Genomic DNA, 57,671 nt, shown 5'->3' with positions numbered 1-57,671 from the left:
TCCTTTGATCGTTTTAGCTCTTATAACAGTAACGAATCCTTTATTTGTCCATCGAGGAGCAACGATATTATTTTTTTTATTTAATAAGCCGGTTACTAAAGAAGCTTTTGTCTACGGTTTTTTTGTAGGGATGATGATTACGACAGTGATCTATTTATTTCAAAATTTCCAAAAAGCAGTTGAATCGGAACAATTTTTTTATCTTTTCGGGAAACGTTTTCCTAAAGCGACGTTGATTTTAACACTCGTTTTTCGTTTTATACCACTACTTCAGCAATATTTTAAAGAGTTGAATCAAGTGCAGAAAACCATTCAACGAACGCAAAAGCAAAGCTTTAAAGAACGCGCTTCTTATGGGCTAGATTTATTTGGAAATTTATTTTCTTGGTCGTTAGAAAATGCAATGGATACAGCAGATTCCATGAAGGCACGAGGTTATGGCATTATGACCAGAAGTAGTCGGTTGAGCTACCGTTTGAGAAAAATAGATACGTTATTCTTGATAATGATTATTCTATCAGGCTGTCTTTTTATTTATAGTATGGTGAATGGACAGTATCAATTCAATTATTATCCTTATCAAGACAATGTTTATTTACTGGTCCAACAATACTGGTTGAATTACGTGTTTCTTTTTATTTTAGCATTTTTACCGTTGATCAATCGAGTGAGGAAGGTGATCCTGTGGTCTATCTTGAAATTAAAAATTTGACATTTCAATATCCTGGAAAAGATAAATCAGTTTTGAAAGAACTAACATTATCCATTGATCAAGGTGATTTTATTTTGGTTTGTGGTGCTTCTGGCAGTGGGAAATCAACGTTATTAAAACTGTTAAAACCGCAATTGATACCTGCTGGAAAACAGACAGGTAATATCTACATGAACAATGAAAAAATCACGGATCTTCCAGAGCTTTTTACAACCAGTAAAATCGGCTATGTCATGCAAAATCCTGAAAATCAGATTGTGACAGACAGTGTTTGGCATGAACTAGCATTTGGTTTGGAAAATATGGGGATTTCTGCTTCTGAAATTAAGAGCCGAATCGCTGAAATGGCTAATTTTCTAGGTATTCAAGAACTACTTGAGTCTAAAACGAGCGAATTATCCGGCGGTCAAAAACAACTACTAAATCTAGCCTCTGTTTTAGTTATGAAACCGGATATTTTGATTTTAGATGAACCGACAACCCTGCTTGATCCGATTGCTTCACAAAATTTTGTCGATATACTTGTAAGGTTAAATCGAGAAATGGGGTTAACGATCGTGTTAGCAGAACATGGATTGGAATCCGTCTTTGCTCAGGCCGATAAAGTTGTACTTCTCGAAGAGGGGCAGATGATTTTTTCAGGTGAACCGAGAACGATTTCCAATGAAATCAAGAAAAGTAGAATCGATCTTAGCCGCTTTGTTGTTAGTTTACCAAGTGCTGCACAAATTTATTTAGAGAGTGGTATACAAGATAAATGCCCAGTTACGGTCATCGAAGGCAAGCGGTTTTTAGCACGACATTTTCCTTCTAACATTGCGTCGCAGGAAGAAAAACATGAGCCATTAGTTCAGAATCAAGCAAACAAAAGTATTCAATTAAAGAATTGCTGGTTCCGTTATGAAAAAAATGGTCGAGATATTTTAGCGGGTGTGAATTTTGAGATACATGAAGGAGAAATTTTCTCTTTGGTCGGAGGGAATGGAACTGGTAAAACAACATTATTGAAAGTAATTGCTGGAATCCATAAATGCTATCGAGGAACAATCTCTATTTTAAATCAACCAATCAAAAAGAATCAGCAAGCTGTTGGTTATTTACCACAGGAGCCTCAAACACTCTTTATTAAAGACTCTGTGGAAGAGGATTACAAAAATTATCTAGACAGTAAAAAAATGGATGAACAGGAACAGATAAAGCAGATAGAAACTGTTGCAAATTTACTGGAACTAAACGAAATTTTAACACAGCATCCATTAGATTTAAGCGGTGGAGAATGTCAGCGTGCGGCATTAGGGAAATTACTTTTAGCTGACTCGAAAATTTTGTTGTTGGATGAACCGACAAAAGGAATTGATAACTATGGGAAAAAGCAATTGATCGCAGTATTAAAAGAGTTAGCAAAACAAGGTAAAACAATTTTAGTTGTAACACATGATTTGGATTTTGCTGCAGAATTGTCTGATCGCTGCGGATTATTTTTCCAAAACAATTTATTGACTGCGGCAACACCAAAGCTATTTTTCAGTCATCATACATTTTATACAACTGCAGCCAGTCGGATTTCTCGTGATACTTTTCATTCTTTAGTCACAACTCAACAAGTGATTGATGCATGTAAGATAGCAAAAGGAGCTGCGGATGATTAAAAATAATATGAAACGAATGTTACTCAGATCATCGCTAGTCCTCTTGTTGTTTGGGATTGGTGTTTCATTGTTTCAAGCTAGTCAATACCAAATAATTTCCATGTTATTAGCAATCAGTGCCTGTTTTCCAATCTATTATCGCTATGAAAAAAAACAAATTAATAGTAAAGAATTAGTTTTGATTGCTGTATTAACTGCAATTGCAGTTTTAGGTAGATTTTTGTTTTATATGATTCCAGCTATTACACCAATGACGGCAATCATCATTATTTCAGGTATTTGTTTAGGATCTGAGATAGGATTTTTAGTTGGTTCGTTGTCAGCTATTACGTCAAATATGTTGTTCGGTCAAGGGCCATGGACGCCTTTTCAAATGGTTTCATGGGGGCTAATTGGCTGTGTTGCTGGTTTGCCCTGGATACAGAAAATGCTTAGGAAAAGCTATTGGTTTTTAGCACTTTATGGAATCTTAGCAGGACTTTTCTTTTCCTTTTTCATGGATGTGTGGACAGTTTTTTCGATTGATCGCTATTTTTCTTGGCAACGGTATCTAGCATTATTAGTGACTGCTGTACCATATACAATTTCTTATTGTTTTGCAAATGCTTTTTTCTCGTGTTTGCTTTTTAGATCAATTCAAACAAAGCTTCAACGGATTTTAATCAAATATGCTATAAAATAATGTAACTAAAGGTGGAACTAAAAATGAAAAAAATTATAAAAACAGCCATGGTCGTTATGGTGCTCTTCTTATTGGGTGCATGTGGCAAAACAACGGACAAAAAGGACACGACTAAAGCAAGCGAAGACCAGTTTAAAGTCACGATCATCTTAAAGGAAGACGACAAAGAATTTGATAAAAAAGAAGTGAAAGTCAAAAAAGATGAATCATTACAAACTGTCATGGAAACAAACTATAAAGTAGAAATGGAAAAGAATTTTATCAGTGGTATCGATGGTCACTTGCAAGACGCAAAAGCGAGTAAATATTGGATGTATGATGTGAATGGTAAACAACCTGATGTAGGAGCTGTTGAATATTTTCTTGAAAATGGTGACAAGGTTACTTGGACCTTGAATAAATTATAAAATAAAAAAATTCTAAAAAAGCTTTACCAAACCCTGACAATCAGTTGTCAGGGTTTGTTTGTTAGAATGAACTTGTCAGTCAGACAAATGAAAAATAAGGGAGTAAACAATTTATGAAAACGGTAGAAGCTTTTAAAAAAATAATGAGTGAACAAACAGAAATCGCTCTGGCAACAAGTGTTGAGGAAATACCCAATGTAAGAATCGTCAGTTTTTTTTATGATGAAGATAAAAAATGTCTTTTCTTCTCAACCTTCAAAGGAAACGAAAAAATTACTGAGTTTCAAAAAAATGCCAATGTTGCATTTACTACGATTCCAACCTCAAATACCAATCATGTTCGAGTACATTACGCTCAAGTGAAAAAAAGTGATTTAACCGTTTATGATGTAGCAAAACAATGGATTAAAAAGATTCCTAGTTATGAAGAAAACATCAAACAAGCTGGCGCTATGCTGGAATTATACGAAATTCATTTCAATGAAGCGATCGTGATTTTAGGGATGGAAAGTAGAGAAACAATCAATTTATAAGAATGAAAAGGAGTGGATACTATGAATTATTTGATCGGCGTTGCTTCTAAAGATCATGTAGAACTTGGCGTGGCAGGTGGTTTTTGTCAATTATGTCACGGAAAATCAGCACCTTTGAATCGAATGAAGGCAGGCGATTGGCTGATTTATTACGCACCCAAAAAAAGCTTGAAAACGAAAGAACCTTGTCAAGAGTTCATTGCTTTGGGGCAGATTTTACCTGGAGAAGCATATCCATTCGAAATGGCTCCAGACTTTATTCCAGATAGAAAGGACATTTCCTTTTTGAAAAATATTCAATCAGTTCCACTAGAGGCCGTTGCGGATTTTCCATTGTGGCAGGAGTATCGGTCACGCTTGAGATTTGGCCATTTTCAAATTCCTGAGGAGTTGTTCAACTTCATTGTTTCTGGGATGAAAAAAGAAGGATAATTAAAAAAACAGGATGGAGAAATTATTCTCGTCCTGTTTTTGTTTTACAATATTAAATCGTTATTCGTACCGTAAAGCTTCGATTGGATCAAGTTTTGCGGCTTTTCTTGCTGGATAAACCCCAAAGAAAATCCCGATAGCACTCGAAAATAAGAGTACAGCGACAATTGAACCTATGGTAAACTGAGCAGTAATATCTAAGGCACTAGCAACAGTAACAGCTAAGAGCGCACCTAGAGTTAATCCAATTAGTCCGCCAATCAAACACAGTATAACCGATTCTGTTAGAAACTGGAATAAGATGTTACTATCTGTTGCACCTAAAGCTTTTCTTGTTCCAATTTCTCTGGTCCGTTCAGTGACTGAAACGAGCATGATGTTCATCACACCAATGCCGCCGACAAGTAGGGCAATCGCCGCAACCGCTGCAATAAAGTTGATAAACAAGCCTAAAACATTATTGACCTGATCTAATGCCTGCAAGAAGTTTGTTGCAGTATAGACTTTTTCACCAACGGTATTGTGGCGAACAGATAGGATATTTACGATTTGTTTGGAAACCGCATCGATATCATCTTTGGATTTAGCAATTACGGTCAAACTAGTGATTTTAGTTGCATCCGGATTTAAATTATCTGCTGTAGTCAGCGGTATTGAAACATAGCCCATCATTTCATCTTCATCAAAAGAACCGACCATTTTTTCTACTGTACTTTTGGTCACGCCGATGATTCGAGCACTGATTTGCCCTTTTTGTCCGCGTAAGTTGATTTTCTCACCAATAACATTTTCCCGCCCATTGAAAAAATAGCGAGCCGTATCAGCGCTGATCACAGCTACTTTACTAGCTTCTGAGTATTCGGTTGTATTGAAATAACGACCGTAGACGATGTCTTTATCCATTAATTGATTGGTATATTGTAAATCAGGCGTTCCTGCCATGATCAATGTTGCTTTTGATTTTTCGTTTGCAGCACCGACCGCTTGGATCGAAACAACAGGGGAAAGATGATCGATTTGCGGGATGCCGTCTTTTAATGCTTTGATATCTTTACTGGTGATTTTTTGACTATCTGTTGCGTCTCGACTTGTGGAAACAGAAATTGTAGAAGCGCCTAAGTCGCTGAACGTGCCTGTGATTTGACTCGTTGCACCATTCCCTACGGCTAATATCGCGATCACGGCTGCAATTCCAATAATGATTCCCAGCATAGTCAAAAACGACCGCATTTTATTGGCTAAAATACTATCGATCGCCATCTTGAAACTTTCAATAATTCCCATGAAAACGGCTCCTTTCTATAGTGTTTTTCGATCTAATACTGGTTGGTCATCAATGATTTCGCCATCTCTAAAAGAGACGATTCGTTTCGTGTATTGTGCCACATCAGGTTCATGTGTGACCATGACCACAGTTGTGCCTACATCGTTTAAATCTTGGAAAATTTTCATGATTTCTAGTGTTGTTTTTGAGTCTAAATTTCCTGTTGGTTCATCTGCCATTAAAACAGCTGGATCATTTACGATAGCACGGGCTATAGCCACACGTTGTTTTTGTCCGCCTGAAATAGCATTTGGCCTATGTGCGACACGATCAGCCAAACCGACTTTTCTCAAAGCTTCTAACGCGCGCTCTTTTCGTTCTTTTGCCGAAATACCAGAATAAACCATAGGGAGGGCAACGTTATCCAATAACGACATCCGCGGCATCAAATTAAAGGATTGAAAAACAAAACCAATTTCTTTATTTCTAACATGTGCACTTTCATTACTAGTCAAATTGGTAACATCTTGTCCATTCAAGTGATAAGTTCCTTCATCAAAACGGTCCAATAAACCGAGAATATTCATCATGGTTGATTTACCAGAACCGCTAGGACCCATAATAGAAGTGAATTCTCCTTCTGCAATATGCAGGGAAACGTGTTTTAAAGCTTCTAGTTCTTCTCCGCCGGTACGGTAGATTTTTACTACATCTTTTAAATCGATCAATCATTTCACCTTCTATTCTTTGGTTACTTCAGTATTGTTTTTGATATCAGAACTTGGAGAAAGAATAACTGTTTCCCCTTCTTTTAGTCCGCTTTTTACTTCGATCAATTTATCTGATTGAATGCCGATTTCAATTTTTGTTTCTTTGGCACGGCCATCTTTAACTGCAAAGACAATCGGTTCATTTTTATCATTATAGGTTAAAGCTTCGATCGGTAAGGCTAGGACATTTTCAACGGTATTTGTTGTGATATCGACATCTACATCAAAGCCTGCAAACAGTTTTTCTGGTGCTTGATCAAAGGTTACAATGGCACCTAAACTTGCACTTGTTCCTGTTGCTGATTGAGTACTTTGAGCAGCAGGATCTTTTTCAGCGACTTTTCCTGCAAATGTTTCATTACCGCTTGTGATTTCCGCTTTTTGATCAACAGCTACAGCAGAAGCCTCTGAGTTAGACAATGCTAGTTGAACTTTTAAGGTAGAAAGATCATCTAGCTGAATCGATGGTTTTCCTTGCTGAGCATTTGTATCAGCTTGTTTGGCTTTGATGTTGACTTGAGTGATTGTGCCATTGAAGCCAGCGATTAATTGCAAGCCATTGTCATATGTTGCTAAAACTTTGTCTTTTTCTACTTGATCACCCGTTTTAACAAACACTTCGACAACATTGCCAGTGCCCATAAGTGCTTGTGTTTGATTTGGTATCAACGTACCCGTTGTAGAGAGTTTTTCAACAATCGTTTCTTTTTTTACTTCACTAGTTCGAACAGTAACAGCGTTTGATTTACCTGAATTTCCTTGAACAATTAGGAAGATAACAAGGGCAACAACTAAAACTGCAAGAATACCGAAAATAGTTTTTTTCTTCATAAATTTCAGCTCTTTCCTACTAATTTTATGACATAGTGTCATTTACATAAGTTTACTCTCTTTTTCATGAAAAGTCTAAGATTAATTCCAATTTTTAAAATATTCCTAAATAAATGAATATTCTTACGCTTTTAGGATCGATAATTTGATGCTCATGCTGTTTCTTGCGATATAATATAGAAAATGAATGGAGACAAGGAGCTGAAATTATGAAAAAATTTGTCTATGCAATCAGTGATATTCACGGTGAATATGAGTTGTTTAACGAATTGATCCAATACTTTGATCCGACAATGCATCAGTTAGTATTGATCGGTGACTTAAATGATCGTGGTCCCAAAACAAAAGAGAGTTTTTTACTTGGAAAAGAATTGGTTGAGAAATATGGAGCAATTTACCTTAGAGGAAATCATGAAGAGTATTTTCTACAATTTTTAAAAAGTCCAGAAGACTGGTTTACTAGTTACGTTCGAAATGGTGGCAAAGAGACGATGGAAAGTTTACTTCATAAAGGGGCGACAGAAGAATATTCTCCAACTGAGATCAGCATGATGATACGAAGCCGATATAAAGAGTTGATTGAATTTTTGACTGAACGGCCACTTTATTTTGAATGGGAGGAGTATATATTTGTTCATGCTGGTGTAGACTTGACTAAAAAAGACTGGCATGAAACGAGTCCACATGATTTTATCTGGATAAGAGAGGCGTTTCATCAAGGGAAAAATCATACAGGGAAAAAAATCGTCTTTGGTCATACGATTACACCTATGCTTCATGGGGATATGGAGACAACTGATTTATGGTTATCGGATAATAAAATCGGGATTGATGGGGGGGCTGTCTTTGGCGGTTCTGTTCATGGCGTGATTTTCGATAAAAATGGAATCGTGCAAGATATTGAATATCAAAATTTAACTGGTCCTTGGCAGCCTGATTTTTAAACAACTGTTTCTGTTTCAACCGAGTAAAGTCTTTTTTAAGCTTTTTCCTCGTCCTATATTTCAACAGGAAAATATGCTAAAATGAAACAGTATGTTAATGAAGAGAGGTATGTAAATATGGCAGAAGCTTATAACCAAGAAGTAGTTGATTTACTTCAGAAAGAATTGACAGAATATCGTCCAAAACAAATAACAACAGTGCTGACTTTATTAAGTGAAGGAAACACTGTTCCATTTATCGCCCGCTATCGTAAAGAGATGACGAACAGTTTAGATGAAGTTCAAATTCGTGAAATCGAAGAACGCTATACTTATTTAGGCAATTTAGAGAAACGTAAAGAAGAAGTTCTTCGTTTGATCGAAGAGCAAGGAAAGCTGACAGATGAGTTGGCTAAATCCATTCAAAAAGCAACGAAAATGCAGCAAGTGGAAGACCTATATCGTCCTTATAAGCAAAAACGTCGTACCAAAGCAACCATCGCCAAAGAAAAAGGTCTAGAACCTTTAGCAGATTGGTTAATGAGCATTCCAGCTCAAGCTGATGTAACGGCAGAGGCTGAAAAATACATTGACGCTGAAAAAGAAGTAGATTCAGTAGAAGCAGCATTGCTAGGTGCGCATGAGATTATTGCTGAACGAGTATCTGATGAACCTAAATTCCGTTCATGGATTCGTGATTTTACCTTTAAACATGGTCAATACGTCAGCACGGTGAAAGACGAAGAAAAAGATGAAAAATCAGTTTATGAAATGTACTATGATTTTTCTGAGCCTGTTAGTAAAATGGTTTCTCATAGAGTCTTAGCTACAAACCGTGGTGAAAAAGAAGATATTTTGAAAGTGGCTCTTTTGGTAGAGGAAGAAAAAATCAATTCTTATTTAGAACGTCAATTGATTGGAAATAATAAACAGTCCCCAACTGCAACGTATGTTGAAACAGCATATTTAGATAGCTACAAACGATTTATTGGTCCAGCGATAGAACGTGAGATTCGCAATGAGTTAACTGAAAAAGCAGATGAACAAGCGATTAATATATTCGGTGAGAATTTACGTAATCTATTATTACAACCTCCTTTGAAAGGCAAAGTCGTATTAGGATTTGACCCAGCTTACCGAACTGGCTGTAAAATGGCGATTGTTGATGCAACTGGTAAAGTATTAGCGATTCAAGTCATTTATCCTCACAAACCAGCTTCAGGAGAAAAACGTGCAGCAGCAGGTCCTGCTTTTAATCAATTGATTGAAAAGTACGAAGTTGAAATGGTGGCAATCGGTAATGGGACGGCCAGCCGTGAATCAGAGCTATTTGTTGCTGAACAGCTAAAACAAATCAAACGGGACGTTTTTTATGTGATCGTTAACGAAGCAGGGGCATCTGTCTATTCTGCAAGTGACGTGGCGAGAACTGAATTTCCTGATCTACAAGTAGAAGAAAGAAGTGCAGTCAGCATTGCTCGCCGTCTGCAAGATCCTTTAGCCGAGCTTGTAAAAATCGATCCTAAAGCAGTCGGTGTCGGTCAATATCAACATGATGTTTCACAAAAACGTTTAGCAGAACAATTAGATTTTGTTGTAGAAACAGCAGTTAACCAAGTTGGAGTGAATGTCAATACAGCCAGCCCGCAACTATTGCAACATATTTCCGGATTAAATAAAACAACTGCTCAAAACTTGATGGCCTACCGTGATGAAAATGGGGCATTTACTGCTCGCAATCAAGTCAAAAAAGTCCCTCGTTTAGGACCAAAAGCTTATGAACAAGCGATTGGATTCTTACGAATTCCAAATGGGAAAAATATATTAGATAATACAGGAATTCATCCAGAGAGCTATGATATTGCCAAAGCAATTCTAGAAAAAGCCAATGTTAAATTAGCAGAACTTGGCTCATCGGAAGCCGCTCAACGGATCAAAGGGTTGCCACTGGAACAACTAGAAACAGAATTAGCTGTCGGTAGTGAAACCTTAAAAGATATTGTAGCAGCTTTAGTGCAGCCGGGAAGAGACATGCGGGATGAAATGCCTGCTCCTCTTTTAAGAAAAGATGTTTTATCAATGGAAGATCTTAAATCTGGAATGGAGTTGCAAGGTACAGTTCGCAATGTTATCGATTTTGGTGCTTTTGTTGATATTGGTGTAAAACAAGATGGATTAGTGCATATTTCAAAACTTAGTACAAAATTTGTTAAACATCCTACAGATATCGTTGCTGTAGGAGACGTTGTGACTGTTTGGGTGGAAGATGTAGACACGAAGAAAGGGCGCATCAGTTTAACGATGTTGCCTCAAGCTGAAAGGAAAGAATAGTCTTGAGTCGTTTTTCTAAAGAAGGAAAACCAACAAAGCAAGAGTTAACAGATGATCAATTACAAGCAATGGTTGAAGAAATTTCTTTGACTTCTTTTGGAAAAAAGTTTCGACACAAGGCTTTTTTCAACCGTCGCCTGAGAACAACTGGCGGTCGGTATCATTTAGGCTCACATAATATTGATTTCAATCCGAAAGTTTTCGAACGTTATGGTGAAGCAGAACTGATCAATGTGATCAAACATGAATTGTGCCATTATCATCTGCATTTAGAAGATAAAGGATATCAACACAAAGATGCAGAATTTAAATCCTTGCTGAAGCAAACAGGTGGGAGTCGCTATGTTCGGCCTTTAGTGGAGCAAAAACCTCAGTCCTATCACCAGTATCAGTGTGAAAAATGTCAAACATTGATTTTACGTAAACGAAGAATCAATACCCAACGCTATGTTTGCGGAAAATGTCGCGGAAAGCTAGTGGAATTGAATCCGAACAAATAGAGTTGAATTCAACCGTTGCCGTCTTTTCTTTTATTAGAAAAGGCGGTATTATATTAGAATCAATCACAAAAGAAAAGGGGATAGCTATGCAGCATTGGAATACCGTTATTGACTATTTATCTGCACAAGAACAAGTAACTGGAAAGTACGATCTTGCCATCCTAGCTGGAAATAGTCTACCATATCTTGCGGATGAGTTGATTGCTTTATATAAGCAAGGAAAGGCCGATAAGTTTATGCTTGTCGGAGGCATTGGCCATGCTACATCATTTTTACAGAAAAACTTTAAAAATAGTGGCTTCGAGGTCAGTGACGTAAGCGAAACTGAAATGTACTTGGCCTATTTTAAGGAGAAGTACAACCTAGATGAGCATCTATTTTTAGCAGAGAGTACTTCAACCAATTCTGGAGAAAATGCGATTTTTTCATTAAATATAATAAAAGAGAAAAAGTTAAATCCAAAAAAGGTTTTATTATTGGAAGATCCTATTTTACAAAGAAGAATCAAAGCAACTTTTGAAAAAGAGTGGCGTGAAACAAACGCTGTTTTTACAAATTATGTTCCAATCATTCCATATGTAAAGTCGGTTGATGAAAAGATTATTTTTGAAGACGATCGACTGAACGGATTATGGAGTAAAGACTATTTTCTTTCTTTAGTCCTAGGTGAAATACCACGGCTTAGAAATGACGTAAATGGTTATGGACCAAAGGGAAAAAATTATATTGGCGCGGTTGAAATTCCTAAACAAGTAAGCCAATCGTATGAGAAATTGTGTCAGGTGTATGATTACAAGCAAAAAAGATGACTGTTGATTTATGGAAAAGTAAAATGTCGAATCTTTCTTGAAAGATTGACAAAAACTTGAGCGTATTTTATCATAGATAGCAGATAGTTTGTTATAAAATGCGGTCATGGCGGAATGGCAGACGCGCCAGCTTGAGGGGCTGGTGGGGGCAACCCCGTGGAAGTTCGAGTCTTCTTGGCCGCATAAGAATTTTCAACCTTTCTAACTTGTTATTAAACAACGTAATTTAAGTAAAGCACTCTTTTCTAAAAAGATTGCTTTTTTGTTTACAACCATAGAAAGATAAATTTGTTTAAAGCCAGCAATGTTCTATGCATTTCAGATACACTTTTCCTACATATCTTATATAATAAAAAGAAATACAACATAGGGGTGATACAGATGGCAATCAAGCGGGCTTGGTGGAAAGAAGCAGTAGGTTATCAGATTTATCCAGCCAGTTTTATGGATACAAACAATGACGGTATTGGTGATTTAAATGGAATCCGTTCAAAACTGGATTATCTTCAAGATTTAGGAATCGGATTCATCTGGATTACGCCGATTTATGAATCACCTAATGTTGATAATGGCTATGATATCAGCGATTACCAAAAAATTCTTAGAACTTTTGGTACGATGGAAGAATTTGATTTGTTATTAGAGGAAGCGCATGATCATGGGATTAGAGTGATTATGGATTTGGTCATCAATCATACATCGAATCAACATCCATGGTTTATAGAATCAAGGTCTTCTGTAAAAGATGACTATCGGGACTATTACATTTGGGCTGATGGAACAATTGATGGGCCACCGAATGATTGGGTTTCGATTTTTGGTGGATCAGCGTGGGAATATGATGAAACGACCAATCAGTATTATCTCCATGTGTTTGCTAAAGAACAACCTGATCTAAATTGGGAAAATCCGCGAGTGAAAAGAGACTTGTTCTCTATGATCGATTGGTGGTTAGATAAGGGAATAGATGGTTTTCGTGTTGATGCAATTTCTCATATAAAAAAAGCCCCTCTAGAAACATCTTCAACAAATGATCCGTTTGAGTCATTCAAAAATGTTTCCGGAATTGAAACTCACTTAGAAGAGTTGCGGGATATTTTTAAAAAACGTGATATTCTAACAGTAGGAGAAGCCAATGGAGTCAGTGCAGCCGAAGCACCTAAGTGGGTAGGGGAAACAGAAGGATATTTCAATATGTTGTTTGAATTTGATCATATCTCTCTTTGGAATAAAGAAGAACAAGAAACGTTAGATGTTATTCACTTCAAAAAGGCACTCACTGCTTGGCAAGAGGCTTTGGCAGACGGGAAAGGTTGGAATGCCCTTTATATGGAAAATCATGATATTCCTCGTTCTGTCTCAAGTTTTGGGAGTGAAGAAACAGTATTCTGGCAAGCATCTGCAAAAGCTTTGGCGTTAACATTTCTATTATTGCAAGGAACACCTTTTATTTATCAGGGACAAGAAATCGGGATGATAAATATGCCCTTTGCTTCGATCGATGATATTGATGCAGTCGATACTAAAAACTTTTATCATGAAATGATTCATGCAGGAGTTGAGCCTTCAAAGGCAATGAATGTGATTCGCAGAACTGCGCGAGACAATTCGAGAACACCGATGCAATGGACAGCAGAAGAATACGCTGGTTTTTCAAAAAGAAAACCTTGGATGGTAATCAATCCTAACAAGCAAGAGATCAATGTACTAGATGAATCAACAGATCCCAATTCAGTTTTAAATTTTTACAAAGAAGTGATCCAGTTGAGAAATAAAAATGAAGCATTGATTTACGGTAGTTATAAACTTTATTTACCTGATCATCCACAATTGTTTGTTTATGGGCGTCGTTTAGGTAACGAGCGATTTGTGGTCATCGTCAATCTGTCCAAAGAATTCGCTTCAGCTGATTTACCAGAAAATGTTCAGATAGAAGAGTGGGACTTACAATTGTGTAATTTGAACAATCATACCATTCATCAGCATACGATTTTTGCTCCTTATGAAGCTAGAGTCTACAAACATAAATAAAAAACTAAGGTTAGGGGTACTTCTGCTCCCACCGTTATTTGTACTCAGGGTGTGAAACAAAAGTGATTTTTACTTTTGTTCCACACCTAGAATTTTTTTTAGAAAAATTTCAATTTTCCATTGCTTTTTTTTTCTAGGTGGCGTAACTTTAAAGATATAAATTTTGAAAATGAGGGATACGGTATGAGAAATTTTGAGAAATCTAACAAACTTGATGGTGTAAGTTATGATGTACGTGGTCCGGTTTTAGAAGAAGCGGACAGAATGCATGAAGAAGGCATTCGCATTTTGAAACTTAATACTGGTAATCCCGCCCCTTTTGGTTTTGATGCGCCAAATGAAGTGGTTCGCGACATGATTATGAATGTTCGTAATTCAGAAGGATACTCTGATTCAAAAGGAATCTTTTCAGCACGTAAAGCAATCGAACAATATTGCCAAGTCAAAGGGTTTCCTAATGTAACGATCAATGATATTTATACCGGTAATGGAGTCAGCGAACTGATTTCAATGTGTATGCAAGGGCTTTTGAATAATGGAGATGAAGTTTTAGTCCCAATGCCGGATTACCCGTTATGGACAGCTTCGATCTCTTTAGCTGGTGGTAATCCTGTTCATTATATTTGTGATGAACAAGCTGAATGGTACCCAGACATCGATGATATCAAATCTAAAGTTACGACAAATACCAAAGCAATTGTTTTGATCAATCCGAATAATCCGACAGGAGCATTATATCCTAAGGAAATCCTTGAACAGATCGTTGAAATAGCAAGACAAAATGATTTGATCATTTTCTCAGATGAAATCTATGATCGTTTGGTGATGGATGGATTGACCCATATTCCAATTGCAACGTTAGCGCCTGATTTGTTTGTTGTTACCTTAAATGGACTCTCTAAATCACATAGAGTTGCAGGTTTCCGTTGCGGTTGGATGGTACTTAGTGGAAATAAAAAACACGTTAAAGGCTATATCGAAGGTTTAAATATGTTGGCTTCAATGCGTTTGTGCTCAAATGTATTGTCCCAACAAATTATTCAAACCGCATTAGGCGGGTATCAAAGTGTGGATGATTTATTATTGCCAGGTGGAAGAATCTATGAGCAGCGGGAATATATTTACAACGCGATCAATGATATTCCTGGACTTTCAGCTGTAAAACCGAAAGCCGCATTTTATATTTTTCCTAAAATCGACACTGCTCGTTTTAATATTTATGATGATGAAAAGTTCGTACTGGATTTTCTTCATGAACATCATATTTTACTTGTGCACGGTGGAGGCTTCAATTGGACTCAGCCGGATCATTTTAGAATCGTCTATCTACCGAAGATGGAAGACCTGAAATTCACTACTGAAAAAATGCGTGAGTTTTTAAGTACCTATAAGCAAAAATAACCGTTTGATTTTGAAACTAAAAAGAGTGACTCAAAACTGAAAAAGTTTTGAGTCACTCTCATTTTAAGAATGTGTTGTACAAAGAGACTATTAAAAACCATAGTTACTCTGTAGTTTGACAATCTTTTTTACTAATTACCATACGATTTGTGTATTTTTCTTCCATATCCGGACTTGGGTCCGAAACAACAACCAAATAAGCATTTTCATATTCTTTTTCGACATAGCCATTATAACTACTTTTGTCCCAACTAAAGCTAATTCGTTTCTCTTGTGTCATGAGTAACACCCCTTATTTGCAAAGCAAAATTATTTTAAATCGTCTCGGTTTAGTGTTAGGTAATGTTCTTGCAGTATATTATGCATTAAAGTACAATAAATGCATAATGCGAATTCGCATATTTTGAATTTTTTTGATTAGCAAGACTTTTTAACTAGTAATAGATTATTTTGAAATAGGCTTAGGAGTGAAAGCATGGATTCTTTTGGAGCTGTTATTAAAGAAATTCGTAAAAATAGAAAACTAACGCAAAAAATGTTGTCAGAAGACATTTGTTCACAAAGTGTGTTAAGTAGGATTGAGAACAATGAAGAATTACCCAATGTAGTAGTAATGCAGCAAATTTGTCAGCGCTTAGGTGTGACGATGGATCAAATTATGCAGTTTAAATCAGATGAAGTTCGGTTGATTACTCAAATATTTGAAAAAATAGCTGATTATTTTAGACATAAAGAATATGGAAAAATAATGACGTATATGAGAGATACTCAAATTGAAGAGCGACTTCATTTAGATACCGACTGGCAACGTTATTATTATTATTTGGGTAGTTGTAAATTTTATCTTTGTAGTGATTACGAACAAGCGATACTTGATTTGAAAAAAGGATTGTCGTATACCTATCAAGCGAATAAAGTAAATTTGTCAGATTTTGAGATTCAAGTGATCAGTTGTATCGGTAGTACCTATAGCAGTATTGGAAAAATCAACGAAGCTGAGAAATACTTGAAATTAAGCATTCATTATTTTCATAAATTACCAAATGAACGAGTAACAGCAGAATTAACAAAGATATTTTATAATTACTCCAAATTTTTGACGGATCAAAAGCGTCTGGAAGAAGCACAAATATATATTGATCAGGGAATCGTTTGGTCAAGACACAAAAATAGTTACTATTATTTAAGTGAATTGTTTCAATTAAAAAGTCAATTGTTAGTTGTAAAAGGAGATCAAGAAAAGTCTGATGAATACCAGGTTTTATCTGAACAAATCCGTCGTATCGAAACAATTAAAATCTAACGAAAGTTAAGTAAATTTTTTTAGAAAAGGTCTACACCATTCTTGACTTTAACTGATTTTAAGAGTACGTTTAAATAGAAAATTAAAGAAAGAAGGATGAAGATGAGAACGTTTATCTTTGCTGAAAAGTTCTTTTTAAAAAGCGATGTAAAAGGACCTGGCTATTTAGAAATCACAGATGGTTTATTTGGAGACTTTTATAAAGAAGTACCTGTGAATGATGCAAAAGTAATCAAAGAAGAAGGAAAATGGATTGCACCTGGTTTGGTGGATACACATATTCATGGCTATATGAATCATGATGTGATGGATAGTGACGCAGAAGGCTTGAAAGTTATGTCTGAAGGTTTATTATCTTGCGGTGTTACGTCATTTTTACCAACTACTTTAACGTCAAGTAAAGAACGCTTGAAAGATGTGGCTAAAACGATTGGTGAAGTGCATCAAGAAGTTCCTGGTGCAAAAGTCCAAGGAATCTATTTTGAAGGTCCTTTCTTTACTGAAGAACACAAAGGCGCTCAAAATCCAAGTTATTTTAGTGACCCAGATTTAGCAACATTTAATGAATGGCAGGAAGCTTCTGGCGGCTTGATCAAAAAAATTGCATTGGCTCCAGAACGTAAAGGCGTCAAAGAATTTGTTAAAGCTGTAACCGAAGAAGGAGTCGTTGTGGCTTTAGGTCATAGTGATGCAACGTTAGAACAAGCAACGGATGCAGTAGAATCTGGCGCTAGTGTTTTTGTACATGCATATAATGGCATGCGTGGCTTGAATCATCGTGAACCAGGAATGGTCGGTGCGTTAATGTCATTGAAACATGTTTTTTCTGAATTGATTTGTGACGGACACCATGTTCATCCGAATGCAGCAGATATTTTAATGGAAAAAGCTGGACATGATCATGTAGCTTTAATCACTGACTGTATGATGGCTGGTGGAATGCCGGACGGGAATTACAATCTGGGTGAATTTCCAGTTGTCGTTAAAGATGGTACAGCTCGTTTAGAGTCTGGAAACTTAGCCGGCAGTATCTTGAAATTAAAAGAAGCAATCAAAAATGTTGTTGACTGGGAAATTGCGACACCAGAACAAGCAATTATGATGGCAACATTAGTGCCAGCGGTTAGTTGTAAAATCGATGATAAATGCGGAATGATCGCTAACGGACGTGATGCGGACTTTATCGTATTGAATCCAAATATGGAATTAGACGCAACTTATTTAGATGGGGTAGAACGTTACCGCGCATAAAGAAATAGACTGAGACAACAATGTTTGTTCGGTTATAGAGGATGATACAAAACGATTTTTAAGTTTTGTTTCATCCTCTTTTTTTCTTAATCAGGTTTCAGGTAAATAAAAATGAACAATTTAAAAAAGCTCTTCACACCAAAAATCTGTATGCTATAATCATTTGGAAGGGGAGTTGACCAATGAGAAATAAAGTAAAAAAAGACTTATCATTTTCAGTGACAGATGTGAAACAGTCTCCTATGACAATCTTTGAAGCAGCAAAAGAAACAAACGCAGGTGTATATATTTACAATAGAAATAAAGTCGCCGGCGTGATGTTGACTGCTGAACAATATGAATCGTTGATCAAGAAAAAAACGATTGAGCAAGGTCAAGATGTAAAAATAACACAATTAAATCAGAAGATACGTCAAAAGATTGCATTTGGTTCTCTGATATCTACTAAAAATTTAGATGATCACTTAGTATCATTAGGTTTTATAACTAGAAAAATTGAATCAGATGACTATAGTGAAATGATGAATGAATTGAATGAAACTGGAAAAATCGACTATCATTTACAGAAAAAAGAGGATCGGACGAATATTTTTGCTGAAGTGATTGGGGAACAGAGCAACCAATCTCATTTGTCCGATAAACTGATCGTGAAAAAAATCCATCTTAGAATAGACTAAATTATTGATTCGAATATCAGATGATGTGTACATAACTTGTGAAAGTTTGTCCACATCTTTTTAGTATTTGCTTGAAGCTGTCAAAGTAGAAAAAATGACTAGAACAGAAAGCCTCATGCTTTGTTCCAGTCATTAAAGTTTATTGATCGTTTAAATCTAAATATCGTTCTAAATAATCCGCTAAGCCATCTTCATCATTGGTTTTTTCAGTAACGTCATTTGCTACAGATTTGATTTTGTCAGTCGCATTTTTCATAGCAACGCCCCAACCAACGTAATCTAGCATTTCTTCATCATTATGTTCATCACCGAATGCGATAATATCTGAACGCTTCACATCTAAGTACTTAGCAACGTGCTCCACACCTTTGGCTTTTTGTATTCCTTTAGAGACAATTTCTAAAATGGGAGTAGGTCCGCCCCAAGTTCTAACATCTACATAATCTCCATATTGTTTCATTAAAGAGTCCGAAACGAGCGCCGCTTGATCTTTTGAAGTCCGAACCATCATTGAAGTTGGATCCGTAATCAAATTTTTAGCGGTCAAAAGATTGCTTGGTGTAGCTTCTGATGCAAAGAATGCCGAATCAAAATAATCTAAACTATCGATGTAAAATGTCTCTTTATTTTCAGCAGCGACAAAATCAAGATTTAGGGCTTTCTTTTGAGCCAAAATATCAAAAACCAAGTCTCGTTGTATTCCCGTTTCTTGTTCATCCGCCCATTGCTTTTCAGGCATATGAACAAGCGCACCATTGAAGTTGACCATCGGAGTAGCTAAGCCCAATTGGCGATAAAACTGACCGCTCATTCGGTAAGGACGACCAGTGACGATGCTGACATAGTGACCATGCTTCATCGCTTTTTTTAAGGCTTGTTCCGTTGTTTCACTGATCAATGAGTGTGCATTTAAAGTTGTACCATCTAAGTCGATTGCAATTAATTTTTTCAAAATCGTTCCTCCCGGAAATTTTTCTTAAGCTTAGTCTAGCACAAAATAACAGAATAACAAGTTTTCAAGAAAATTTTAGAAAAAATTTTCTTTATGATACACTAGATGGAAAAGGGCGGTGAAAAGTTTGATTCAAATATTTCGTTGGTCAATCCGAATAGCAACGGTCGTCTATTGTTTGTATATGCTATTTGTTGCTAAAATGTATCATTTTATGGCGTTGAATGTCTTGTTAGGTTATATTCCGCTTGAAATAAGTTTTCATTTTAAGAAAGTGAGCAATAAAGTGTTTCTTTTATTAGGCATGATATGGTTATTATTTTATCCAAATGCTCCGTATTTGTTCACAGACTTTTTCCATTTAGAACGTTTATCTATTTATCAGGGAATGAATCAGATATTTGGTCAGTCGTTGTCTGCTTGGGTTTCTTTTTGCTTGTTGACAATCGGAATCTGTGTGTATGGATTTTTAGGAATGGCAACTGTATTGACAGCACTGAATGAAGCGTTTCGAAGAAATATCTTGAATAAGAAATGGCAAGGGATTTTCTTTGTTTTGATTGTTAATTTATTATCAAGTTTAGCTATTTTTGTAGGACGCTTCGATCGTTTACATAGTGTTCACTTATTTACTAGGCCTATTCAGACGCTTCAGACTATTTTTTTGACGTGGTCAGTGGATAAATGGTTATTTGTCATTATGTTTACAGTAATGCAACTTATTTTACTAGCAACTATTTTTGGCTTAAAAGGATTAAAATTGATTGATAAAGACGAAAAGCTGTGTTGACAGTGTGTGAGGAAATTGTTACTCTTTAACTAAGTGTGTTTGGAAATAATTGAAGAGGAGTTATCAACATGAAAAAGTGGCAAAGCTCTTTGTTGACTATTTTATTTACTATTGGGGGAATCAGCAGCAGCGTCGTGGGGACTAGTATAGCTGCTGATGCACAAACGATTAACGGAACAGATAATAACAAGCAGTCGGTGGAACAACGATCGCAAGAGGAGAAAATTCCTTTTCAGATTTTAGGAATCAATGATTTTCATGGAGCCTTGAACACGACAGGATCTTTTTTTGATGATGAAGGTAATAAAGTTGCAAACGCAGGGACGGCATCGTTGTTAGCGGGTTATTTGAATCGTGCGCAAGAACAATTTAAAACCGCTAACAATGGCGCACAAACATTACGTGTACAAGCTGGAGACATGGTTGGAGCAAGTCCTGCTAGTTCAGGTCTGCTTCAAGATGAGCCGACAATCAAAATACTGAATCAAATGGATTTTTCTGTAGGTACTATAGGAAATCATGAATTTGATGAAGGACTTCAAGAGTTCAATCGAATCATGATCGGTGGACAGCCCAAAGAGGATCCGTATGGTATTTTAATGGCTTATCCAAGAGAAGCATCAAAAACTGAGATCGTAATCGGGAATGTCGTTAAAAAAGGAACGGAGGAAATCCCTTTTGGTTGGAAACCTTATACGATCAAAGAAGTGGGAACTGCAAATAATAAAGTAAAAGTCGGTTTTATCGGCGTTGTTACAACAGAAATTCCTAATTTAGTTTTAAAAGAACATTATGAAGCGTATGATTTTTTAGATGAGGCTGAAACAATCGCTTACTATTCTAGTCAACTAAAAAATCAAGGTGTGAATGCAATTGTCGTGTTAGCCCATATTCCGGCTACCAGTAAAGCTGATAAAGTAAATGGTGAGGCCGCTGATATTATGAATGAAGTTGCTAAAATCTATCCTGAACATAGCGTAGATGCATTTTTTGCAGCTCATAACCATCAATATACAAACGGTGTAGTCAACAAAACAAGAGTTGTTCAGTCTACGGCTCAAGGTAAAGGCTATATTGATTTGCAAGGGACACTTGATCCTAAGACCAATGATTTTGTCGATACTCCTAAAGCAAAAGTTTTACCAGTCGATCCAGCCGCAAAAGACGTACCTAAGATTGACGAAAAAGTTGAAGCAACTGTAAAAGATGCTGAAAAACGAGTAGCTCAGGTAACGAATAAGAAAATTGGAACAGCTAAAGAAAATGGGGCTATCACTCGGGAAATTAATGAGTCAAAAGAATCCCCACTAGGTAATTTGATTACTGATGGTCAAGTTGCGATGGCTAAGGCACAGGGAATAGATGCTGATTTTGCTATGACCAATAATGGCGGGATTCGCGCTGATTTAGCAGTTGGAGAAAATCGGGATATTACATGGGGAGCGGCTCAGGCAGTGCAACCGTTTGGAAATATCATGCAAGTAGTCGAAATGACCGGCGCACAAGTTGAGCAAGTACTGAATGAGCAATACGATGAAGAAGGGCGTTATTTCTTGCAAATTTCTGGTTTGTCCTATACGTATGTGCCAACTGAAGATCCAAATCAACCATTCAAAGTCCAAGATATGCATAAAAAAGACGGTACTCCGATTCAGGCAGATCAAACATACCTAGTTGTGATCAATGACTTTTTATTTGGTGGAGGCGATGGTTTCTCTGGATTTACTGGTGCTAATTTAGTGAATGCGATTAAGCCGGATACAGAGACATTTATTGAGTATATTGAAAGTAAAGAAGCTGCTGGGCAGCCGATTGAAGCGTCAATTGAAAATCGTAAAAAATTAGTCGATTCGACAAACCCTGTAGATCCGGAAGTGCCTGAAGTAACGGATTCAAATGAGGCTGAAGACAAAATCAAAAAAGCGACAATTTTCGATCCTTTATATGAAGATGACGAACTCTTGAGAGGAGTTACGCTGCCAAATGCGAGAATTTTACTCTATGATGGAGAATTTCCTCAATCGAATACAAGAACAGCAGAACTTCCAGAAGCTGATTTAGTTGGACATGCTGATTCAGAAGGTCGTATCAAAATCAATGTGACTTCATTGAAACTCAAAGGGAAAAAGAAATTAACTGCAGTAGTATTGGATGAAGAAAAAAACAAAGTTACATTTCCAATAGAAATTTTGCCTAAGGAAGAAGTGATTTTGGAAACCTTGAATACTAAAGAGCTTTCTAAAACAGAGGCTAAAAAAGAATTGCCTAAAACAGGCGAGCAACAATCTAGATTTACGATTTTATTTGGGACAATGGCAATTAGTACGAGTGTTATTGTTTTATTGAAACGAAAAATTCTATAGATTAAAAAGCTTTACAGTTGTGATTTTCAATCAGCGGCTGTAAAGCTTTTTTATAATGTTCTCAAGAGGATTCAAATCAATATGAATCCTCTTAAAGCTATATTATACTTGATGTTACAAATAAAAAAGTAATGAAATAGCTATAAATCAAAGGGGATTATTGTATGAAAAAAGATAAGTATCACATTGTATTGATCGCATCTCTAGTTCTTTTATTTATCGTTTCGAATTTTTTACTCTTTATTTTAGGAGAAACTTCTCAAAATATAACAGTCAACCTATTATATGGACTTGCTTTCGTTCCAGTCGAGGTGTATGCAACAGTTTTCTTATTAGAACGTTTTTTAAACAGACGTGACAGAATACGTGAAGAGTTACGAGAGGATTCTGATTATTTTTCAATTGCAAAAGAAGCACAAGAACAGCTGATATGGTCAATCAAACAAGGTTTATTGGAAAATTTTATGGGCACTACTTCAGATGTAGAAGCAAATTTCGAATTATTGTATCAAGAAAGAAAAAAGATTTTGACAGTGGAGCTGTGGCAAAAAAATCTACTCAAGGAACACCTGTTGATTTCTTCGAAGAAATATATGATTGATGAGGATCAATTTGAAGAAAAAGATGTAACAGCTTTAGAACTTTCCACAGAAGTAGGGGAATATATCACAAAGGAAATCACTGAGTTTTATTCTATCTATCTGAAATTTATTCCTTTGGATATTTTCAAAGAACTTCATGGTATCTACAAAGTAATTGAAGCGATTTATCAGCATTTAAAAGAAATCGATTTCATGACAGAAGAACACTTTGCAGAGGCAAAAAGTAAGGAATGAACTAAAAAAAAGGAATGTTAAAACACGAACGTTAAAAAGGAAAAACAGGAATAAAGTTAATAATTTGTTGAAAAGGAGAATACTCTACCTTATACTTTAAAAGTATTGATCAGGAAACAGGAACATGCACTTATTATTTACGAATAGTTGGCTCTGTAAATAGTCATTTTAACGGGCGAACTGAATCATCCTGATAAAATTTTTGAGTAAAAAGGGAGAGAGACAATTTCATGGAAAAGTTTTTCAAATTAAAGGAAAACAAAACAACTATTTCAACTGAAATGGTGGCAGGAGTAACGACATTTTTTGCGATGAGCTATATTTTATTCGTGAATCCGTCGATCTTATCTCAAACAGGAATGCCATTTCAGGCAGTATTTTTAGCAACGATCATTGCATCGATCATCGGAACATTGATCATGGGACTGTTTGCGAACGTTCCTTATGCTCAAGCTCCAGGTATGGGATTGAATGCCTTTTTCACCTTTACAGTCGTTTTTGGTTTGGGCTATACGTGGCAACAAGCATTAGCAATGGTATTTATCTGTGGATTGATCAATGTCTTGATTACGGTCACAAAAATACGTAAATTGATCATCAAGGCTATACCTGAAAGCATGCAGCATGCGATTGGCGGCGGTATTGGAATTTTTGTTGCCTATGTGGGAATCAAGAATGCAAAATTATTAGATTTTACAGTTCAAGCAGAACCGACTAATGGAGTTGTTAATGGCGATAGCATTGTTCCTGCTTTGGGGAATTTTAATAATCCAGAAATTATATTAGCAGTTATTGGTTTAGTTTTAACAACGGTCTTGGTTGTGTTAAATGTTCGGGGCGCTATTTTAATTGGTATCGTGGCTACAACAATCATTGCGATTCCATTAGGTGTTGTTGATTTGTCAGCAATTGATTGGCAAGCAAATTCTTTAGGGAATTCTATCAGTGAATTAGGAACAACTTTTGGTGCAGCATTTGGTGCAGATGGTATGCAGTCATTATTCAGTGATGCATCAAAAATTCCTCAAGTGTTGATGACGGTTATTGCGTTTAGTTTGTCAGATACATTTGATACGATAGGCACATTTATTGGAACAGGTCGCCGTACAGGAATATTTTCTAAAGAAGACGAGCTGGCACTGGAAGACAGTAAAGGATTTACTACAAAAATGGATAAAGCATTGTTTGCAGATGCGATTGCAACGTCGATCGGTGCAGTTTTTGGAACGTCTAACACTACGACTTATGTGGAAAGTGCTGCAGGAATTGGTGCTGGTGGACGGACTGGTCTAACGTCAGTTGTGGTAGCTGCCTTATTCGCTTTAAGCAGCTTGTTTTCACCACTGATTGCGATCGTTCCTGCACAAGCAACTGCTCCTGCATTGATTTTAGTGGGTGTGATGATGCTTGCTTCATTTAAAGATATTGAATGGACAAATTTAGAAGAAGCAGTTCCAGCATTTTTTGCATCAATTTTTATGGGTTTGTGCTATAGCATTTCTTATGGTATTGCTGCAGGATTCATTTTTTATGCAGTAGTTAAAGTCGCGAAAGGAAAATTCATAGAGATTTCACCAATTCTTTGGGTAGTTAACGCTTTGTTTATTTTGAACTTCGTTATTTTGGCTATTTTGTAAGGCATTCTTAATTAATAAAGAGGCTAGTACATAACTCGCAGAGTTATATCCTAGTCTCTTTTTGTGTGCTTGTGTAAAATTTTTTGAGAGATTGGGAAATTTGGAGTATAGTTAATAGTGAAGAACTTGTGAGGTGTGCATTAAGATGAAAATTGAGTGGAAAAAGAATTTGATGGTTGCTTGGTTAGGCTGTTTTTTTACTGGTGCAAGTATTAGTTTAGTGATGCCATTTATTCCTGTCTATGTTGAACAGTTGGGAACACCTAAGAATCAGGTTGAATTGTTTTCTGGACTTGCCATATCTGTTACAGCATTTGCTGCTGCGATCGTAGCTCCGATATGGGGGAATTTAGCGGATAGAAAAGGCAGGAAGCTGATGATGATTCGAGCAGCTGCCGGAATGACAATCACAATGGGCTCGTTGGCATTTGTACCAAATGTTTATTGGCTCTTGATCATGCGGTTTTTTAACGGCATACTTTCCGGGTATATTCCAAACGCAACGTCAATGATTGCATCGCAAGCACCAAAAGAAAAAAGCGGTTGGGCATTAGGAACTCTTTCAACAGGAGCAATTGCTGGAAACTTGATTGGACCATCGATTGGCGGTGCGTTGGCACAATGGTTTGGGATGGAAAATGTTTTTATCATCACAGGAGTTGTGTTGTTGATTACAACGCTGTTAACAATTTTTATGGTAAAAGAAGATTTCCAGCCAGTCGAGAAGAAAGATTTGTTAAGTACAAAAGAAATTTTTTCAAAGATGGACCACGTTTCTATTTTGATTGGATTGTTCATTACAACGTTGATCTTACAAATTGGGGTTACAAGTATTAGCCCGATTTTAACGTTATACATTCGTTCATTGAGCCATGATACTGGCAATATTTTATTCATTAGTGGTTTAATTGTTTCAGTTGCAGGGGTGTCAGCGGTGATTTCTTCACCAGTCTTAGGTAAATTAGGGGATAGAATCGGGAATCACAAGGTGTTATTAGCTGGTTTGATGTTATCGATGATTTGTTATATCCCTATGGCTTTTGTTAAAACGCCTTTTCAATTAGGATTATTACGTTTCTTCCTAGGATTTTCAACAGGAGCTTTAATGCCGTCAATCAATACGCTGATCAGCAAAATTACACCGTCTGAAGGTGTTAGTCGCGTTTACAGCTATAATCAAATGTTTAGTAATTTCGGGCAAGTCTTGGGTCCGATGATTGGATCAACCGTGGCTCATGGTATGGGCTATAGCTCAGTATTTATTGTAACGGCTTGTTTTGTACTAGGAAATATTTGCTTATCATTGTTCAATTTTCGAAAAATTTTAAATAAAAGTCTCTAAACAGTTGAAAACATAAAAAAACCAGTTACAATGTTTGTAGTAACTGGTTTTTTTATAATCATGATTTTCAAGTAACAGACGGCAAGTCAAAAGCTATTTTCGAAAAATTAGCTTAAGGCAACAGCCTCAGAGTTATTGAGCACTTTTAGTGGTTTCTTTTTTTGGTAATGCGAATTGACCAATCAATAAGATAATCACGCCGGTAATCAATGACATAATTGTTGTCAGCATAAAATCGTAAGTTCCGCCATTTAAGGCACCGCCGATATAACCGACTACTTGTCCTAGTAAAAAGGACCACAACAATACAAGAATGTAACGCATGGATTGCACCTCTTTTCTAGCTATAGTTTAGCACAATTTTTATAAATGTAAAGAAAATGAAAGTTACATTTTTGATTTAAAACCATCACATGTAAAAGGAGATGTCCTATGCCCTTTCCACAATTATATACAATTACTTCTTATTCATTACTCTCCAGTACCATTCGTATTCAAGAATTAGTGCAACAAGCAAAAAAACTAGGCTATACGACCCTAGGAATCACTGATATCAATGTACTTCATGGGGCAATCGAATTTTTTGAAGCCTGCAAAAGGGAAGCAATAAAACCGATTATTGGTTTAACGTTAGAATATACGCCGCAAAAATCTGAACAAACTGCTCAGTTATTACTGTATGCAAAGGATTTGGATGGGTACCAAAACTTGATGCGAATTTCCACTGCAAAGATGAATAGTGAAAGAATCTTTTATTTAGATGAAATCAAAGAACATTTAGCTCATTTGTTTGCTGTGATGCCGTCTGATAAAGGAGAAGTGGCTTTTGCTTTAAAAAGAAGTGAAGTAGAGGCTACTGAAAGTTTAGATCAGTTAGTGCAATTATTTGACCCGTCGTCTTTTTTTGCAGGAGTTTCATTGACGTGTAACCCAGAAACAGATCCAGCACTTTTTAAGTTTTACGAAGAAAAAAATCAACCACTCCTTGCTTTACAGGAAACTCGTTATTTAAATCGGGAAGACGGTTTTGCATTAAAAGTATTGGCACACATCAATGAAGGACAACAAATGCCGTTGAACGCTGAGGAAACAGAAATCGAAGGTCCTTTTTATTTAAGAAATCAGACAGATGCAGCAGAACAATTACTTGTGAAGGCGAATAAACATGCCCTTCACAATGCGGAAACACTGGCTGATTCTTGTGCTTTGGAGATTCCATTACATCAACGTTTGCTACCACATTATCCGATCCCAGAAGTGAAGCAAGCAGGAGAATTTTTAAAAGAGTTATGCTTGAAGAAGTTACCTGAACGTATCTCAAATGTTTCAGCTGTTTATGAAGAACGGTTAGCAAAAGAGCTTGACATCATCCATACAATGGGGTTTGATGATTATTTCTTGATTGTCTGGGATGTGATGGCCTTTGCTCATGAGAGAAAAATCGTGACGGGTGCGGGGCGTGGTTCTGCTGCCGGATCTTTGGTTTCATATGTTTTGTCGATCACAGATGTCGATCCAATCAAATACGATTTACTCTTTGAACGATTCCTAAATCCAGAAAGACATTCCATGCCTGATATAGATTTAGATATTCCAGATAATCGTCGTGAAGAAGTGTTGCAGTATGTTCGTGAAAAATATGGGCATTACCATATGGCACAGATTGCTACTTTTGGTACGATGGCAGCCAAAATGGTTTTAAGAGATGTTGCTAGAGTTTTTGGATTATCTCAAAGTGAATCAAATCGTTGGTCCAATGCTGTACCTAGTGCATTGAAAATGACCTTGAAAACAGCTTATGCTGATTCAAAAAATCTTGTAGAATTAGTAAATTCATCAGAGATAAATCGCTTGTTGTATGATACAGCAGTTCGTTTAGAAGGACTGCCCCGCCATGTTTCAACCCATGCGGCGGGCGTGGTGATCAGTGATTTGGATCTTTTAGATATCGTTCCATTACAGCCAGGTTCAAATGATATTTTCCTGACGCAATTTACAATGAATGATGTTGAAAAAATTGGTTTGCTAAAGATGGATTTCCTAGGGTTAAGAAACCTATCGATCATTGATGACACAATCAAGTCGATCAAACGAGTCTACAAAAAAGAAGTAATTTTAAATCAAATTCCTTTAGATGATGAGTTGACGTTATCTTTATTTAGACGAGGAGAAACGAGCGGTGTTTTCCAATTTGAATCAGCGGGTATCCGAAATGTTTTACGAAAACTCGGGCCAACAAGTATTGAAGATATTGCAGCTGTTAATGCCTTGTATCGTCCAGGACCAATGCAAAATATTGATTTGTTTATTCGCCGAAAAAAAGGCCAAGAACCGATCGATTACCCAGATGCTGTTTTAGAACCGATTTTGAAGAATACGTATGGTGTTATTGTGTATCAGGAACAAATCATTCAAGTTGCGTCTACAATGGCTGGATTTAGCCTAGGACAAGCGGATATTTTACGACGTGCGGTTAGTAAAAAGAAAAAAGATGTACTGGATGAAGAACGCAAACATTTTGTTGAAGGTGCCATGAAACAAGGGCACAGCGAGGATGTTGCAATGACGATTTACGATTACATCGAGCGTTTTGCTAACTATGGATTTAACCGATCTCATGCGTTTGCTTATTCTTTTATTGGGTTTCAAATGGCGTACTTAAAAGTTCATTTTCCGGGAGCTTTTTATGCAGCGATTCTTCATTCAGTAAGACATAATCCGACTAAAATCAAAGAATACATCGGAGAAGCACGTAAAAATAAAATGGTGATCATGCAACCATCCATCAATTCTAGTCAATATAGCTTTTACTTAAATAATGATGACCAAATCATGTTTGGCTTTAGCTCATTGAAAGGGATACGCAGAGATTTTATTCAAAATATCATAGATGAACGTAAAGAACGAGGTCCGTTTAAATCTTTTGACCAATTTTTGTTACGTATCGACCGAAAGTGGCTGAAAGCTGAAAATATCCAACCGCTGATTGCGATCGGAGCTTTTGATGAATTGCAAGCGAATCGCCGTCAGTTAGCAGTTAGTTTAGATAGTGAAATTCAAAATATCATCTATAGTGGCGGCAGTATGAATCTTTTAGAAGATACACTAAAACTAAAAGAAGTAGAAGTTGCCGATTACTCATTAGAAGAAAAATTAGAACAAGAAGAGCAATATTTAGGCGTTTATTTATCAGGTCATCCTACAGAGGAGTTCAAAAAAACGCGTTTAGCCAAACAAGTGATGTTAGTCAGCGATGTAGTAGAAAATCAAACAGCTCGTTTATTGATTTATGTAAAAGATATTCGAGTGATTCGCACGAAAAAAGGGGAACAGATGGCTTTTGTTGAAGGGGATGATTTAACGGGTTCATTATCGTTGACACTTTTTCCAATGGTTTTCAGAACACTTCGTCAAACTGTTGAAAAGAACCAAGTTTATTTCGTGGAAGGAAAAATAGAAAAAAGTAATTATAATCAAGAACTTCAATTATTGGTAAACCAGATTGAAAAAGCCAGTGATATTGAAAATAGTATTAGTGCAACAACTTGTTATTTAAAAATTATTGAAGCAAAAGATCAAAAAGAGGTTCTGCAAAGTATTCACGAAGTGATTCAAAAACATAGAGGCAACACGCCAGTCATCATTTATTTTGAAAAAAATGGAAAGAAATTAGTTTTGGGAGAAGAGAATTGGTTAGCGGATACAGTAGATGCAAAAGAACAACTAGAGGCGATTTTAGGTGGTCAAAATGTTGTTTTCAAATGATTTACGGTAAAATATACTAATTGTTTTCATCTTTTTTCAATTATTTCTTCTTAAATCAAGACATTTTGCACTATTAATGGTAAAATGAGTGACGTAATATTTTTGAGTAATGAATAACTGTAACAAAACATGTTGCAGCTTAAAAGTATATTATTATGAGGTGAAAGAACGAATGAAACGTATCGGTATTTTAACCAGTGGGGGAGACGCCCCAGGAATGAACGCTGCAATTCGTGCAGTTGTGCGTAAAGGGATTTTTGATGGAATCGAAGTTTATGGGATCAACTACGGTTTTGCAGGTTTGGTGGCAGGAGATATCCGCCGTTTAGACATTGCTGATGTTGGTGACAAAATTCAACGTGGGGGAACATTCTTATATTCTGCCCGTTATCCAGAATTTGCAACAGAAGAAGGTCAACTAAAAGGAATCGAACAATTGAAAAAATTCGGCATTGAAGGATTAGTTGTTATCGGTGGAGACGGTTCTTACCATGGGGCAATGGCTCTTACAAAACGAGGTTTTCCAGCTGTAGGTATTCCAGGAACGATTGATAATGATATTCCAGGGACTGATTTTACGATTGGTTTTGATACAGCAATCAATACAGTGTTAGAATCGATTGACCGTATTCGTGATACTGCAACTTCACATGTACGTACATTCGTTATTGAAGTAATGGGACGTGGTGCAGGCGATATCGCTCTTTGGTCAGGTGTTGCTGGTGGCGCTGATGAAATTATCATTCCAGAACATAACTTTGATATGGTCAATGTTGCCAAGCGTATTAGAGAAGGCCGTGATCGTGGTAAAAAACATTGCTTGATCATTTTAGCTGAAGGTGTTATGGGCGGGAATGAATTTGCTGACCAACTTTCGGAACATGGCGATTTCCACACACGTGTATCTATTTTAGGACACGTTGTTCGTGGCGGCTCACCAAGTGCTCGTGACCGTGTATTAGCAAGTAAATTTGGTTCATATGCTGTGGAATTATTGAAAGCCGGTAAGGGCGGACAATGTATCGGTATGCTTGATAATCAAGTCGTTTCAGCGGATATCGTTGATACATTAGAAAACCACAAACATAAACCTGATTTATCACTTTATGATTTAAATCAAGAGATTTCTTTCTAAGGATAAGCTTAATAATTGAGCTATCTTAAGTATCCCTTGAGGAAAATAGATAATCTTCAAGACGTATAAACAAAAATGGAATAGGAGCGTTTGGTAATGAAAAAAACGAAAATCGTATGTACGATCGGACCAGCTAGTGAAACAGTTGATATGCTAGTAAACTTAATGAATGCAGGAATGAATGTTTGCCGTTTGAACTTCTCACATGGTGATTTTGAAGAACATGGTAACCGCATCAAAAATATTCGTGAGGCTGCAAAAATTACAGGGAAACGCGTAGCAATCTTACTTGATACAAAAGGTCCTGAAATCCGCACAAACGAAATGGAAAATGGCGCAATCACTTTAAAAACTGGTGATTCAGTACGTCTTTCTATGACAGAAGTTTTAGGAACAAACGAAAAATTTTCAATCACTTATCCAGAATTGATCAATGATGTAAATGTTGGTTCTCATATTCTTTTAGATGATGGATTAATCGATTTAGAAGTAACGGATATCGATCATACTGCAAACGAAATCGTTACCCTCGTTAAAAACGAAGGCGTTCTAAAAAATAAAAAAGGTGTTAACGTACCTGGAGTTTCTGTAAATCTTCCTGGTATCACTGATAAAGATGCTGCTGATATTCGTTTTGGTATCGAACAAAGCGTTGATTTTATCGCAGCAAGTTTCGTTCGTCGTGCAACTGATGTTTTAGAGATTACTAGAATTTTAGAAGAAGAAAACGCAACTCATATCCAAATCATTCCTAAAATCGAAAACCAAGAAGGAATCGATAACATTGACGAAATCCTAAAAGTTTCTGATGGTTTGATGGTTGCTCGTGGTGACATGGGTGTTGAAATTCCAACTGAAGATGTTCCTGTTGTACAAAAAGACTTAATCAAAAAATGTAACGCTTTAGGTAAACCAGTTATTACAGCAACTCAAATGCTAGATTCAATGCAACGCAACCCACGTCCAACACGTGCGGAAGCCAATGACGTTGCCAATGCAATCTATGACGGAACAGATGCAGTAATGCTTTCTGGTGAAACGGCTGCTGGGGATTACCCATTAGAAGCAGTTCAAACAATGGCTCGTATCGCAGTGCGTACTGAAGAAGCGTTGATCAACCAAGATTCATTTGCATTAAAACTTTACAGTAAAACAGATATGGCTGAAGCAATTGGTCAATCAGTTGGACATACTGCACGTAACTTGGGTATCCAAACAATCGTTGCAGCGACTGAATCAGGACACACTGCTCGCATGATTTCTAAATACCGTCCAAAATCTCATATCGTTGCTATCACTTTCTCAGAACAAAAAGCTCGTAGCTTATCATTATCTTGGGGTGTTTATGCAACGGTTGCTGACAAACCATCAAGCACTGATGAAATGTTCAACTTAGCAACACACACTTCTCAAGAAGAAGGATTTGCAAGCGAAGGTGATTTGATCATCATCACAGCTGGTGTACCAGTAGGTGAAAAAGGGACAACAAACTTAATGAAGATCCAAATGATCGGATCAAAATTAGTTCAAGGTCAAGGAATCGGAGAAGCTTCTGTTATTGCTAAAGCAGTTGTGGCGAATACAGCTGAAGAAGCAGTAGCAAATGCAGTAGAAGGTTCTATTCTAGTTGTTAAAACAACTGACAAAGATTATATGCCTGCAATCGACAAAGCAATTGCTTTGGTGGTTGAAGAAGGTGGACTAACTTCACATGCAGCAGTGGTTGCAATTGCGAAAGATATTCCAGTAATCGTTGGTGCAGCTGATGCAACAAACTTGATTGCTAATGGTGAATTGATCACTGTTGATCCTCGTCGTGGTATTGTATACCGTGGCGCAACAACAGCAATCTAAAACTTTAATTATAGCTTTTAAAAGAGTGAAAATGAATCATGCAAAATGATTCATTTTCACTCTTTTTTTATGGATATTGAACAAATTTTCTCCAATTGTGAAATTCTTCTCAAAAAGACTTTTAAAACGATTTCATACATGGTAATATATAATTGTTCCATATAATATTAAATACAGGAGTGATAGAATGAAAGCAGCTGTTGTAACGAAAGAAAATAATGGAAAAGTAGAAATCAAGGAAGTAGATATCAGACCGCTTGAAGCTGGGGAAGCTTTAGTGGATGTTGAATATTGTGGTGTTTGCCATACAGACCTGCATGTAGCTCACGGAGATTTTGGTGAAGTTCCAGGGCGAGTGATTGGTCATGAAGGAATCGGGATCGTGAAAGAAATTGCTCCCGGTGTTGAAAGTTTAAAAGTAGGAGACCGTGTAAGTATCGCTTGGTTCTTTGAAGGATGCGGAACGTGCGAATATTGTATCACTGGCCGTGAAACATTCTGTCGCCAAGTGAAGAATGCTGGTTTTTCAGTAGATGGTGCTATGGCGGAACAATGTATCGTTAAAGCAGACTACGCTGTTAAGGTGCCAGAAGGATTAGATCCAGCTCAGGCCAGCAGTATTTCATGTGCAGGTGTTACATGTTATAAAGCAATCAAAGTTTCTGATGTAAAACCAGGACAATGGGTGGCTATCTATGGTATTGGCGGATTAGGCAATTTAGCGATCCAGTATGCTAAAAATGTGTTCAATGCTAAAGTAATTGCCGTTGATATCAATGATGATAAGCTAGAATTTGCCAAAGAATTAGGTGCTGATTTAGTTTGTAATCCATTAACAGATGGCGATGCAGGAGCATGGATTCAAGAGAAAGTTGGCGGAGCACATGCAGCAGTCGTTACGGCTGTTTCAAAAGTTGCCTTTAACCAAGCTGTAGATTCTGTAAGAGCTGCTGGAAAAGTCGTTGCAGTTGGACTGCCTCCAGAAACAATGGATTTAGCAATCGTTAAAACAGTATTAGATGGAATTCAAATCGTAGGTTCATTAGTAGGAACACGTAAAGATTTAGAAGAAGCATTCCAATTTGGTGCAGAGGGCAAAGTAGTACCCGTTGTAGAAACACGTTGCCTACATGAAGTCAATGATATTTTTGAAGAAATGGAACAAGGAAAAATCAAGGGCAGAATGGTTGTTGATTTAAAAAAATAAAACAGTTATAACTAAAAAAACAAACAGAATAATAAAGACCCTTAAAGAAAGATCTGAAATTCTAACTTTTAAGGGTCTTTTTTTTATAACGCCGATAGTAAAATTAAGCTAGACAACTAAATAAGTCATTTGTGCTACACTCAAAATAGTTCCGACCAAAGAATTATAAGGAGTGAAGACAAATGACCTATACTCATCTTACATCAAATGAACTCGTGATGATAGAAGCTTATTTCAATATGAGCCAACCTGTTACGATGGTTTCTAAGACTTTAAATCGTTCTAGACAGACAATCTACAATGTTTACAACTTCCTAAAACAAGGAAAATCTATCTGTGACTATTACCAACAATATAAAGAAAATAAAACGCGTTGTGGTCGACAACCCATTAGTTTGCCTACAGAACAGCATGATTACCTTCAAACTATGGTGGCTCAAGGGTGGACACCTGATGTGATTATTGGTCGAGCTGAGTTTCCTATTTCATGCTCTGTTAGAACACTTTATCGTCAGTTTAAAGCAAATCAATTTGATTGCTCAAAACTACCAATGAAAGGGAAACGAAAGCCCAACGGGCATAAAGAACGTCGCGGAAAGCAAGCATTTAAACGCAATATTTCAGAACGATCCACTGACTACCCTGATTTCCAACAGGAATTTGGGCATTTAGAAGGGGACACAATTGTTGGCGTTTATCATAAAAGTGCCATCATCACTCTAGTTGAACGCCTTTCAAAAGTGATTATTACATTAAAACCAAATGGTCGGAAAGCATTGGATATTGAAAAAGCGACAACTGATTGGCTACAAAAGATTCCCAGAAATTTGTTCAAATCCGTGACCTTTGATTGTGGAAAAGAATTTTCAAATTGGAAAAACATGAGTAATGTCAATGATATTTCTATCTATTTTGCAGACCCTGGAACCCCCTCACAACGCGGATTAAATGAGCATTCGAATGGGTTATTACGTAAAGATGGGCTGCCTAAAACAATGGATTTTAATCAAGTTGACCAAGCTTTTGTTGCGGCTGTCGCCTCTAAAAGAAATCACATACCAAGGAAATCTTTAAATTATCGAACACCATTAGAAGTATTTTTGAGTTACATAAATGAAAGACAATTGTCTAGCTTAATTTGACAAATCAAATAACAATAAACGGAATAAAGCATCCTTCTAAGTACTTTGATAGCTTCTTAAAATAGATTCTGTTACTATTAATAATAGTATTTATACGCAATATGTATTAGCTAAAATAATCAATGAGAGTGAAACGGTCAATATAACTGATCCGTTTTTTATCTCAATCTAAACGATTTATTTTATAAAAAAAAGTCATCTAATTTAGGAGGAGCAGTTATGAAAGAGAGTGCAAAAGCCGGCATTTCATTTGGATGTGCATTAGCATTAGTTATTTCGTATGTGAATTGGCACAGTATCCTTTGGGCAGTGTTTCATGGCGCATTAGGTTGGTTTTATGTAATTTATTATGCAATTGTTTATGGCTTAAATTGAAATAAAAAATATAAAGAGTGCGTGAAACGTAACCACACTCGTCTAAAGAGTGTGATCAGTCTGGTGTAACTGTCATAAAAGACCTATTTCTATGAGCGATTGTTGCGATAAACTGTAAGATTAATGAGATTTCCATTTATTTCTGTTTGCTAAAAATTAAAGAAATTTTTTAAACACGGGATTTTCAGAAAATTTCTGTTAATAAATGGCCAAATTATGCTATAATTACATAATTAAGATGGGAGGTTTAGTGCAAATGGAATCCATTTCAAAAGATTTTGCCGTTCAGCTGTTAAACGATGATGCACAAAGGATCATGATGTTGATTCGCAATCAAAAAAATAGCCTATGTATTTCCCAGTGTAAGGCTTTTGAGGAAGTCGTAGATACACAAATGTATGGTTTTTCTCGTCAAGTGACTTATGCCATTCGATTAGGTATTTTAAGTTCAAAAGAAGGACATCAATTGCTAAGTGATTTAGAAAAAGAGCTTAACCAATTATATAGTGACGTTTATGAGGAAACACAAGAAAAAAAAGAGATTGGCAAGGAGGTTTAAGCTTTGCCAAACAAGATTAAAAAGAGGCATCTGTTAGATTATAGTATTTTGATCCCCTACTTAGTCCTTAGTGCAGTGGGATTGATTATGGTTTACAGTTCAACATCCTCTTTACTAGTATCTAAAGGAGAACCGCCGACAGGTATGGTTATAACGCAACTACAATTTTGGCTTCTAAGTTTGGTCGCAATGTTTTTTATCTATAAGATGAAAACGACGGTCTATCAAATCAAAGGCTTTATTATGTTTGCGATCGTAGTCATTTCGGTTTTACTTTTAGCCGTTCGATTTACAACATTAGGAGCAGAGATCAATGGTGCCAAAGGTTGGATTCAAATTGGTACATTTTCAATGCAACCAGCTGAGTATCTAAAAATCATGGTAATTTGGTATCTTGCCTATATTTTAGGACGAAGACAGAAGTATATCGACAAAGAATTTAAAAAGGCAGTATTTAGACCAATGCTTTTGGTTGGCTGTTTAATTTTCCTTGTTGCGATTCAACCGGATTTGGGAAATGCAGCAATTTTAACTTTATTGGTGATTATTATGGTACTAGCTAGTGGTGTTAATTACATGTATACATATCTGGTTGGTGGAGCTGGAATTTTAGGTAGTATTGCTGTCATTCAAACGTTACTTTTAACGGGAGGCAGTATTATTCCTGAACGTTATCAATACGTGTACCAGCGCTTTGCTATTTTCTTAAACCCGTTTAAAGACGAACGAAATGCCGGACATCAGTTGGCAAATTCTTATTATGCTATCAATAATGGCGGCTGGTTTGGAAAAGGACTAGGAAATAGTATTCAGAAAAAAGGTTTTTTACCAGAAGCCCATTCAGATTTTATCTTTGCTATTACGATTGAAGAATTAGGCTTACTTGTATCATTGATTATATTGGCAATTTTGATGTTTATGATTGCTCGAATTATTTTAGTTGGTGTACGCTCTAAAAAACCATTTAACTCATTAATGTGTATTGGTATTGGTTCAATGTTGTTATTACAGGTTTTTATCAATCTAGGCGGAATTACTGGAGTAATCCCACTAACAGGAGTAACTTTTCCTTTCCTAAGTCAAGGAGGAAACAGTGTACTGATTATTTCTATTGCGGTTGCTTTCGTATTGAATATCAGTGCAGATGAGAAAAAACAGAAGATGGACCAGGAATACCAATTACTTGGTAATTAATAAATAAATGAAGGTCAATAAACGGGTAGGAGTGAAAGAATGAAAAAAGTTTTAGTAGCAAATCGTGGAGAAATCGCAATTCGAATTTTTAGAGCCTGTACAGAGATGCACATCGGGACAGTGGCAATCTATGCAGCAGAAGATGAATATTCAGTTCATCGTTTTAAAGCTGATGAAGCGTACTTAGTTGGTAAAGGGAAAAAACCAATCGAAGCCTACCTTGATATGGAGGACATTATCCGAATTGCTAAAAAATCTGGAGCTGATGCTATACATCCAGGGTACGGGTTTCTTTCTGAGAATTTAGAATTTGCTCGTCGCTGTAAAGAAGAAGGCCTTATTTTTGTTGGTCCGTCATTGCATCATTTAGACATTTTTGGAGATAAAATCAAAGCGAAAGAAGCCGCTGTGGCTGCTGGGATTTCATCAATACCAGGTTCTGATGGTCCGGTTGATACAGTAGAAGGCGTCTTGGATTTTGGTCGTACACATGGTTTTCCAATTATGATCAAAGCAGCACTTGGCGGCGGCGGCCGTGGTATGCGAGTTGCTCATGACGAAAAAGAAGCCAGAGAAGGTTATGATCGGGCGAAAAGTGAAGCAAAGGCAGCTTTTGGTTCTGATGAAGTCTATGTTGAAAAATATATTTCCAATCCAAAACATATCGAAGTACAAATTTTAGGTGATAATCACGGTAATGTGGTTCACTTATTTGAACGTGATTGTTCAGTTCAACGTCGTCATCAAAAAGTCGTAGAAGTAGCTCCATGTGTTTCAATGAGTGAAGAAAAACGGAAAGAAATCTGTGATGCTGCGGTTCAATTAATGAAGCATGTTCAGTATATAAATGCTGGAACTGTTGAATTTCTAGTTGAAGGGGATCAGTTTTATTTTATTGAAGTAAATCCTCGTGTTCAAGTAGAGCACACAATTACTGAGATGATCACAGATATCGACATTGTGGTATCCCAATTGCAAATCGCTCAAGGTCTCGATCTACATAAAGATATGAAGATCCCACAACAAGAAAGCATTACGTTAAATGGTGCAGCAATCCAATGCCGAATCACAACAGAAGATCCATTGAATCATTTTATGCCGGATACTGGTAAGATCGATACTTATCGTTCGCCAGGTGGTTTTGGTGTCCGTCTAGATGTCGGGAATGCATATTCTGGGGCTGTCGTTACTCCTTATTTTGATTCATTGTTAGTAAAAGTTTGTACGCATGGATTTACGTTTGAAAAAGCGATTCAAAAGATGGAACGTAGCTTGAGAGAATTTAGAATTCGTGGTGTTAAGACGAATATTCCATTCCTACACAAAGTAATCGGTCATCCTGAGTTTCAGTCAGGTGAAGCGAAAACAACATTTATCGATAATACCCCGCAATTATTTGAATTTCCGAAATTAAGAGATCGCGGCAATAAAACGATGAAATATATTGGTGAAGTAACGGTCAATGGGTTTCCAGGTATCGAAAAATCAACGAAGAAATATTTTGATGCACCGCGTATTCCAACTGATTTAGAGTTGCGCAGTGATTATGTGACTGCTAAAAATATTTTAGATAAAGATGGAGCACAGGGGGTCATCGACTGGGTCAAAAAACAAGACAATGTTTTATTGACTGATACCACTTTTCGTGATGCGCATCAAAGTTTATTAGCTACTCGTGTACGAACACAGGATTTCAAAGAAATTGCGCGTTTAACAGGTGAAGGATTGCCAGAGCTATTTTCTAGTGAAATGTGGGGCGGTGCAACGTTTGATGTAGCTTATCGTTTCTTGAATGAAGATCCATGGCAAAGACTGCGCAAAATTCGTAAATTAATGCCGAATACATTGCTGCAAATGCTGTTTAGAGGATCGAATGCTGTTGGCTATCAAAATTATCCAGATAATGTTATTGAAGAATTTATTCAAGAGTCAGCACGACAAGGAATCGATGTTTTCCGCATTTTTGATAGCTTAAATTGGCTACCACAAATGGAAAAAAGTATTCAAACAGTTAGAGACACAGGTAAAATTGCAGAAGCTGCTATTTGTTACACAGGTGATATCAATGATCCGTCAAGAGCAAAATATAATGTTGAGTATTATAAAAATATGGCCAAAGAACTTGAAAAAATGGGTGCACATATTATTGCAATCAAAGACATGGCTGGTTTGTTAAAACCACAAGCTGCCTATCGTTTAATTAGTGAATTAAAAGATACAACTGATTTACCGATTCACTTGCATACTCATGACACGAGCGGCAATGGTATTATCACTTATTCAGCTGCAACTAAAGCTGGAGTTGATATTGTAGATGTCGCTACAAGTGCAATGAGTGGGGCAACAAGTCAGCCTAGTATGAGCAGTTTGTATTATGCTTTAGTTAATGGTGATCGTACACCTGATGTCAATATTGATAATACGCAAAAAATCAACCATTACTGGGAAGATGTTCGCATGTATTATCAACCATTCGAAAATGGCTTGAATGCACCGCAGACAGAAGTCTACATGCATGAAATGCCAGGTGGACAGTATTCTAATTTACAACAACAAGCGAAAGCAGTTGGTTTAGGTCATCAGTGGGATGATATCAAAAAAATGTATCATACTGTCAACTTGATGTTTGGTGATATCGTAAAAGTGACGCCGTCTTCAAAAGTTGTTGGAGATATGGCACTGTTTATGGTTCAAAATAATTTAACAGAAGAAGATATCTATGCTAATGGAGAAGAATTGAGCTTCCCTGAATCAGTCGTTACTTTCTTCCAAGGCGATTTAGGTCAACCAGTAGGCGGTTTTCCTAAAGATTTACAAAGAATTATTTTGAAAGGTCGTCCAGCCTTTACAGAAAGACCAGGAAGTTTGGCAGCACCTGTAAAATTTGATAAAGTAAAAGCAGAATTGGCTGAAAAAATCGGCTATGAACCGAAACTAGAAGAGATCTTGAGTTATTTAATGTATCCTCAAGTATTCTTGGATTACCGTAATTCTTACCAAAATTTTGGTGATGTTACATTATTAGATACGCCAACCTTCTTCCAAGGAATTCGCCAAGGAGAATCTGTAGAAGTTCAAATTGAAAAAGGCAAGACATTGATCATCCGCTTAGATGAAATTGGTGATCCTGATATTGAAGGAAATAGAGTATTGTTCTTTAATTTAAACGGTCAACGACGTGAAATAGTGATCAAAGATACTTCTATCAAATCTTCTGTTCAAACAAAACGCAAAGCAGAACCAACTAATAAAGAGCAAATTGGCGCAACAATGTCAGGCTCTGTGCTCCAGGTTTTAGTTAATAAAGGAGATAAAGTTAAAAAAGGAGATGCTTTGTTAGTAACAGAAGCGATGAAGATGGAAACAACGATCGAAGCTCGCTTTGATGGGATCGTTGAACATATTTACGTTTTTGAAGAAGAACCGATCAGTTCAGGAGATCTATTAATAGAAGTAAAAGAAAATTAAACGAAAAGTGGGGAAAAGATGAAACGATTTTTAGCATTCTTAGGCGTTTTCTTTATAGTCCTAATAGGTGGCTATTTACAGCCAGTCTTTTTCCCTGCTGAAAAAATGCAGCAAGAAGCAGATCGTGGGAGACAAGTAGTCTCTCATACTGCTTTACCTTATGAAGAAATTTCAACTTCGGGTTATGCTACGTACATAGGAAAAAAAACAGCTGATTTTGTAGCTGAGTTTGGTGAACCTCTTGAAAAACACAAGACAGTGATGGGCTACGATCTATGGATATATGGAGAGAAAGATTCAGATTATCTAGAAGTAAATGTCCAAAATGAAAAAATTGCTGCAATCAAAGCGTTCAATGACTCAAAAGAAACAACACCATTTTCGATCGGTATGAAGTTGTCTGATGTTTCAGAACTGATGACCATTTATTCAAATTTCGCATTTACATATAAAGAAAATAACTATAATGTGGAGCTAATGGAAGAGGATATGAATTATCGTCCCCTGATTGCTTTTGACAATAAAACATTTGCTATTTTATTTTTCAATCATGGTACAGGAAAGCTTTCAGCCGTTGCTTATTTAGATAAAAAAACATTATTGACATTGATGCCATATCAATTGGTAGAAGGTGAAGTTGTTCCATTTTTATTAACAGAGGAGTCATCAAGTTTTGATGCTGTTAAAAGTAATCAAGTTATTAGAACAATAAACTTGTTAAAGCTTAAAGAAGGATTGCCTACTTATCGTGTGAATACTGAAAGCCAAAAAAATGCTCAAAAGCTTTTTGAAACCTTAAACAAAAATCAAAAAAATATTCTTTCGCTAGAACGAGCAGAAATCTGGCAGTACAGCAAAGAACAAATGAGCGCAGCCGCTATTTTTACACTGACAAATGATGAGTACCAAAAATTATTGAAAATAGGTCAATTAGATAAGAAAAAAGCAACTGGTATGTATACAGAGCCAGTTTATGATTCAACATTCACTGTGCTTTCGTGGTTTTCGGATTCGTTGTATCATTCCCGCTTTGCCCATGAAGAAAATGAAAACATTGGCGTTGCTTTCTCTAAAGCAAGTATGTTAGTCTTATTACAAGAGACAGAAAAAGAAATATCTCAAACAGAGGAAAGTGAATAAGTATGATAGTGACAGAAAAACTTTTTGAAATAGAAGATCAGACAGAAAAACTTGTTCAAGCTATTTTAGCAAGCGAGAGCATTGAATCTTATAAAATAAATCGTCAGACAATGTATGCATCAAAAGATGTTAGAGAAAAACAAAAGGCATTTTTGGATGCAAAAGATTCATTTGAGCGAATCGAAGCTTATGGGAATCATGCGCCGGATTTTCGGACCAAGCAACGTGCGGTTCGTCAAGCAAAAAGGGCGTTGGATATGAGTGAGGAAGTAGCTGAATTTCGTTTTTCAGAGACCGAAGTTCAAACGATTCTTGATTTGGTAGGTATGGCTGTAGCAAAAACAATTTCAGCGGATATCAAAGTAGATGCCGGAAATCCATTCTTTGAAAAAGGAAAACACTCAGGTTGTGGAGGTAATTGTCATGCAAGTTAATGAAGAAAAAGAATTTACCATCCAAAAACGACGGTGTTTAGTTGTTTTTGTGTACAGTTTAAAGCAATTAAAGACATTGAAACGCTATGGATTAATTCATTATGTTTCTCGTCGGATGAAATATGTCGTTATTTATATGAACGAAGAAGATATAGAAAGCTCAGAAGCTAAAATCAATGGCCTGCATTTTGTCCGTAAAGTGGAACGATCATATCGTCCCGATGTGGAAATGAATTTTGCTGAAAAAATTGGTACAAAAGCTGCTTATCAATATGAGAAAGAAGAAGGATTTGAGGTCGAAGAGTTAAGTACTCAAATTCGTTTAGCTGAAAATGTGTAAAAATTAAGATGAAAAATGTGAAAGAACGTCAAACATTTTTCATCTTTTTTCTGTATATTTGATATACTATTGAAGTACATTAGATGATCATGTAAAGGAGCGTTAAAAGATGCGGGTTATTTCTGGAGAATATGGGGGACGACGCTTAAAAGCTTTAGATGGCGATAATACACGTCCTACAACGGATAAAGTAAAAGAATCGATTTTTAATATGATCGGTCCATATTTTGATGGAGGAACTGTATTAGATTTATATGCAGGTAGCGGTGGTCTTGCGATTGAAGCGGTATCAAGAGGGATGGATTTAGGGATCTGTATTGAAAAAAACTTCTCCGCAATTAAAGTCATTAAGGAAAATATTGAGGTAACCAAAGAACCAGCGAAGTTTATCGTCAAGAAAATGGATGCCAATAAGGCATTGACGTTTTTGAAAGAAGAAAAAACGACGATCGATTTGGTTTTACTAGATCCACCATATGCCAAACAGGAAATCGAAAAGCAAATAGAGCAAATGCTTGCCTATGATTTACTAAGTGAAAATGGGGTCATTGTTTGTGAGACGGATAAATCTGTCGAGCTTCCCGAAACCATTGGTACATGTATAAAAACTCGCGAAACAACTTATGGTATCACGCAAATAACAATTTATAAACAGGAGGTAAGCGATGACTAAAATTGCTCTTTTTCCTGGAAGCTTCGATCCTTTGACAAATGGTCATTTAAATATGATTGAACGTAGTACAAAGATGTTTGATAAGGTCATCGTGGGTGTTTTTGTAAACACAAATAAAACGGCTCTTTTTACCTTAGAAGAAAAGCTTGTTTTAATTAAAGAAGCTGTGGCTCATTTAGAAAATGTGAAAGTAATCGTTCAAGAAACGACACTCACTGTTGAAAGTGCTGCACGATTGGGCGCTAACTTTTTAATTCGAGGAATAAGAAATGTCAAAGACTATGAGTATGAAAAAGATATTGCTACGATGAACCATCATTTAGCACCTGAATTAGAAACTGTTTTTTTATTGGCAGATGAAACCTATGCCCACGTAAGTTCAAGTTTAATAAAAGAAGTATTGAAATTTGGCGGAGATGTCTCTAAATATTTGCCAAAGTCTGTTAATCAAGCACTAAATCAAAAGAATCGTGAGATGAAACCAAATGAAGAATGAACATAAAGAAAAAATATCGATCAAGTCGATGCTGCCTTTTGCTGTAGTTATATTGTTGATCATTATAATGATTTTTCCCATTCCGTATTACATTGAGGGACCCGGTACAACTGAGAATTTAAAAGATTTTGTGACAGTGAATAACAAAAAAGATTCAGAACCAGGTGCGTTTTATTTAACAACAGTCGGCGTTCGTAAAGCAACCTTAGGTTCAGCATTAAAAGCAAAATTTTCGGATTTTCAAGAATTGATTAGTAAAGAAGAATTGATGGGATCAAGTACAAGCAGTGAATACGATCGAATTCAGCAATATTACATGGATTCTTCAAAAAATGCTGCAATTGAGCAAGCATTAAAGCTCGCTGATGTTCCATATAAAATGAATTTTAAAGGCGTATACGTTTTAGCTATAGAAGATAATTCTAGTTTTAAAGGGAAAATTTCTGTTGGAGACACGGTTACAGGAATCGACGGAAAAACGTTTAAAAGTAGTGAAGAATTTGTAGACTATGTAAAAAAACAAAAGGTCGGACAAAAAGTTACTGTAAGTTATTTACAAGATGGTAAGTCAAAAGAGGCAGAAGGTAAATTGATCGAATTGCCAACGGATAAAAAGGCAGGTATCGGAATTGGTCTGACAGATCACACAGAAATCGAGTCTTCCGTTCCTGTTGAAATCGATGCAGGAGATATTGGAGGTCCATCAGCCGGTCTGATGTTCACCTTAGAGACCTATGAGCAATTAACGCAAAAAGGAATTCGTAAAGGGCATAAAATTGCTGGGACAGGAACTATCAATACTCAGGGAGTCGTCGGACGGATTGGTGGCATCGACAAGAAAGTTGTCACTGCTAGTCAAAATGAAACAGAAATTTTCTTTGCTCCTGATGACGAAATTACTAAGGAAATGAAAAAAGCTGAACCAGGAATCAAAACCAATTACGAAGAAGCGAAAGCAGCTGCTGAAAAAATTGGAACAAAAATGAAAATCGTACCTGTAAAGAATGTGCAGGACGCTTTGGATTATCTTGAAACATTAAAAGAAAAATAAAAAAACAAGACAACGAAGTATTCAAAATTTCGTTGTCTTGTTTTTTATTCTATTGTAAAAGCCAAATGAAAATCATTTGTAGAGCAGGTTCTGTAGTAAAATTAAACAATGATTTTGCTGGACCTATGTGAAAGAATCCGCCTAAAGCTAAGAGAATCAAGAAAACCAAGGCAGCTGCTAGAGGCAAATAATACATAAGCCTATAAGCTAATACAGGATTATTAACGACACGATCAAATCTTTGTTTACGATAAACTTTTCTTGTAACAAGTATATCTTTCAGTGCTGGAATTTCCAACAATTGTCGTTTTAAAATATCAGCATCTCGTTGCCCTAAAAGCTCCGTAAAAATATGATTTTCTGATTCAAAGTCAAAAGTATACGTATATAGTGCCGCTCGTTTAGGCGGAAAAGAGTCATCCCAATCAAAATAAGTCATTTTATTTTCTTTTAATGTGATGGCCTTGATCGTTGTATAAGGATAACTAAAGAAGGTTCTTTGATCTAAAAATTCTATGATTGTTGTAAAAATCATTCGTTGATTGGTAAAAATCAGAATACGATTCCCTCTAAGATCATTGAAGTTTTTAACGTATGCCTTGGCTTCTTCAGATTCAGGATGATACATTCCCAAAAGCCCAAGGCCGACAGCAGAAACATTTTGGCCGTCAGTTGTCATTGGGAGATAGGCGTGGATTTCTTCTCCTTCTTTTAGATAGGGTTTAACTTTCTCGATAAAATCTTGTAAAAATATATACATTTTTGTTTGATTAAATAAATTTTTCTTTTGCTGATTATTCAATTCTTTTTTTGAGCTATTTGTTATTTCGTTATTGATTTGGTTAATAACCACTTTGAATGGATTTACCATTTGAAATTCCTCCTTATATTAAAAGCGAAGTGGGCTCGTTTAGCCTTGACCGGAAAATATGAAGGTGGTGCTTTTTACCACAATCAGATTTTATCTTTTTCCCGAAAGGCAAGCCTATGAAACTAGATAGATAAAAGTGTAACAGGTCGACTCATAGAATTACATCCAATTGTTGTTTAATTTTTTTTCTGGCCCGCGATAAATGATTATACACTTGTGAAACATCCATCTTTAACTCTTTTGCTATGTCGTTTGGCGTATCTTGGTAATAGTAGTATTTTAGGAAAATCATTTGGTCTTCTTCTGTTAAATAGCTTAATAAATCTAAGAAGTTTTCCTTTTCAAAATAATTATCTTCTATAGCATTCTCAGGTAGTTGCTCCATTGGAATAATGTTCTGTTCACGAATGATCGAGCGTTTTTTATCCAAACAAATATTACGTGTAATTGTTAAACTCCACGTTTTTAAGCTGCTCTTGGCTTCATCATAACTAGAAATTTTCTGCCAAATACGATAAAAAACCTCATTTTCAGCTTCTTTTCTATAGATTGTTTCTTCTGGCCGATCTAAGATTACCCGGATACATTTAATGATATCAGTACCAAAAAGATCAATGAATTTTTCTAACCCTAAAAAATCTTTCTCTTTTAATAACGAAATAATTTCCTTCTCCATCTTTTATCACCTTCTTACCCTATTATACGATGAACTTTTTTGTTTTCTATCATGAAAAAATAAAAAGAATGCGTATCTTTATTTAGAAGGGGGGAAATCATGGATTGTCGCATGTTGTTACAGAAATACAAGCACTTTATAATCGGAGGTATGATGTTGCTTGGAATTGTGTTTGGTGTTATTCTCTTTATTTTGGTTAAATCTGCGCCTGATAAGTTAACAGATGACGAGTTAGTCATGAGTTCAGTCAGTTCAGCCCAATCGAGTGAGACAGAAGCGTCTTCTCAGCAAATATACGTAGATATAAAGGGCGCTGTGGAAAAACCGGGAATGTATGAGGGAACTGCAAGTATGCGTGTCTGGGACGCTGTGATGCTTGCTGGAGGAGTAAGTGATGCTGCAGATACAAAACAAGTCAACTTTTCCGAACGGATTACAGATCAAATGGTTATTTATGTACCAAAAATAGGTGAAGAAGTCCAAATATCTGAGAAAAGTAGCGAGTCATTGGAGAGCGAAAGTAAAGACACAAGCAAAATCAATCTTAATAAAGCTAGTGAAACTGAATTACAAGCTTTACCGGGTGTTGGTCAAAAGAAAGCACAAGAAATCATTCGTTACAGGGAAGAAAACGGTGGGTTTAAAACCATTGAAGATTTAAAGAATATTTCTGGATTTGGTGAAAAAACATTTGAGAAATTAAAAGAGTCAATCACTACGTAAAAATTTTACTTGAGTGAAAGGAAATGCAACTATTTTACAAATATCTGGTGCAGGTTCTTGACGAGACTTTTTCTATAATTTACTATTTGTATATCCTATTAATAATTTAAAAATCAGCAAAAATAGTTTTAACAATAAATACTTACAAAAAAGGAGCAGAATATGACACTAGAACGAATTCCTTGGGATCAATACTTTATGGCACAAAGCGTATTGCTATCATTAAGAAGTACTTGTACACGTCTAGAAGTTGGTGCAACTGTAGTTAGAGACAAACGCATAATCGCTGGTGGTTATAATGGATCAGTTAGCGGAGATGTTCATTGTATTGATGACGGCTGTTATATGGTTGACGGTCACTGTGTTCGAACGATCCATGCTGAAATGAATGCCATCCTACAGTGTGCAAAATTTGGTATTCCGACAGAGGGTGCTGAAATTTATGTAACTCATTTTCCATGTTTACAATGCACGAAGATGATTTTACAAGCAGGCATCAAAAAAATCCATTATTTAAAAGATTATCGCAATAATGAATACGCTATGGCATTGATCAAACAAGTTGGTGCAACTGTAGATCAGGTAACGCTATCAAAGAAATACTTTGCTGAATTACAACTAGGAGAAGAAGAGACTGCTTCAGTGGAAGAAGTACCTCAAACAGATCAATAATTACTGGATTTTTCCAGTATCATTATCTATAGGAACAGTTTTCTTCATTTTAGAACCAAGCCCACTAACGGGTGTCGCTTGGTTTTATTTTATTAGTCGAGTCCTCTGCACAAGAAATAAGACGATTGTTAGTGTCAGTTTTTTAGGCATGTTGATTCTGACAATTTCTTGTTGGCAGACCTTAAATAAAGAACAACAAGAGAAGTTTCCAGAAGCAATTGAAGTGACAGGTCACTTATCTGTATTGCCTGATAAATTTAAAATCGATGGTGATCGTCTTCAGTTGGAAGGCAGTTTTTCTCAGTCTAAAAAAAACAAACGTAAAGTAATAGCTTTTTACCGATTTACCTCCGAACAAGAGAAACAAAGCTGGCAAAAAAAAGATCTGCCGATAAAAATCTATCTTTCAGGTGAATTTGAAACACCATTACCACAAACGAATCTCAATGGATTTGATTATCGAAAGTATTTAAAAGAAAATGGAGTCTATCAAACATTATCGATTAGTAATATGCATAAAATCGAAACGGAAAGTCCAAAATTTTATGGTTTTTTGGCTTGGTTAAGTAGTTACAGAAAAAGAGCTATTGATTATTGTGACAATACATTTTTAAAAGAAACGGCGTTGCATCTTAAAATATTGATTTTTGGTTTTAAATCAAGTGAGTTTTCTCAAAAAGAAGGCATACTGGCCAATTTAGGTATTCTTCATTTATTCAGTTTATCGGGAATGCACGTGACATTTTTTGTTGGAAGCTTTAGGTATTTATTCTTACGATGTGGGATCACAATTGAAAAGTTATTTTGGCTGCAACTGCTGTTTTCAATTGTTTATGCAGGATTAACGGGTTTTTCTATCAGTGTTGTTCGTGCGTTGATGCAAAGCTTGATTTCACTTAGTAATAGAGAATTTAAATGGCGCTTATCTGGCTTGGATTGCTGGAGTTTGTCACTGATAGTCGGCTTAATTTTTCAGCCTTATTTGCTATTTTCTGCTGGTGGTCAGTTAAGTTACGGTTTATCTTTTTTCATTTTATATGTGCATCCTATTGTAGAAAGAATCAACAATCGTTATATTCGGATGTATTGTTTTTCTCTTTTATTGAATATTACGATGATTCCTCTGATTGGTCTGACATTTTTTGAATGGCAGTTAACAAGTAGTCTGTTTACATTTTTGTTATTACCAATTTTTGAGCGAGCAATCTTACCTGTATTAACCATAAGTTTGTTAAGTTCATTTGCTTACAAAATCAAATTATTGATTGATGTTTTAGAAATATATTTTGTGATTCAGCAATCAGTTTTTGAGTGGTTAAGTCGTTATAGTACTTTCACGTTGGTTACGGGCGTTTTTTCACCTGTTCTTTTTCTGCTGACTTGTAGCTCACTTTTCTTATTACTTCATACGATGTCTAAACGGTCAAAAAAAGCATATTTGATAGGGGCAGGGTTACTTTTTTTGATGAACAACAAGTATTTTTCTCCTAAAGGTACGATTGCTTTTATCGATGTTGGTCAAGGAGATAGCATTTTTATTCAAACACCGTTTCATCAAGAAAATATTTTGATCGATACGGGTGGTAAGGTTGATTTTGAGAAAGAAAAATGGGCAGTTAAAACGAAACAAATAGCGAATGCGGATTACTCGGTGATTCCATATTTGAAAAGCAAAGGGGTAAAGTATCTTGACAAAGTTTTGATCAGTCATGGAGATATGGATCATTGTGGTGATTTACTTACGATTAATGAGAAGATTCCGATTCGTTCATTGTATTTCCCTGTTGGGACAGAAGAGAAACCTGTTTTCCGACAAATGCTGGATCGTTTAAAACGTAAGGGGACAAGATGTTATCCAATCTTAGCTGGTGCATCTATCAGCCGTTCGATTTCTTTAGAAATACTTGCTCCAACCGTTTCAGGAACAGGAGAAAATAAAGATTCGATGGTAGTTTATACAAAGGTTTCTGACCGACGTTTCTTATTTACAGGTGATTTAGAAAAAGAAGGGGAACAACAAATGATAAGACAATTCCCGACATTGAAAGCTGATGTATTAAAAGTAGGACATCATGGGAGTAAAACCTCATCTGATCCTTTGTTTATCCAAAGGATTGGACTTACAGATGGAATTATTTCTTGCGGGCGTAATAATCGATTCAAACATCCGCATAAAGAAACCGTGGATACCTTAAATCAAGAGCAGATAACGCAATTTCAAACGGATAAAAACGGAATGATCTATTATGAATGGACACCATTTACAAGAATGTCTCCAGCTAAAACAATCATGGAAGAAGACTAGCATTTCTTGAACTGCCATGATAGGATGGAAAAGAGAAATGAGGGAATGTATGAACTTACAAGAGGCATTAAAACAAGTGAGACAACAGCATTTTGCTTCTGTTTATTTAATTCAAGGAACAGAAGGGTATTTAAGTGAATTATTTAAAACGGAATTGATGAGCCAATTGATCAAAACGGAAGACGACCAATTTAATTATTCTTCATTTGATATGGAAGAAGTACCACTTTCTGTAGCAATGGAGGAGGCTGAAACAATACCTTTTTTTGGTGATTATCGGTTAGTTTTTATCGAAAATCCTTATTTTTTAACCGCAGAAAGAAAAACGAATGGATTGGATCATGATATAGATAGTTTGTTAAACTATCTAGAACAACCTTCACCTACGACTATTTTAGTATTTAGTGCAAATGTTGAAAAATTAGATGAACGAAAAAAAGTTACAAAAGCAATAAAAAAACAAGCTGAAGTCATTGATGTTAATCCAATGGGAGAACGTGAAGTAAGGCAATATGTGGAACAGACAATTCAAAGTGAAGGTTATGAGATTCGCCCAGAGGCATTTGATTTATTGTTGCAGTTAACGGATTTGAACTTATCAAAAGTAATGGGGGAACTACAGAAATTGTTTTTATATTCTTCTGATAGCAAAATAATTTCACTAAATGCGGTTAAAGAACTTGTACCGAAATCCTTAGAACATAATGTATTTGATTTGACTAATGATGTGTTATCCGGTAAAGGGGAAAAAGCAATTCAGTTATATGAAGATCTATTACTCCAAGGCGAAGAAACTATTAAACTGAATGCGATTTTGTTGAATCAAATTCGCTTATTTTTACAAACAAAAATCTTAGCAAAATTAGGGTATCAACAAGCGAATATTGCTGAAACGTTGAAAATTCATCCTTATCGTGTAAAACTGGCATTGCAGCAAGTTCGTCGATTTGAGTTGGATCGTTTGGAAGCAATTTATGATGAACTAGTAGAAAATGATTTTAAAATGAAAACTGGGATGATAGATAAAGAGCTACTCTTTGAATTGTTTATCCTTAAACTATCTGGTCAAGTGAATAGATAAAAATAAGGATAAGTTCTTGTGAGTGATTCAAAAAATATAGTTGATGCTTTTTTAATAGCATTCATTCTGAAAAAAACTTGAGGCGACGCATGATTTTATCCATGAAAGTGTGATTGCGCATCAAGTTTAGTTTGAAAATGAATATACAATAGCGAGATCACCGCAAGATTATATTGAAGATATGGAAGAAATACAGGATTTATATGGACAATTTGAATTATAAATTCAAGAAATGTTGGTGGAGGACAAGAAGGTCTATGGCCGTTTTAAACAGGTTGGAAAGGCAAATGAAGCTAACACGATCATCCAAATCGCTAGCGCTGTTTATTTAGTTGAAAGTGGTAAGATTGCTGACTATTGGATTCAAATTGATCATAAAGGTATTGAGATTCAACTAACTTGAATGGGATACGGGATTAAAATCGGTTCGATTTATCCCGTATTTTTTATAAAAAAAAGAAGCTAACACGAAGTTAGCTTCTACAAAATCATTATTTTGCTAATTTTTTGCTTAGACGTGATTTATCACGGCCTGCTTTGTTTTTATGGATTAATCCTTTTGTTTCAGCCATATCAACAGCTTTAATAGCTTCTGTATATAACGCATCAACATTGTCAGCGCCAGCAGCTACAGCATCTTCAAATTTCTTGATAGCTGTACGCATTGCATTTTTTTGAGATGAATTTTGAGCATTCTTATTAGCGTTAGTACGTACACGTTTAATTGCAGATTCAATATTTGGCATTTCTTTCACCTCCGATAAATTAAGGTCTTACACAGGAAAATCCATATGTAATTCAACACTAATCATTATACCTAATCCAAAGAGGCATTGCAATAAAAGATGACAAGTTTTTTTCCTTAACAGTAAAAATAGTGATTTCATCATGTGAAAAACATTTTGAATTAAAGTTTGCTAGGAAAAATCGATACTTTTTATAAAAAATATGCTATCATAACAGGGGAAAAATGAAATGGTGGTGTCAATGTGAATATTGCTCTAATTGTAACGGTTACTCTTGTGATGGGCGTTATTTTTGTCAATGGTTGGACAGACGCACCAAACGCAATTGCAACCGCTGTCTCGACACGTGTTTTAAAACCGAATGTTGCGATTTGGATGGCTGTTGTAATGAATTTTTTTGGTGCGTTGGTGATGACGTATTTTAATGCACAGGTAGCCGAAACGATCAGTAACATCGTTAGTTTTGATGCACAAGGAAATGCATCGCAGGTCGCTTTAGCAGCCTCTTTATTTTCAATCGTTGTGTGGTCTGTTGCAGCGTGGTATTTTGGTATTCCAACGAGTGAGAGTCATGCGCTGATTGCGGGTTTAACTGGTTCAGCAATGGCTTTAGGTGGAATCGGTGCAGTAAATGGTTCTGAATGGGCGAAAGTGCTCATTGGTTTAGTGGTTTCCACAGTTATGGGCTTTGGTGGTGGTTTTCTTGTCACAAAGCTAATTGTAATCCTTTTCAAAGACGTAGCTAGAAGAACAGCAAATAAAGTCTTCACATATGGACAAGCATTTGGTGCAGCTGCAAATGCCTTTTTACACGGCGCTCAAGATGGGCAAAAATTCATGGGCGTATTTATGTTAGGACTTTATTATAATAATCTGGCGGAAAAATCTGGTTCAGGTTTTATTATCCCGATTTGGGTCATGGTTCTTTGTTCTGTCACGATGGGCTTTGGTACATCAGTAGGTGGTATGAGAATTATTAAATCAGTTGGGATGGATATGGTGAAATTGGAACGATATCAAGGCTTTGCGGCTGATTTAAGTACAGCGGTTTGTTTGTTTGCGGCTTCTATTTTTGGTATTCCGGTTTCTACTACGCACACGAAAACAACTGCGATCATGGGTGTAGGCGCTTCAAAACGTGTATCTAGTGTTGATTGGCGAATTGTAAAAGAAATGCTGATTGCTTGGATCTTGACGTTTCCCGGTTGTGGGATCATTGCCTTTGTTATGGCAAAATTATTTATAGCACTATTTTAAGGAGAGAATAAAATGGCTAGAAAAAAGCAATTTGACTATTTTGGTGAGCTGGAGCATTTAGCAAAAAATGCGCATCAAGCAGCAGAACTTTTAGAAATGATCGCACTCGATTATTCACTAGAACTATTGGAAAACGAAGCAGAAAAAATTCATGTATTGGAACGTGAAGGGGATCAAATCGTTCAAAAAATCATGAGTGAATTATATATTTCATTTATCACCCCTATTGATCGAGAAGATATCGTCGAAATTACGCAGCGTTTAGATGACGTACTTGACACGATCAACAGTATTGCTTATTTACTAAGTAGTTTAGTTGTAAAAGAGTTGAATGATAATGCCATGGTAATTATTACATACGGAGTAGAAGCTACGGCAGGTGTTTTAACTGCAACGAAAGAGTTCGCAAAATTTAAGAATTCAAAAACATTGCATGCAATGATCGATGAAGTAAGTGAAATTGAGGGAAAAGCTGATAAATTATATAGTGATTCTCTAAAAGATTTATTTACGAATGAACAAAATCCGATTGAAGTGATTCGCTGGAAAAATGTCTACGATCAATTAGAGGAAATGTTAAATGCTAGTGAATCAGTTGTGGATGTAATAGGTGGCCTAGTAATAAAAAATAGTTAACAACGACAATAGGTTGAGGTAGATTAACATTTATCTTGACCTATTACTATATAATGAGTTGGAGGGATTAAATGGATAATCAAAAAATGACAGCAATCAAACGTTTTAGCCAGTCAATAATGGAGAACGATCAAACTGGTCACGGCATGGATCATATAAATAGAGTTGTTCGTCTAGCGGACAAGATTGCTGGAACTGAAGCCTGTGATTGTTTTATTGTAAAGGCTGCAGCATATCTTCATGATACTGTTGATGATAAACTAGTTTCGGATTCGGACCAAGCATTTCAACAATTAGAAGAATTTTTACAGGAAATCAAGATTTCCAATATCCAAATCCAGCAAATAACACATATAATCAAAAATATTTCTTTTAGTCAAGAGCTTAATGGAACGGCAGAAAAACTCACGATCGAAGGTCAAATCGTGCAAGATGCTGATCGTTTGGATGCTATGGGAGCAATTGGGATTACACGAACGATTTATTATGGTGCACACAAGGGAAATCAAATATATGATCCTAAAATCAAACCAAGGACGCTTCAGTCCAAATCGGAGTATCGAGAAGAAAGTACGATCATCAATCATTTTTATGAGAAAATCCTTCTGCTTAATGACAGCTTAAATACAGATTATGCCAAAACGTTAGGTCAAAAACGTCAAAAATTTTTAGAGTCCTTTTTAACAGAATTTTTGGAAGAATGGGTATAAAAAAGCAAGTGACTGACTCTTAGAGTTAGCCACTTGCTTTTTTACTCAAACAAATTCTGTTTTTTGTGCGGAGTATTTTTGAGGGGGATTTTTTTTGTTAGGAATCGTCTTTAGCATTCTTAGACCGTTTAAGATGACGAGGATCGTACTGCCTTCATGTCCTATAACACCAAGCGGTAAATTAATGATCTGAAAAAAATTAGATAAGATCAACAACACGATAACTCCAGCAGAAAAAGTAATGTTTTGAGTAACGATCCGTTTTAATTTTTTTGAAAGAAGGTGACTCATTTGCAATTTTTCTAAGTCATTTTGCATCAATACCACATCAGCTACATCCATTGCTATATCTGTTCCTTGCCCCATAGCCACACCAATTGCCGCATTAGCTAAGGCAGGCGCGTCATTAATGCCATCTCCGACCATCGCATTCACACCATAAGTCTCTTTTTGTTTCTGGATTAAAATAGTTTTGTCTTCAGGCAAACAATTGGCGTAAACTTCATCTATTTCAAGCTCAGTTGCCACAGCACTAGCAGTTTTGTCATGATCTCCTGTAATCATTGTAGTATGAATGCCAGATTGTTTAAAATAGCTGATTACTTTTTTTGCTTCTGGTTTTGGAACATCTAAAAGTCCAAAATAAGCAATAATTTCTTGATCTTGAAAGAGACAAATCACTGTTTTTCCGGCATTTTGTAGTTGCTCAATATTGTTTTGTATTTCTTCTTTTATAGTTGTTTGGTCATTGAATGTACTTTTACCAACTCGCCAAATTGTTGAATCAATCATTGTTTCCATTCCAAAACCGATAATATTTTTCACTTCGATTTGATCATAGACTGCTGTATTTTCATTGTCGAACCGAGCAATGAGCGCTTGAGCTAAAGGATGTGTTGAGTTTCTTTCCATTGCTAAGAGTATATTTACGCCCTCTTGTTTATTTTTTAAAAATATAGCGTCTGTGACTACAGGAATGCCGCGGGTCAAAGTTCCCGTTTTGTCAAAAGCGATTGCTTTTAGAGAAGCTAGATTTTCCAAATAAACGCCGCCTTTAAACAATACGCCATTTCTTGCTCCGTTAGAAATAGCAGCTAATGTTGCCGGTGTAGCTGAAGCGACTAAGGCACAAGGTGAGGCAACAACTAATAAGACCATTCCTCTATAAAAACTTTCATTCCATGACCAGCCTAAAAATAAATACGGAATCAAAATCATCATAGGGATCGCAATCAAGACGATTTTTACATAGCTATTTTCTAATTTTTCAATAAAGCTAGCTGTCTGTGAAGGTGTACTTTGTGCTTCGTTAACGAGTCGGATAATTTTAGCAAATAACGTATCTTCACTATTTTTGCTAACTCTCATCGTGATTGCATCTCCTAAATTAATTGTTCCACCAAACAAATCATCCTCTATTCCTTTTTCAACTGGAACAGATTCTCCGGTAATCGCCGCTTCGTCAATTGTCGAAGATCCTTTAGTTAAAATGCCATCGATCGGGATACGTGCACCCTTAGGAACTAGTAAGTAATCGCCAATCTGTAATTTCGTGACGGCGACTTCAGTTGTTTTGCCAAAATTGTTAAGTAAAAAGGCTGTTTCAGGCTGTAGATTCATCAAACCGGCTATTTCTTTTTTACTTTTATTTGTAGTGTATTCTTCCAATGCACCACTAAGACAAAAGATAAAGGTCAACATAGCGCCTTCAAACCAGTTACCAATAATACATGCTCCGATTGCAGCCAAAGCCATGAGCAAATCGACATTTAGATGTTTATTCTCGAGTGTATCGAATAAACCTTCTTTAGTTTGTTTGAATCCACCAAAAAAGATGGCGAAAATAAAACTGACTTGATAAAATGCTGTACCTGATTTTTCTAAAATAAATCCAATGATCATAAATAATAAGCAGAAAATAGTGGATAGTAGTGCTTTTTTCTCTTCTGAACATTTCATGGTTATCACTCCTCATAAAGAGAATAGCACAAAAGGATTCTAATTGATAATCGAAACCACTAAATGAGAATGATAGTGGTTATCAATTGAATATTTGCTTTAAAATCAGTGTTTCGATTTATTTGATTTCAATATTTATTCTAATTAATAGTGATAATCATTATCAGTAAATAATTAAATTTAAGTTATTTTAGAATAAAAAAAGAACCGATCAAATCGGTTCTAATAGTGATTATGAAAATAGCCAATAACTGATAAGTAAAACACCTAGTACGATTCGATACCAGCCAAAAGCAGTAAAATCGTTTCGTTTTAGATAGTTTAATAAGAACTTGATTACAATAATTGAAACAACAAAAGCTACAATTGAGCCAGTCAGTAAAATAAATATTTCACTAAAGCCAAATGAATTTCCCTTCATAACAAACTTTACGATTTTTAAAAAGCTTGCGCCGAACATAACAGGAATGCCAAGGAAAAATGAAAATTCTGTTGCGACAAATCGTGATGCTCCAATAATGATTGCCCCAAGAATTGTTGCTCCTGAACGAGAAGTACCTGGAATTAATGACAATACTTGGAAGAAACCGACAATTGCGGCAGCTTTATAAGTAAAGTCTCTTAAATCAGTACACTTTGGTTTTCGATCGCGATTTCTTTTTTCAATAACTACAAAAGCAATCCCATATACGATCAACATCAATGCAACTGTAAAGAAGTTATGGAATTTTGCTTCTAGCCAGTCATCTAATGGAATTCCGATGATTGCAGCTGGT

Annotated in this window: 54 protein-coding genes and 1 tRNA gene (2 of these 55 running past the window's edge); 44 read left to right on the top strand and 11 right to left on the bottom strand. The window is 36.1% G+C overall.

What is annotated here, in order from left to right; all coding sequences use genetic code 11:
• From IGL98_RS10435 to IGL98_RS10410, 6 genes are all read left to right on the top strand, one after another.
• Window positions 1–712, top strand: the 3' portion of a protein-coding gene (locus tag IGL98_RS10435; protein WP_206841975.1) for an energy-coupling factor transporter transmembrane component T. 176 nt of this gene lie to the left of the window's left edge; 712 of the gene's 888 nt are visible here — the last part of the coding sequence; its start codon lies beyond the left edge, outside the window; the stop codon is at window positions 710–712.
• Entirely contained in the window at window positions 685–2,361 is a 1,677-nt protein-coding gene (locus IGL98_RS10430; protein WP_206841973.1) for an energy-coupling factor transporter ATPase, read from the top strand. The genes IGL98_RS10435 and IGL98_RS10430 overlap by 28 nt, the downstream gene beginning before the upstream one ends.
• Window positions 2,354–3,043, top strand: coding sequence for an ECF transporter S component (locus tag IGL98_RS10425; RefSeq protein ID WP_206911525.1), 690 nt, complete (start codon window positions 2,354–2,356; stop codon window positions 3,041–3,043). Before IGL98_RS10430 ends, IGL98_RS10425 begins: the two co-directional genes overlap by 8 nt.
• 23 nt (window positions 3,044–3,066) lie before the next feature.
• On the top strand, window positions 3,067–3,450 hold the full coding sequence (locus IGL98_RS10420; protein WP_206911526.1) for a DUF4430 domain-containing protein: 384 nt from the start codon (window positions 3,067–3,069) through the stop codon (window positions 3,448–3,450).
• Between the two features lie 113 nt (window positions 3,451–3,563).
• The gene (locus IGL98_RS10415) at window positions 3,564–3,983 is read left to right on the top strand and encodes a pyridoxamine 5'-phosphate oxidase family protein (protein WP_206911527.1); all 420 of its coding nucleotides are present in this window, start codon (window positions 3,564–3,566) and stop codon (window positions 3,981–3,983) included.
• A 21-nt stretch (window positions 3,984–4,004) separates the two neighbouring features.
• A complete protein-coding gene (locus tag IGL98_RS10410) occupies window positions 4,005–4,415 on the top strand; it encodes an EVE domain-containing protein (protein ID WP_206911528.1) in 411 nt (136 codons plus the stop codon).
• Window positions 4,416–4,475: 60 nt separating this feature from the next.
• Here IGL98_RS10410 and IGL98_RS10405 read toward each other — a convergent pair whose 3' ends face one another.
• Genes IGL98_RS10405 through IGL98_RS10395 form a run of 3 tightly spaced genes read right to left on the bottom strand, consistent with a single transcriptional unit; the run spans window position 4,476 to window position 7,280 of the window.
• Window positions 4,476–5,699 (bottom strand): ABC transporter permease, encoded by a 1,224-nt coding sequence (locus tag IGL98_RS10405; protein WP_206841961.1) that lies wholly within the window; start codon window positions 5,697–5,699, stop codon window positions 4,476–4,478.
• A 15-nt stretch (window positions 5,700–5,714) separates the two neighbouring features.
• On the bottom strand, window positions 5,715–6,407 hold the full coding sequence (locus IGL98_RS10400; RefSeq protein ID WP_206841959.1) for an ABC transporter ATP-binding protein: 693 nt from the start codon (window positions 6,405–6,407) through the stop codon (window positions 5,715–5,717).
• Between the two features lie 12 nt (window positions 6,408–6,419).
• On the bottom strand, window positions 6,420–7,280 hold the full coding sequence (locus IGL98_RS10395; RefSeq protein WP_206841957.1) for an efflux RND transporter periplasmic adaptor subunit: 861 nt from the start codon (window positions 7,278–7,280) through the stop codon (window positions 6,420–6,422).
• 209 nt (window positions 7,281–7,489) lie between these two features.
• Between IGL98_RS10395 and IGL98_RS10390 the strand changes: the two genes are divergently transcribed.
• From IGL98_RS10390 to IGL98_RS10360, 7 genes are all read left to right on the top strand, one after another.
• Window positions 7,490–8,224 carry a metallophosphoesterase gene (locus IGL98_RS10390; protein ID WP_206841955.1) on the top strand — a complete coding sequence of 245 codons (735 nt, stop codon included), beginning with the start codon at window positions 7,490–7,492 and terminating at the stop codon, window positions 8,222–8,224.
• A 117-nt stretch (window positions 8,225–8,341) separates the two neighbouring features.
• Window positions 8,342–10,534: a Tex family protein gene (locus tag IGL98_RS10385; RefSeq protein ID WP_206911529.1), complete on the top strand. Its 2,193-nt coding sequence runs from the start codon at window positions 8,342–8,344 to the stop codon at window positions 10,532–10,534.
• A gap of 2 nt (window positions 10,535–10,536) precedes the next feature.
• Window positions 10,537–11,034, top strand: a complete 498-nt coding sequence (locus tag IGL98_RS10380) for a SprT family protein (protein ID WP_206841951.1) — start codon at window positions 10,537–10,539, stop codon at window positions 11,032–11,034.
• Complete coding sequence (locus tag IGL98_RS10375) at window positions 10,995–11,843, top strand: YdcF family protein (RefSeq protein ID WP_242590060.1); 849 nt, start codon at window positions 10,995–10,997, stop codon at window positions 11,841–11,843. Before IGL98_RS10380 ends, IGL98_RS10375 begins: the two co-directional genes overlap by 40 nt.
• Window positions 11,844–11,943: 100 nt before the next feature.
• A tRNA-Leu gene (locus tag IGL98_RS10370) sits at window positions 11,944–12,026 on the top strand.
• Between the two features lie 198 nt (window positions 12,027–12,224).
• Window positions 12,225–13,874, top strand: a complete 1,650-nt coding sequence (locus IGL98_RS10365) for a glycoside hydrolase family 13 protein (protein ID WP_206841946.1) — start codon at window positions 12,225–12,227, stop codon at window positions 13,872–13,874.
• 183 nt (window positions 13,875–14,057) lie between these two features.
• Window positions 14,058–15,275, top strand: a complete 1,218-nt coding sequence (locus tag IGL98_RS10360) for a pyridoxal phosphate-dependent aminotransferase (protein ID WP_069644905.1) — start codon at window positions 14,058–14,060, stop codon at window positions 15,273–15,275.
• A 103-nt stretch (window positions 15,276–15,378) separates the two neighbouring features.
• Here IGL98_RS10360 and IGL98_RS10355 read toward each other — a convergent pair whose 3' ends face one another.
• Window positions 15,379–15,555, bottom strand: a complete 177-nt coding sequence (locus tag IGL98_RS10355; protein ID WP_206841943.1) for a hypothetical protein — start codon at window positions 15,553–15,555, stop codon at window positions 15,379–15,381.
• Between the two features lie 195 nt (window positions 15,556–15,750).
• Here IGL98_RS10355 and IGL98_RS10350 point away from each other — a divergent pair, with 195 nt between their 5' ends.
• The 3 genes from IGL98_RS10350 to IGL98_RS10340 all read left to right on the top strand — a co-directional run bounded on the left by IGL98_RS10350 (window position 15,751) and on the right by IGL98_RS10340 (window position 18,506).
• The gene (locus IGL98_RS10350; protein ID WP_206841939.1) at window positions 15,751–16,578 is read left to right on the top strand and encodes a helix-turn-helix domain-containing protein; all 828 of its coding nucleotides are present in this window, start codon (window positions 15,751–15,753) and stop codon (window positions 16,576–16,578) included.
• A gap of 102 nt (window positions 16,579–16,680) precedes the next feature.
• Window positions 16,681–17,829, top strand: coding sequence for an N-acetylglucosamine-6-phosphate deacetylase (gene nagA, locus IGL98_RS10345; protein ID WP_206911530.1), 1,149 nt, complete (start codon window positions 16,681–16,683; stop codon window positions 17,827–17,829).
• 182 nt (window positions 17,830–18,011) lie between these two features.
• A complete protein-coding gene (locus tag IGL98_RS10340; protein ID WP_206911531.1) occupies window positions 18,012–18,506 on the top strand; it encodes a type II toxin-antitoxin system Phd/YefM family antitoxin in 495 nt (164 codons plus the stop codon).
• A 139-nt stretch (window positions 18,507–18,645) separates the two neighbouring features.
• Here the strand turns inward: IGL98_RS10340 and IGL98_RS10335 are convergent, their stop codons facing one another.
• Complete coding sequence (locus tag IGL98_RS10335) at window positions 18,646–19,458, bottom strand: Cof-type HAD-IIB family hydrolase (RefSeq protein WP_206841930.1); 813 nt, start codon at window positions 19,456–19,458, stop codon at window positions 18,646–18,648.
• 184 nt (window positions 19,459–19,642) lie between these two features.
• Here IGL98_RS10335 and IGL98_RS10330 point away from each other — a divergent pair, with 184 nt between their 5' ends.
• From IGL98_RS10330 to IGL98_RS10310, 5 genes are all read left to right on the top strand, one after another.
• Window positions 19,643–20,248 carry a DUF1361 domain-containing protein gene (locus IGL98_RS10330; RefSeq protein ID WP_206911542.1) on the top strand — a complete coding sequence of 202 codons (606 nt, stop codon included), beginning with the start codon at window positions 19,643–19,645 and terminating at the stop codon, window positions 20,246–20,248.
• Between the two features lie 68 nt (window positions 20,249–20,316).
• Window positions 20,317–22,611, top strand: a complete 2,295-nt coding sequence (locus tag IGL98_RS10325) for a 5'-nucleotidase C-terminal domain-containing protein (RefSeq protein WP_206911532.1) — start codon at window positions 20,317–20,319, stop codon at window positions 22,609–22,611.
• 164 nt (window positions 22,612–22,775) lie between these two features.
• On the top strand, window positions 22,776–23,447 hold the full coding sequence (locus tag IGL98_RS10320; RefSeq protein ID WP_206841925.1) for a hypothetical protein: 672 nt from the start codon (window positions 22,776–22,778) through the stop codon (window positions 23,445–23,447).
• 230 nt (window positions 23,448–23,677) lie between these two features.
• Entirely contained in the window at window positions 23,678–25,084 is a 1,407-nt protein-coding gene (locus IGL98_RS10315) for an NCS2 family permease (RefSeq protein WP_206841923.1), read from the top strand.
• Between the two features lie 145 nt (window positions 25,085–25,229).
• The gene (locus tag IGL98_RS10310; protein ID WP_206911533.1) at window positions 25,230–26,426 is read left to right on the top strand and encodes a multidrug efflux MFS transporter; all 1,197 of its coding nucleotides are present in this window, start codon (window positions 25,230–25,232) and stop codon (window positions 26,424–26,426) included.
• Between the two features lie 132 nt (window positions 26,427–26,558).
• Here IGL98_RS10310 and IGL98_RS10305 read toward each other — a convergent pair whose 3' ends face one another.
• Window positions 26,559–26,750 carry a YjzD family protein gene (locus IGL98_RS10305; protein WP_206841920.1) on the bottom strand — a complete coding sequence of 64 codons (192 nt, stop codon included), beginning with the start codon at window positions 26,748–26,750 and terminating at the stop codon, window positions 26,559–26,561.
• 108 nt (window positions 26,751–26,858) lie between these two features.
• Between IGL98_RS10305 and dnaE the strand changes: the two genes are divergently transcribed.
• The 15 genes from dnaE (at window position 26,859) to IGL98_RS10230 (ending at window position 45,259) form a co-directional block, all read left to right on the top strand.
• On the top strand, window positions 26,859–30,191 hold the full coding sequence (gene dnaE / locus IGL98_RS10300; protein WP_206841918.1) for a DNA polymerase III subunit alpha: 3,333 nt from the start codon (window positions 26,859–26,861) through the stop codon (window positions 30,189–30,191).
• 172 nt (window positions 30,192–30,363) lie between these two features.
• A complete protein-coding gene (gene pfkA, locus IGL98_RS10295; protein WP_206911534.1) occupies window positions 30,364–31,326 on the top strand; it encodes a 6-phosphofructokinase in 963 nt (320 codons plus the stop codon).
• 96 nt (window positions 31,327–31,422) lie between these two features.
• Entirely contained in the window at window positions 31,423–33,180 is a 1,758-nt protein-coding gene (gene pyk / locus IGL98_RS10290) for a pyruvate kinase (RefSeq protein WP_206841914.1), read from the top strand.
• Between the two features lie 187 nt (window positions 33,181–33,367).
• The gene (gene adhP / locus IGL98_RS10285; RefSeq protein WP_206843175.1) at window positions 33,368–34,387 is read left to right on the top strand and encodes an alcohol dehydrogenase AdhP; all 1,020 of its coding nucleotides are present in this window, start codon (window positions 33,368–33,370) and stop codon (window positions 34,385–34,387) included.
• Window positions 34,388–34,569: 182 nt separating this feature from the next.
• Complete coding sequence (locus IGL98_RS10280; RefSeq protein ID WP_206912045.1) at window positions 34,570–35,529, top strand: IS30 family transposase; 960 nt, start codon at window positions 34,570–34,572, stop codon at window positions 35,527–35,529.
• Between the two features lie 219 nt (window positions 35,530–35,748).
• Window positions 35,749–35,904: a hypothetical protein gene (locus tag IGL98_RS10275; protein ID WP_206843174.1), complete on the top strand. Its 156-nt coding sequence runs from the start codon at window positions 35,749–35,751 to the stop codon at window positions 35,902–35,904.
• A 256-nt stretch (window positions 35,905–36,160) separates the two neighbouring features.
• Complete coding sequence (locus IGL98_RS10270; RefSeq protein ID WP_069644892.1) at window positions 36,161–36,463, top strand: YlaN family protein; 303 nt, start codon at window positions 36,161–36,163, stop codon at window positions 36,461–36,463.
• Between the two features lie 3 nt (window positions 36,464–36,466).
• Window positions 36,467–37,657 (top strand): FtsW/RodA/SpoVE family cell cycle protein, encoded by a 1,191-nt coding sequence (locus IGL98_RS10265; protein WP_206843173.1) that lies wholly within the window; start codon window positions 36,467–36,469, stop codon window positions 37,655–37,657.
• 39 nt (window positions 37,658–37,696) lie between these two features.
• Window positions 37,697–41,125 (top strand): pyruvate carboxylase, encoded by a 3,429-nt coding sequence (locus IGL98_RS10260; RefSeq protein ID WP_206843172.1) that lies wholly within the window; start codon window positions 37,697–37,699, stop codon window positions 41,123–41,125.
• A gap of 18 nt (window positions 41,126–41,143) precedes the next feature.
• The gene (locus IGL98_RS10255) at window positions 41,144–42,265 is read left to right on the top strand and encodes a CAP-associated domain-containing protein (RefSeq protein WP_206843171.1); all 1,122 of its coding nucleotides are present in this window, start codon (window positions 41,144–41,146) and stop codon (window positions 42,263–42,265) included.
• Window positions 42,266–42,267: 2 nt separating this feature from the next.
• Window positions 42,268–42,699 carry a YlbF family regulator gene (locus IGL98_RS10250; protein ID WP_206843170.1) on the top strand — a complete coding sequence of 144 codons (432 nt, stop codon included), beginning with the start codon at window positions 42,268–42,270 and terminating at the stop codon, window positions 42,697–42,699.
• A complete protein-coding gene (locus IGL98_RS10245; RefSeq protein ID WP_206843169.1) occupies window positions 42,689–43,039 on the top strand; it encodes a YlbG family protein in 351 nt (116 codons plus the stop codon). Before IGL98_RS10250 ends, IGL98_RS10245 begins: the two co-directional genes overlap by 11 nt.
• A 109-nt stretch (window positions 43,040–43,148) precedes the next feature.
• The gene (rsmD, locus tag IGL98_RS10240) at window positions 43,149–43,712 is read left to right on the top strand and encodes a 16S rRNA (guanine(966)-N(2))-methyltransferase RsmD (protein WP_206911364.1); all 564 of its coding nucleotides are present in this window, start codon (window positions 43,149–43,151) and stop codon (window positions 43,710–43,712) included.
• Window positions 43,705–44,208: a pantetheine-phosphate adenylyltransferase gene (gene coaD, locus IGL98_RS10235; protein ID WP_206911363.1), complete on the top strand. Its 504-nt coding sequence runs from the start codon at window positions 43,705–43,707 to the stop codon at window positions 44,206–44,208. Before rsmD ends, coaD begins: the two co-directional genes overlap by 8 nt.
• Window positions 44,198–45,259 carry a SepM family pheromone-processing serine protease gene (locus IGL98_RS10230; RefSeq protein ID WP_206843164.1) on the top strand — a complete coding sequence of 354 codons (1,062 nt, stop codon included), beginning with the start codon at window positions 44,198–44,200 and terminating at the stop codon, window positions 45,257–45,259. Before coaD ends, IGL98_RS10230 begins: the two co-directional genes overlap by 11 nt.
• A gap of 49 nt (window positions 45,260–45,308) precedes the next feature.
• Here IGL98_RS10230 and IGL98_RS10225 read toward each other — a convergent pair whose 3' ends face one another.
• Together IGL98_RS10225 and IGL98_RS10220 are read right to left on the bottom strand one after the other, a co-directional pair.
• Entirely contained in the window at window positions 45,309–46,130 is an 822-nt protein-coding gene (locus tag IGL98_RS10225) for a PH domain-containing protein (RefSeq protein WP_206911362.1), read from the bottom strand.
• Between the two features lie 151 nt (window positions 46,131–46,281).
• The gene (locus tag IGL98_RS10220) at window positions 46,282–46,806 is read right to left on the bottom strand and encodes a sigma-70 family RNA polymerase sigma factor (protein ID WP_206843161.1); all 525 of its coding nucleotides are present in this window, start codon (window positions 46,804–46,806) and stop codon (window positions 46,282–46,284) included.
• 99 nt (window positions 46,807–46,905) lie between these two features.
• Between IGL98_RS10220 and IGL98_RS10215 the strand changes: the two genes are divergently transcribed.
• The 5 genes from IGL98_RS10215 (at window position 46,906) to IGL98_RS10195 (ending at window position 51,990) form a co-directional block, all read left to right on the top strand.
• Window positions 46,906–47,529 (top strand): helix-hairpin-helix domain-containing protein, encoded by a 624-nt coding sequence (locus tag IGL98_RS10215; protein ID WP_069644882.1) that lies wholly within the window; start codon window positions 46,906–46,908, stop codon window positions 47,527–47,529.
• Between the two features lie 162 nt (window positions 47,530–47,691).
• Entirely contained in the window at window positions 47,692–48,201 is a 510-nt protein-coding gene (locus IGL98_RS10210; protein WP_206843159.1) for a ComE operon protein 2, read from the top strand.
• The gene (locus IGL98_RS10205; RefSeq protein ID WP_242590039.1) at window positions 48,164–50,506 is read left to right on the top strand and encodes a DNA internalization-related competence protein ComEC/Rec2; all 2,343 of its coding nucleotides are present in this window, start codon (window positions 48,164–48,166) and stop codon (window positions 50,504–50,506) included. Before IGL98_RS10210 ends, IGL98_RS10205 begins: the two co-directional genes overlap by 38 nt.
• Before the next feature lie 49 nt (window positions 50,507–50,555).
• Window positions 50,556–51,587: a DNA polymerase III subunit delta gene (gene holA / locus IGL98_RS10200; RefSeq protein ID WP_206911361.1), complete on the top strand. Its 1,032-nt coding sequence runs from the start codon at window positions 50,556–50,558 to the stop codon at window positions 51,585–51,587.
• A gap of 238 nt (window positions 51,588–51,825) precedes the next feature.
• Window positions 51,826–51,990 (top strand): hypothetical protein, encoded by a 165-nt coding sequence (locus IGL98_RS10195; protein ID WP_206911360.1) that lies wholly within the window; start codon window positions 51,826–51,828, stop codon window positions 51,988–51,990.
• Window positions 51,991–52,078: 88 nt separating this feature from the next.
• Here the strand turns inward: IGL98_RS10195 and rpsT are convergent, their stop codons facing one another.
• Complete coding sequence (rpsT, locus tag IGL98_RS10190) at window positions 52,079–52,333, bottom strand: 30S ribosomal protein S20 (protein WP_010764753.1); 255 nt, start codon at window positions 52,331–52,333, stop codon at window positions 52,079–52,081.
• Between the two features lie 279 nt (window positions 52,334–52,612).
• Here rpsT and IGL98_RS10185 point away from each other — a divergent pair, with 279 nt between their 5' ends.
• The 3 genes from IGL98_RS10185 (at window position 52,613) to IGL98_RS10175 (ending at window position 54,936) form a co-directional block, all read left to right on the top strand.
• On the top strand, window positions 52,613–53,590 hold the full coding sequence (locus IGL98_RS10185; protein WP_206843177.1) for an inorganic phosphate transporter: 978 nt from the start codon (window positions 52,613–52,615) through the stop codon (window positions 53,588–53,590).
• Window positions 53,591–53,602: 12 nt separating this feature from the next.
• Complete coding sequence (locus IGL98_RS10180) at window positions 53,603–54,226, top strand: DUF47 domain-containing protein (protein WP_206911359.1); 624 nt, start codon at window positions 53,603–53,605, stop codon at window positions 54,224–54,226.
• 71 nt (window positions 54,227–54,297) lie between these two features.
• A complete protein-coding gene (locus IGL98_RS10175) occupies window positions 54,298–54,936 on the top strand; it encodes an HD domain-containing protein (RefSeq protein WP_206911358.1) in 639 nt (212 codons plus the stop codon).
• A gap of 45 nt (window positions 54,937–54,981) precedes the next feature.
• Here IGL98_RS10175 and IGL98_RS10170 read toward each other — a convergent pair whose 3' ends face one another.
• Together IGL98_RS10170 and IGL98_RS10165 are read right to left on the bottom strand one after the other, a co-directional pair.
• Entirely contained in the window at window positions 54,982–56,895 is a 1,914-nt protein-coding gene (locus tag IGL98_RS10170) for a heavy metal translocating P-type ATPase (protein WP_206843154.1), read from the bottom strand.
• Window positions 56,896–57,127: 232 nt separating this feature from the next.
• Window positions 57,128–57,671: the 3' portion of an undecaprenyl-diphosphate phosphatase gene (locus IGL98_RS10165; protein ID WP_206843153.1), read on the bottom strand. The gene runs 287 nt beyond the window's last position; only the last 544 of its 831 coding nucleotides appear in the window; its start codon lies off the right edge, out of view; its stop codon occupies window positions 57,128–57,130.

Origin of the sequence: Enterococcus sp. DIV0840 (genome assembly GCF_050527835.1) — a bacterium.
GTDB lineage: Bacteria > Bacillota > Bacilli > Lactobacillales > Enterococcaceae > Enterococcus_L > Enterococcus_L ureasiticus.
The sequence above is the reverse complement of the archived record's forward strand: the minus strand, read 5'-3'. Positions and strand labels throughout refer to the sequence as shown.

What these genes read in the sequence shown, in the direction of transcription:
- pyk (WP_206841914.1), top strand. Translation starts at nt 31,423, where the DNA reads ATGAAAAAAACGAAAATCGTATGTACGATCGGACCAGCTAGTGAAACA.
- IGL98_RS10415 (WP_206911527.1), top strand. Translation starts at nt 3,564, where the DNA reads ATGAAAACGGTAGAAGCTTTTAAAAAAATAATGAGTGAACAAACAGAA.
- IGL98_RS10185 (WP_206843177.1), top strand. Translation starts at nt 52,613, where the DNA reads ATGGGCGTTATTTTTGTCAATGGTTGGACAGACGCACCAAACGCAATT.
- IGL98_RS10225 (WP_206911362.1), bottom strand. Translation starts at nt 46,130, where the DNA reads ATGGTAAATCCATTCAAAGTGGTTATTAACCAAATCAATAACGAAATA.
- IGL98_RS10375 (WP_242590060.1), top strand. Translation starts at nt 10,995, where the DNA reads ATGTCGCGGAAAGCTAGTGGAATTGAATCCGAACAAATAGAGTTGAAT.
- IGL98_RS10220 (WP_206843161.1), bottom strand. Translation starts at nt 46,806, where the DNA reads ATGGAGAAGGAAATTATTTCGTTATTAAAAGAGAAAGATTTTTTAGGG.
- IGL98_RS10365 (WP_206841946.1), top strand. Translation starts at nt 12,225, where the DNA reads ATGGCAATCAAGCGGGCTTGGTGGAAAGAAGCAGTAGGTTATCAGATT.
- IGL98_RS10180 (WP_206911359.1), top strand. Translation starts at nt 53,603, where the DNA reads ATGGCTAGAAAAAAGCAATTTGACTATTTTGGTGAGCTGGAGCATTTA.
- pfkA (WP_206911534.1), top strand. Translation starts at nt 30,364, where the DNA reads ATGAAACGTATCGGTATTTTAACCAGTGGGGGAGACGCCCCAGGAATG.
- IGL98_RS10355 (WP_206841943.1), bottom strand. Translation starts at nt 15,555, where the DNA reads ATGACACAAGAGAAACGAATTAGCTTTAGTTGGGACAAAAGTAGTTAT.
- IGL98_RS10175 (WP_206911358.1), top strand. Translation starts at nt 54,298, where the DNA reads ATGGATAATCAAAAAATGACAGCAATCAAACGTTTTAGCCAGTCAATA.
- IGL98_RS10305 (WP_206841920.1), bottom strand. Translation starts at nt 26,750, where the DNA reads ATGCGTTACATTCTTGTATTGTTGTGGTCCTTTTTACTAGGACAAGTA.
- IGL98_RS10260 (WP_206843172.1), top strand. Translation starts at nt 37,697, where the DNA reads ATGAAAAAAGTTTTAGTAGCAAATCGTGGAGAAATCGCAATTCGAATT.
- IGL98_RS10420 (WP_206911526.1), top strand. Translation starts at nt 3,067, where the DNA reads ATGAAAAAAATTATAAAAACAGCCATGGTCGTTATGGTGCTCTTCTTA.
- IGL98_RS10395 (WP_206841957.1), bottom strand. Translation starts at nt 7,280, where the DNA reads ATGAAGAAAAAAACTATTTTCGGTATTCTTGCAGTTTTAGTTGTTGCC.
- IGL98_RS10340 (WP_206911531.1), top strand. Translation starts at nt 18,012, where the DNA reads ATGAGAAATAAAGTAAAAAAAGACTTATCATTTTCAGTGACAGATGTG.
- IGL98_RS10250 (WP_206843170.1), top strand. Translation starts at nt 42,268, where the DNA reads ATGATAGTGACAGAAAAACTTTTTGAAATAGAAGATCAGACAGAAAAA.
- IGL98_RS10405 (WP_206841961.1), bottom strand. Translation starts at nt 5,699, where the DNA reads ATGGGAATTATTGAAAGTTTCAAGATGGCGATCGATAGTATTTTAGCC.
- dnaE (WP_206841918.1), top strand. Translation starts at nt 26,859, where the DNA reads ATGCCCTTTCCACAATTATATACAATTACTTCTTATTCATTACTCTCC.
- IGL98_RS10350 (WP_206841939.1), top strand. Translation starts at nt 15,751, where the DNA reads ATGGATTCTTTTGGAGCTGTTATTAAAGAAATTCGTAAAAATAGAAAA.
- IGL98_RS10230 (WP_206843164.1), top strand. Translation starts at nt 44,198, where the DNA reads ATGAAGAATGAACATAAAGAAAAAATATCGATCAAGTCGATGCTGCCT.
- IGL98_RS10390 (WP_206841955.1), top strand. Translation starts at nt 7,490, where the DNA reads ATGAAAAAATTTGTCTATGCAATCAGTGATATTCACGGTGAATATGAG.
- IGL98_RS10385 (WP_206911529.1), top strand. Translation starts at nt 8,342, where the DNA reads ATGGCAGAAGCTTATAACCAAGAAGTAGTTGATTTACTTCAGAAAGAA.
- rpsT (WP_010764753.1), bottom strand. Translation starts at nt 52,333, where the DNA reads ATGCCAAATATTGAATCTGCAATTAAACGTGTACGTACTAACGCTAAT.
- IGL98_RS10280 (WP_206912045.1), top strand. Translation starts at nt 34,570, where the DNA reads ATGACCTATACTCATCTTACATCAAATGAACTCGTGATGATAGAAGCT.
- IGL98_RS10360 (WP_069644905.1), top strand. Translation starts at nt 14,058, where the DNA reads ATGAGAAATTTTGAGAAATCTAACAAACTTGATGGTGTAAGTTATGAT.
- IGL98_RS10255 (WP_206843171.1), top strand. Translation starts at nt 41,144, where the DNA reads ATGAAACGATTTTTAGCATTCTTAGGCGTTTTCTTTATAGTCCTAATA.
- IGL98_RS10270 (WP_069644892.1), top strand. Translation starts at nt 36,161, where the DNA reads ATGGAATCCATTTCAAAAGATTTTGCCGTTCAGCTGTTAAACGATGAT.
- IGL98_RS10245 (WP_206843169.1), top strand. Translation starts at nt 42,689, where the DNA reads ATGCAAGTTAATGAAGAAAAAGAATTTACCATCCAAAAACGACGGTGT.
- IGL98_RS10315 (WP_206841923.1), top strand. Translation starts at nt 23,678, where the DNA reads ATGGAAAAGTTTTTCAAATTAAAGGAAAACAAAACAACTATTTCAACT.
- adhP (WP_206843175.1), top strand. Translation starts at nt 33,368, where the DNA reads ATGAAAGCAGCTGTTGTAACGAAAGAAAATAATGGAAAAGTAGAAATC.
- IGL98_RS10210 (WP_206843159.1), top strand. Translation starts at nt 47,692, where the DNA reads ATGACACTAGAACGAATTCCTTGGGATCAATACTTTATGGCACAAAGC.
- holA (WP_206911361.1), top strand. Translation starts at nt 50,556, where the DNA reads ATGAACTTACAAGAGGCATTAAAACAAGTGAGACAACAGCATTTTGCT.
- IGL98_RS10275 (WP_206843174.1), top strand. Translation starts at nt 35,749, where the DNA reads ATGAAAGAGAGTGCAAAAGCCGGCATTTCATTTGGATGTGCATTAGCA.
- rsmD (WP_206911364.1), top strand. Translation starts at nt 43,149, where the DNA reads ATGCGGGTTATTTCTGGAGAATATGGGGGACGACGCTTAAAAGCTTTA.
- IGL98_RS10310 (WP_206911533.1), top strand. Translation starts at nt 25,230, where the DNA reads ATGAAAATTGAGTGGAAAAAGAATTTGATGGTTGCTTGGTTAGGCTGT.
- coaD (WP_206911363.1), top strand. Translation starts at nt 43,705, where the DNA reads ATGACTAAAATTGCTCTTTTTCCTGGAAGCTTCGATCCTTTGACAAAT.
- nagA (WP_206911530.1), top strand. Translation starts at nt 16,681, where the DNA reads ATGAGAACGTTTATCTTTGCTGAAAAGTTCTTTTTAAAAAGCGATGTA.
- IGL98_RS10320 (WP_206841925.1), top strand. Translation starts at nt 22,776, where the DNA reads ATGAAAAAAGATAAGTATCACATTGTATTGATCGCATCTCTAGTTCTT.
- IGL98_RS10410 (WP_206911528.1), top strand. Translation starts at nt 4,005, where the DNA reads ATGAATTATTTGATCGGCGTTGCTTCTAAAGATCATGTAGAACTTGGC.
- IGL98_RS10325 (WP_206911532.1), top strand. Translation starts at nt 20,317, where the DNA reads ATGAAAAAGTGGCAAAGCTCTTTGTTGACTATTTTATTTACTATTGGG.
- IGL98_RS10215 (WP_069644882.1), top strand. Translation starts at nt 46,906, where the DNA reads ATGGATTGTCGCATGTTGTTACAGAAATACAAGCACTTTATAATCGGA.
- IGL98_RS10330 (WP_206911542.1), top strand. Translation starts at nt 19,643, where the DNA reads ATGCTATTTGTTGCTAAAATGTATCATTTTATGGCGTTGAATGTCTTG.
- IGL98_RS10170 (WP_206843154.1), bottom strand. Translation starts at nt 56,895, where the DNA reads ATGAAATGTTCAGAAGAGAAAAAAGCACTACTATCCACTATTTTCTGC.
- IGL98_RS10425 (WP_206911525.1), top strand. Translation starts at nt 2,354, where the DNA reads ATGATTAAAAATAATATGAAACGAATGTTACTCAGATCATCGCTAGTC.